General features: G+C 59.1%; 35 protein-coding genes, 2 tRNA genes and 2 pseudogenes. 12 read left to right on the top strand and 27 right to left on the bottom strand.

All coding sequences use genetic code 11. The features are described from left to right. From NKI08_RS30440 to NKI08_RS34775, 7 genes and pseudogenes are all read right to left on the bottom strand, one after another. A partial coding sequence (locus NKI08_RS30440; RefSeq protein ID WP_352774694.1) for a hypothetical protein occupies positions 1–584 on the bottom strand: 584 nt, incomplete at its 3' end. Positions 585–1,983: 1,399 nt separating this feature from the next. Further along, positions 1,984–3,798, bottom strand: a complete 1,815-nt coding sequence (locus tag NKI08_RS30445; RefSeq protein WP_352774695.1) for a TniQ family protein — start codon at positions 3,796–3,798, stop codon at positions 1,984–1,986. Further along, on the bottom strand, positions 3,795–4,883 hold the full coding sequence (locus NKI08_RS30450; protein ID WP_352774697.1) for an ATP-binding protein: 1,089 nt from the start codon (positions 4,881–4,883) through the stop codon (positions 3,795–3,797). Before NKI08_RS30450 ends, NKI08_RS30445 begins: the two co-directional genes overlap by 4 nt. Then, positions 4,883–7,234, bottom strand: a complete 2,352-nt coding sequence (locus NKI08_RS30455; RefSeq protein WP_352774698.1) for a TnsB C-terminal domain-containing protein — start codon at positions 7,232–7,234, stop codon at positions 4,883–4,885. The genes NKI08_RS30450 and NKI08_RS30455 overlap by 1 nt, the downstream gene beginning before the upstream one ends. Beyond that, complete coding sequence (locus tag NKI08_RS30460) at positions 7,231–7,815, bottom strand: hypothetical protein (protein WP_352774700.1); 585 nt, start codon at positions 7,813–7,815, stop codon at positions 7,231–7,233. The genes NKI08_RS30455 and NKI08_RS30460 overlap by 4 nt, the downstream gene beginning before the upstream one ends. Positions 7,816–7,964: 149 nt before the next feature. Continuing rightward, positions 7,965–8,270 (bottom strand): hypothetical protein, encoded by a 306-nt coding sequence (locus tag NKI08_RS34770; RefSeq protein WP_502899685.1) that lies wholly within the window; start codon positions 8,268–8,270, stop codon positions 7,965–7,967. Between the two features lie 8 nt (positions 8,271–8,278). After that, positions 8,279–8,459, bottom strand: a pseudogene (locus tag NKI08_RS34775) (response regulator); the annotation flags it as partial. 315 nt (positions 8,460–8,774) lie between these two features. On the opposite strand from NKI08_RS34775, the gene NKI08_RS30470 reads away from it, so the two are divergent. Next, positions 8,775–9,389, top strand: a complete 615-nt coding sequence (locus tag NKI08_RS30470) for a hypothetical protein (protein ID WP_352774703.1) — start codon at positions 8,775–8,777, stop codon at positions 9,387–9,389. A gap of 56 nt (positions 9,390–9,445) precedes the next feature. Here NKI08_RS30470 and NKI08_RS30475 read toward each other — a convergent pair whose 3' ends face one another. Both NKI08_RS30475 and NKI08_RS34780 read right to left on the bottom strand, forming a co-directional pair. Next, positions 9,446–9,802, bottom strand: a complete 357-nt coding sequence (locus NKI08_RS30475; protein ID WP_352774705.1) for a hypothetical protein — start codon at positions 9,800–9,802, stop codon at positions 9,446–9,448. After that, positions 9,772–9,984, bottom strand: a complete 213-nt coding sequence (locus tag NKI08_RS34780) for a hypothetical protein (RefSeq protein ID WP_502899682.1) — start codon at positions 9,982–9,984, stop codon at positions 9,772–9,774. Before NKI08_RS34780 ends, NKI08_RS30475 begins: the two co-directional genes overlap by 31 nt. A gap of 1,262 nt (positions 9,985–11,246) precedes the next feature. On the opposite strand from NKI08_RS34780, the gene NKI08_RS30480 reads away from it, so the two are divergent. From NKI08_RS30480 to NKI08_RS30490, 3 genes are read left to right on the top strand one after another with little or no spacing between them, the layout of a single operon-like run. After that, positions 11,247–14,786 carry a helicase-related protein gene (locus NKI08_RS30480; RefSeq protein WP_352774707.1) on the top strand — a complete coding sequence of 1,180 codons (3,540 nt, stop codon included), beginning with the start codon at positions 11,247–11,249 and terminating at the stop codon, positions 14,784–14,786. Next, the gene (locus tag NKI08_RS30485) at positions 14,783–17,734 is read left to right on the top strand and encodes a DUF1156 domain-containing protein (RefSeq protein WP_352774709.1); all 2,952 of its coding nucleotides are present in this window, start codon (positions 14,783–14,785) and stop codon (positions 17,732–17,734) included. Before NKI08_RS30480 ends, NKI08_RS30485 begins: the two co-directional genes overlap by 4 nt. Positions 17,735–17,743: 9 nt before the next feature. Then, positions 17,744–21,061: a DUF499 family protein gene (locus NKI08_RS30490; RefSeq protein ID WP_352774711.1), complete on the top strand. Its 3,318-nt coding sequence runs from the start codon at positions 17,744–17,746 to the stop codon at positions 21,059–21,061. Between the two features lie 62 nt (positions 21,062–21,123). Here the strand turns inward: NKI08_RS30490 and NKI08_RS30495 are convergent, their stop codons facing one another. From NKI08_RS30495 to NKI08_RS30565, 15 genes are all read right to left on the bottom strand, one after another. Continuing rightward, positions 21,124–22,050 (bottom strand): hypothetical protein, encoded by a 927-nt coding sequence (locus NKI08_RS30495; protein ID WP_352774713.1) that lies wholly within the window; start codon positions 22,048–22,050, stop codon positions 21,124–21,126. After that, positions 22,047–22,880, bottom strand: coding sequence for a HipA family kinase (locus NKI08_RS30500; protein WP_352774715.1), 834 nt, complete (start codon positions 22,878–22,880; stop codon positions 22,047–22,049). Before NKI08_RS30500 ends, NKI08_RS30495 begins: the two co-directional genes overlap by 4 nt. A 713-nt stretch (positions 22,881–23,593) precedes the next feature. Further along, positions 23,594–24,076, bottom strand: coding sequence for a hypothetical protein (locus NKI08_RS30505; protein ID WP_352774717.1), 483 nt, complete (start codon positions 24,074–24,076; stop codon positions 23,594–23,596). After that, a complete protein-coding gene (locus tag NKI08_RS30510; protein WP_502899683.1) occupies positions 24,073–24,735 on the bottom strand; it encodes a DUF6946 family protein in 663 nt (220 codons plus the stop codon). Before NKI08_RS30510 ends, NKI08_RS30505 begins: the two co-directional genes overlap by 4 nt. Positions 24,736–24,811: 76 nt before the next feature. Then, complete coding sequence (locus tag NKI08_RS30515; RefSeq protein ID WP_352774720.1) at positions 24,812–25,189, bottom strand: hypothetical protein; 378 nt, start codon at positions 25,187–25,189, stop codon at positions 24,812–24,814. A gap of 747 nt (positions 25,190–25,936) precedes the next feature. Beyond that, positions 25,937–26,012 (bottom strand) — tRNA-Phe (locus tag NKI08_RS30520). A gap of 319 nt (positions 26,013–26,331) precedes the next feature. Continuing rightward, positions 26,332–26,523 carry a DNA gyrase inhibitor YacG gene (yacG, locus tag NKI08_RS30525; RefSeq protein WP_023677402.1) on the bottom strand — a complete coding sequence of 64 codons (192 nt, stop codon included), beginning with the start codon at positions 26,521–26,523 and terminating at the stop codon, positions 26,332–26,334. Further along, a complete protein-coding gene (locus tag NKI08_RS30530; protein ID WP_352774721.1) occupies positions 26,520–27,149 on the bottom strand; it encodes a Maf-like protein in 630 nt (209 codons plus the stop codon). Before NKI08_RS30530 ends, yacG begins: the two co-directional genes overlap by 4 nt. Positions 27,150–27,174: 25 nt before the next feature. After that, positions 27,175–27,393, bottom strand: a complete 219-nt coding sequence (gene infA, locus NKI08_RS30535) for a translation initiation factor IF-1 (protein ID WP_006200926.1) — start codon at positions 27,391–27,393, stop codon at positions 27,175–27,177. Positions 27,394–27,482: 89 nt separating this feature from the next. Then, entirely contained in the window at positions 27,483–27,965 is a 483-nt protein-coding gene (locus NKI08_RS30540; RefSeq protein WP_502895753.1) for an arsenate-mycothiol transferase ArsC, read from the bottom strand. Next, complete coding sequence (locus tag NKI08_RS30545; protein WP_352613943.1) at positions 27,953–28,438, bottom strand: UPF0262 family protein; 486 nt, start codon at positions 28,436–28,438, stop codon at positions 27,953–27,955. Before NKI08_RS30545 ends, NKI08_RS30540 begins: the two co-directional genes overlap by 13 nt. 2 nt (positions 28,439–28,440) lie before the next feature. Next, the gene (gene hisD, locus NKI08_RS30550) at positions 28,441–29,733 is read right to left on the bottom strand and encodes a histidinol dehydrogenase (RefSeq protein ID WP_352774722.1); all 1,293 of its coding nucleotides are present in this window, start codon (positions 29,731–29,733) and stop codon (positions 28,441–28,443) included. Positions 29,734–29,737: 4 nt separating this feature from the next. Further along, entirely contained in the window at positions 29,738–30,172 is a 435-nt protein-coding gene (locus NKI08_RS30555; RefSeq protein WP_352470153.1) for a DUF2948 family protein, read from the bottom strand. A 301-nt stretch (positions 30,173–30,473) separates the two neighbouring features. Next, positions 30,474–31,766 (bottom strand): UDP-N-acetylglucosamine 1-carboxyvinyltransferase, encoded by a 1,293-nt coding sequence (murA, locus tag NKI08_RS30560; protein ID WP_352774724.1) that lies wholly within the window; start codon positions 31,764–31,766, stop codon positions 30,474–30,476. A gap of 157 nt (positions 31,767–31,923) precedes the next feature. Continuing rightward, the gene (locus NKI08_RS30565) at positions 31,924–32,193 is read right to left on the bottom strand and encodes a hypothetical protein (RefSeq protein ID WP_502899684.1); all 270 of its coding nucleotides are present in this window, start codon (positions 32,191–32,193) and stop codon (positions 31,924–31,926) included. A 121-nt stretch (positions 32,194–32,314) separates the two neighbouring features. Here NKI08_RS30565 and NKI08_RS30570 point away from each other — a divergent pair. Next, positions 32,315–32,389: transfer RNA gene (locus NKI08_RS30570), tRNA-Thr, on the top strand. A 165-nt stretch (positions 32,390–32,554) separates the two neighbouring features. On the opposite strand, the gene NKI08_RS30575 is transcribed toward NKI08_RS30570, so the two are convergent. The 3 genes from NKI08_RS30575 to NKI08_RS30585 all read right to left on the bottom strand — a co-directional run bounded on the left by NKI08_RS30575 (position 32,555) and on the right by NKI08_RS30585 (position 35,286). Beyond that, positions 32,555–32,893, bottom strand: a complete 339-nt coding sequence (locus tag NKI08_RS30575) for a BRA0787 family protein (protein WP_352774725.1) — start codon at positions 32,891–32,893, stop codon at positions 32,555–32,557. A 67-nt stretch (positions 32,894–32,960) separates the two neighbouring features. Continuing rightward, positions 32,961–33,188: a hypothetical protein gene (locus tag NKI08_RS30580; RefSeq protein WP_352541336.1), complete on the bottom strand. Its 228-nt coding sequence runs from the start codon at positions 33,186–33,188 to the stop codon at positions 32,961–32,963. 295 nt (positions 33,189–33,483) lie between these two features. Continuing rightward, a complete protein-coding gene (locus tag NKI08_RS30585; protein ID WP_352774727.1) occupies positions 33,484–35,286 on the bottom strand; it encodes a dipeptide ABC transporter ATP-binding protein in 1,803 nt (600 codons plus the stop codon). A gap of 208 nt (positions 35,287–35,494) precedes the next feature. Between NKI08_RS30585 and NKI08_RS30590 the strand changes: the two genes are divergently transcribed. From NKI08_RS30590 to NKI08_RS30620, 7 genes and pseudogenes are all read left to right on the top strand, one after another. Further along, positions 35,495–36,853, top strand: a complete 1,359-nt coding sequence (locus NKI08_RS30590; RefSeq protein ID WP_352774729.1) for an LLM class flavin-dependent oxidoreductase — start codon at positions 35,495–35,497, stop codon at positions 36,851–36,853. Between the two features lie 14 nt (positions 36,854–36,867). Continuing rightward, positions 36,868–37,644 (top strand): DUF427 domain-containing protein, encoded by a 777-nt coding sequence (locus NKI08_RS30595; protein WP_352541339.1) that lies wholly within the window; start codon positions 36,868–36,870, stop codon positions 37,642–37,644. Between the two features lie 34 nt (positions 37,645–37,678). Then, positions 37,679–39,316 carry an ABC transporter substrate-binding protein gene (locus NKI08_RS30600; RefSeq protein WP_352774732.1) on the top strand — a complete coding sequence of 546 codons (1,638 nt, stop codon included), beginning with the start codon at positions 37,679–37,681 and terminating at the stop codon, positions 39,314–39,316. Between the two features lie 7 nt (positions 39,317–39,323). After that, positions 39,324–40,283 carry an ABC transporter permease gene (locus tag NKI08_RS30605; RefSeq protein ID WP_352774734.1) on the top strand — a complete coding sequence of 320 codons (960 nt, stop codon included), beginning with the start codon at positions 39,324–39,326 and terminating at the stop codon, positions 40,281–40,283. Then, complete coding sequence (locus NKI08_RS30610) at positions 40,280–41,167, top strand: ABC transporter permease (protein WP_352774736.1); 888 nt, start codon at positions 40,280–40,282, stop codon at positions 41,165–41,167. The genes NKI08_RS30605 and NKI08_RS30610 overlap by 4 nt, the downstream gene beginning before the upstream one ends. A 199-nt stretch (positions 41,168–41,366) precedes the next feature. Then, on the top strand, positions 41,367–41,936 hold the full coding sequence (locus NKI08_RS30615; protein WP_352774738.1) for an NAD(P)H-dependent oxidoreductase: 570 nt from the start codon (positions 41,367–41,369) through the stop codon (positions 41,934–41,936). Between the two features lie 29 nt (positions 41,937–41,965). Then, a pseudogene (locus NKI08_RS30620) lies at positions 41,966–42,095 on the top strand (dimethylsulfone monooxygenase SfnG); the annotation flags it as partial.

Here is a 42,095-nt window from a genome sequence, read left to right on the forward strand (position 1 = left end):
TTCGCCAAAGCAACAGCAGTCTGATCAGACCAGATACCGTTCCCAATTCGAAGGCCATCCGTCGAAAGCGCCCGCGTCAAGGTGCAGCGAAAATAGCGCTTACCCTGAAACAACAACTTTCCGTTAAGAGGCGTAAGGAACGCCGGAGTAAGTCCACTCGCGTTGCTCGCTCTCCTAACAGGGACGACTTGAATGGTTCCCAAGGGCGTACCATCGCTCTCCCAAAGTTGGGATTTTCGATCTTCATCGAACCCACTGAAGAAGAACTTCTGACCGAATTTAGTAAAATACCAAGGCCACGCGCCTGACACGTGGGCGTCCCTAATAACGATTTCAACCGTCCCAGCGCTGGTACCGTCAGTTTTCCAGAAGCCAACAACGTCCGACGAGTTGCAACCACGAAAGTAGAGATTCCCCCCAAATTCCTCAAATCCCACCTCACGTGTCTGTTTCGCAACGCCAATTTCACTGGCGTGCGTTACTGGAACTTCAACAGTTCCGGCAGCGGTCCCATCGCTCCTCCACAGTTCTCTGTGATTTCCTACGCCTGAGATAAAGATAAGTTTGCCACGGAGTTCGGTCAACGCGAAGGCTTCGCCTATGTCTCGTAAGATTGGGACAGTCCCGGGGGGCGTACCATCACTGGTCCATAACCCCCCTTCGCCGTCAGTCGCGAATGCTCCGAAATAAAGTAGCCTGTTGAAGACACCTTGGCCCACAAAACCCTCCCATAGCGTCACTTGCAGGTACTAACCGCGCGCCCTCTTAGTTCATACCTAACCGTGCCGCCGTCACTCGTTCTCGTACATCCGCGAATTGCGCTCCCACTAGAATCAAGATCATTCGGGCTTTCATGGGGAGAATTGTTGTTGAACCTTATACGAACGCGACTGCGAACTCAGGTATCCGTCCTATTGTTTTTCACATATGCCTCCCGTCCTGGGCCCGCAAACATCGGCACTTATCTCTAATTGAGCACACGCTAAGAGATCAGTAGCAAGAGCGGAACCACTCTGCATCACGAAACAGCAAGGCAGCCGGTAGTCGTATAATAGTGGTAATGTTCACGGCCTACCTCCGCTATTACAGTGTGTTGAGATCAGATGAGTTCCCAGGCTCACATCAGCAGATATGTCGGCCTTGGCTGTCAGTGAGTGTATCACAATTCGGCGCAGCGGTGAGAGATTTCAGCAAGCGATGGCCCCTTGCAACTTGGTCGCGGGTTGTCGCGTCTCCGTTTGCTCTACGCTGGGCTCGCAGACTTTAGATTCTAGCGGCGGAAGAGTACAACCGATGGGGAGGATAGCTGCGGCCTCTGGCCACCCTGCCGCCCGGCCGGAAAGGCCGATTTGTCATGATATATTGGGCGCTCCGGAAAGGGATTTGCTATCTCCACATCAGGCTTCGGCGCTTAGCAGCTGTGTGGGACTATGATAAAAGTTTGCCGTTCTGGTGGCAGCACGATTTGAGACTCTGGACGAGCGATCGGAACGAGGGCTGGCTTCAACGAGAGGCAAGGGGGAACGAAGTTGTTGTCCGGCGACTCGCCTCAACACGGAGGGCACAACTCAACCCGATCGGCGAACGGCAACAAAAGCTGACATAGCTGCCCTTGACCTCCAACCACTGAAGGACCCGAACGGGTCAACTTGCGACGTGTCGGCTGTCGGCGTCAAATGTCCGACAAGGGTCCGAACTCGGTCGTTCAGAGTGATTGGCTTTTGATCCTAGACCTGTTGTGGAAGTCGCGCCACACTAGGGCCCTCAACAGCTCGCCGGTGGTCGATAGCCGGATAGCCGTTTCCGTGCCTTCGGTAGACCTCCCCGGGGCCATAGCGAACTTGACGTCCCGTACTTCGTTCGAGGAAGGCAAACTTCTTCAGAGAGGAAGGCATGATCGATGAAAATCCATCTCGCGCGTCGTCGTGACATATCTGGCGGGAGCACTACGTTGGCGAACGAGCACTTCAATTCCCGCACCGCCTAGCAGACTTCGGATCTTCTATAGAATGTGGCGCCGCACTCTTCATTCGTGATTGCGGGCATTATCCCTTGCCCGTGAAGTGCCCTAGCGACTCTCTTCATGGGTTGGTCGCGAACTATTGAGAGCGCATACAGTGAAATCATCTCTGCTTTGAATTCGTTCAAGCTGTCTTGTGGTATCTGTATTTTAACGCCACTTCTCGAGTTCTCATTGGGCGGGGTCTTCAGATAGCCGGTGGCAATTAGAGCCTTCACCACTTCCGTGGTCGTTTGCAGCACCTTTCTTGTTTGCCTAACCGCAACGCCGGGTGAACTGGATCCGAACAGAAGCGATCTTATCTCCGAAGGAGCAACGAAAATCGAGGAAAAGCCGTTTGCCGTTCCGGCACGTCTGGCGCTGGCGACGGATCGATCCATCAGAAGTCGGACGATCTCCGCAAAGGTGCTGCCAATTTCCTTTGCAGCGGGCTTGATCTGCAGGCTCCCCATTTCAGGAACGGTGCTGACCGGTATCCCCTCTAGGACGTCCAGCACGTGGTGAACAGCCTGCGCCGAGAAATTGCGATCCAATTTCCCGGTTATCAAAGCCTCCCCTAAGAGACCTTTCGCGGCAACCATGTCGAGTTCATTGCGAGTGAGGCCTAGCAAGGCCATCACCTTTCCTACGGTTAGCGGCCGAGTTGCTTTCTTGACGGCAGCTCGCATCGAACCGACTTCCATGCAAATTTCTGCATCGCTCTTGCTTGCCTCGACGTCGTCCAAGACGTTCAGTTGAACTAAGGACCTCCGTATCGCATTCCAGGATGCTCCAGAATGGGCAACGACTTCAGCGACGGATTGCCGCCGCGGTGGCGTCGGTTGCAGATAACCTGCCGCGGCGCGAGCGAGTTGAGAGCTGGCGAATTTCCTCAGTTCTTCCCGAAACGCTGTAAAATCCGCCGTTCGATTATCTCGATGACTCAAAATGTCTGTGATGGTCCCGCCCAACAAAGTCATGATGCCCACCGTCCCTTTCGGACGAGAGTTCGCGGCCAGCCGCCTTTCGAGCAGTTGTGTTAGGCCCACGGGTCCTTCGCCGAGTATGTCGAAACCCGCTTGTGCAGATTTGGCCCACTGTTCGTCGGTTAGCCCGCGTGGGATGCTGTTCGTCCCTAACACCTCCGTGGCACCAAGAACCTCGCACAATCGAACGACTGCCGAGAGCCGCATGCCATCCAGCCAGGAACCGGTTGAGATTCCGTCTAATCTGTTGGCGACGTACTGCTCGAAAAGGTTGGGCGCCTGATACTTGTCTTCTGTGACATTGTCGACAAGGTCGATGGCTGCATCCCACGCAATCGCCGCAAATTCTCTCTTTTCGCTGCGAACGCTCCTGGTCGAAAGCTCAATCAAACGAAGGTGGTGAACACGGCAACATCGGATAGCACGAAAGTGCCATGGCACCCGGAGGTAAACTGCACTGTAGCGGTCGCTGTTTAGGCCCGACGACACGTCGCTTCTTACGCAGGCCGGACAAACGCCGAATTTGTCCATCCTCAGCATCCGCGCGTGGACGTCGCATCCACGGAGCGAATATGCCCGGGGCCCAATGAGCGTTAAAGCATTTCGCGCAAGGGTCGACGCATCGGCTCCTGAATACCCTGCCAAAGCAGACAAGGCGTCAGCGTCCCCATGCCTGACGCTGGTGGCACTCAGTCCCAATTCCTTACAGAATTGAATGGCGGTCTGGCATCCATTCACGGCGGCGAGGCGCGAGACGAAACTTGCCTGAGAAAGTTCGTCAGGCTGCAGAGATACCCGAGCGAACAGGCTCACCTGGCACCCCCTTTGCGCTTACTGTTGGCAATCGGCCGTTCTTCGATCCAGCGGGGCACGATCTGCGATGTATCAATTCTGCTCCAGTCAGCCGCCGTAAAGACATTCAGCTGGGAGGAGCACGCAGTCCTACGGAAATAGACGTCAGCGAAATCCGCGGCGCTCAGTCCACCAGAGCGATCTTCATTCTGCCCCTTCTCCAGCGCGGATCCGATTGCCTGTGAAGTGATCTCCATCACGGTGCCAAGCTGGTAGTTACCTGCATGAAGCAAGCGCAGCGCGAAGTCGGCAGACATCTCTTTATCTGCGAGGCCAAACGTCTCTGCCCTTTTTGCCACAATCTGACGAAGGCGGTCGGCATCACTAGCCTGGAGCGGATTGAAATGGACGATCTCGGCCCGGCGGCCGAACTGCTCTTCCACCCGCACCAGATCCAATATGGATGGCAATCCCGAGACGATCACCGAAAGCGGATTTTCGGCATCGACCATCAGACCTCGCAAAGTGGTGGCTACCCGCTCGACGGCTCTATCCCTAGCCCCAGGGCTGTGACCGACAAGTGAGTTGCTCGAATCGTCAATGTGCAAGACGAGAACTTGAAGACGCTGCGCGTGTTTCCGCACGCGTTCGATCAGCAACTCGGTGACCGGAGAATTCACCAGAGGGTAGCCCATGGCGTGCAGCATGCGGATGTAAAAGGCTCGCGGGGTAAATGTTTCGGGGGCCTTGATCGATATGAGTGGCCGCCGGGGAGCGATCGGATCGTCGGTCGGCCGTAAAGCTTCATGGGCCGTCAACAATCTTGAAAGCGCCCTCGACTTGCCGGCGCCCGATTGACCAGCGACGAGCAGGGCTCGGCCTTCCTTCCTGTTGGAGCGAGTCAGGGGCACATTCCTGTCCGCTCGGGTGACCACTCCATCGAGAAGCCGTCCAATTCCGTTCTTGAGCTGGTCGTCTCGCTCTGTGGGCACGTAAAATTTCGCGTTCGCTTCGGCATGTTTGATGCGGTCCCAAGCAAGCGGCCCTAAGCTCGCTTCAAGCGAAAACAGGGAGTCCTTTTCCGCCTCGATTCCCACTTCTTCCATCACGGTTCTTCCTCAATCTTCCAAACTGCCGAGTCGTCCGCGATGGCCGGTGCAGGCCCCATATGACCGCGGTCCTTGATGGGGGAGTTTCTAAAAGGGTCTACCACCGGCTGCTGACCGGCGGTTCTACCAGCCTGCTCGGATTGCGTTGCGGACAGCGGCTCCGCCACTTCGCCGGTGAATGGGATCAAAACGTCGAAGCTATCTTGGGCGAGACCGGGCGCTTCGATTTGCGGGGCCCCCATGTCGAAGCCGATGAACAGCTTGCGCTGGTCGCGCTCAATGTCCTGAGCTGACGGATGGGTCGCTCCGAGCCTAGCGCGAACGGCTGCGGCATCGCCAGCAGCCTTGATGTCGCTGATAGCTTGAAGCACGGTCGGCTCAGCTATCCTCGCCTCTTCACCAAAGCGGCGAGCAAGCTCGTTTCGCACTGAAACCCACACTGCGATGGAGATACCCTCAAGTGATTGATGGGTTCTGAGCGGATGCCACTCCCTGCCGAGAAGGACGGAGATTTCATGGATATTGTCGCAGTCGACACGAATCCGGACATGACCGTCGCCATGGAGCTGCCTGTGCTTTTGGAATTTCTCCGAATTGTACTTCAGGTTTTGAAAATGAATGCCTTCTGGAGTTGTGACACGGTCGAACTCCAGCCCGAAGATGGCCCTCAAGGCACGCTGATCGGGCGGCGGCGGCAGTTCGAACTGTTCCACTGCGCCGATCCAGGCATTGTATGGAGTCTGACCGTGCAATCCTCGATGGGGCGTGTTGTGATATACATCCAAGATATGGCGAACCAACAATACGTAAAGTTCGTTTACTGTCAGGGATGCTCGCTTCCCTGAGGCGTAGTCGCCTTTCGCTACCGGGTTGCTGAATGTCCTTCCGGTGAAGTTCACCAGGAAGGTCTCGTGAAGGGTTCGAAAAAGTCGCTCGATATGGCCGCGAATTTCGCTTCTTGCGGCGGGTCCTGCAACATGGTCCCCCTGCAGGTCGGTGACGGCCACTCTGAAGATTTCTCCGAATGAGGAACCCATGTCGGTGTGAACCCCGCCGAGCAGTCCACCAAATGGACCCCAGGGCGTCACCGCGCCAACAGCTGATGCAATTTTGCTCCTATCCGACGCGGCCATCTTCAACGCCGCCATCACATTTGGTACGCTGGCCGTTTCCGCAAAGCTGACGCCGAGGACAAAACGCGTCGCCACATCCATTGCCACAGCGACATGGATTCTCACGCGCTTGATTTCGCGGATATCTTCGTCGGAGAGGTGGGCCAGCAGGTCAGAATTCCATTCCAGCGCTTGGAGATGGATCTCCCATTCGTCGATCTCAATGCGCTCCATGGGCTTGAGCACCCGAACCCCTTTCGAGGCCATGGCAAATTGTCTGCTTGCGGCGACGCGTCCGTTTCGGGCCAGCGCGCGAGCAAAGGCGGGAGTCTGTTTAACCTTCTTGGCGAACGTCTTGGGCGACGGGCAGCGCAACGGCTCTTCGCCGCGCTTTAAGATTTCGGCGTTGGCCTTTGCGAGGAGCCCTTTGAATTGTTTGTAAACGGCGGTCATGGACGGACGCCGCTCATCAGGGAACGCCAAGGCCGCTTCATCGACCAATCGCAGAATCTGCGGCGACAATTTCGGCGTACTGCCACAGTTCCCATATGAATCCCAAAGCGCCGCGGGATCACATCCAGCTGCCTCAAATTTGTTGACCCAACCGGCAAGAGCGCGGGGACTTGGCATTGCCAGCCCATTTCCTAGGGTTGGGAACCTTGGCGTAGGATCCAAGCGCCCGCTGGGATTGACCGAGCGATCGGGATTGTCCCATCGAGGGAATGATGCCCGGGAATGATGCTTTCTAATTTCGGCTGTCACCCTGCGATCTTGTTTACGGAGCGCGCTCTCGCGTCGGCGGATGGTGACTTCACTCTCTGCGTGTTCGTTGTAGAGCTCCGTTTCCATCACTTCTATGGCGTCAGCGTAACCTTGCGGCGACCGACGGAAACGACCTTCCGCGTATCCGCGCAGGAATCGCATTACGAGATTCTGCTTGAAAAGGAACTTGGCCTTCCGCTTGGGACTCAGGCCCGACAAGAATTCCAGTTTGGTCGACAGGCGCGCATGAGTTCTACCCTTCGAAAAATGGTTTCGGTCGGTATTCAATCTGCCAGAAGAGTGGAGCGCCAAAACTTCGGCATGCGAGAACTCCTCGTATAGATCAGGCTGGTCCACCCGTTGCAGGACATGGCCATCAGTAGTTATCTCGGACGATCTATAGGCAGTGCCGCCGATCGTAATTCGATCGGTAGCCTCGAAGGACCAACGAGGAATTTGATCAGGCGTCGTCATGCTGCAGCCCGCTCTGCCGCGCGCACCAGGGTCTTCGGCGAGAGCAGACCCGGGCCTACTTTGACCAAAACGCCTTCGGATATCAGTCTCACCACAGCGCGGAATCCGCCGTTGTTGCGCCTCAAGGTTCTTCCGAGATGCGCTACTGTCGTGGCGCCGTTCAGAGACCCGACGATCAACGTCAGCAACTCGTAAGCTTCGAAGTCGGTGTCCAGGAGCACGCTGCGAAGCAAGAGCGAATTCGAGAAGTCGTCATCCGAGATCATCTTCTCGGTCACGAGTATGACGCCTGCCGCGTAGGATGGCGGCACTTGTTGCGCAATAAGTCGCAGCTGTGCGTCGAAATTCCTCAGCTTGACGAGTTCAGTTGGCTTGACCGCGATTGCAAACTTAGTTCCACACCGCCGTGTAGCAAGAAAGTCGAAAGTGTGCCGCCGCCACGAGCCGTCGTAGTCTTTGTAGTTGACCGCCGGCGGTTGATCCCAGAGGTGTACGATGTCTGGGCGAGCGACTAGGACCGAAGCCGCCTTGCGCTCAAGATGGCTCTCGAAATTGAGTACGCGTCGATCCGGTCCGACCATCGAACCACGCGCAGAGCCCTTGCTTCGGAAAGAAATATCGCGCGTGGCTATGCTCTCCGAGGGAGCACGCCAAGCGTCATCGCTGGCTTGGCTAGCTGGAGGCCTGTTCCGAAACGATCGAACAACTGATTCCACGTTGCGGCTCCGGACTAAGCCATTGCCGTGGCTTCGAGCGCAGTAATAACCGTGCGCGGATTGTCTGTGCCGTCGTGATTGATATGCGTGGAATTGGCCGCAGAACCAAAGATGTCCTCCTTGGCTTGTGTCAACAACTCAGCAAGCTGCCTCTCCGACACGGCGAGCACCTCGGCCGCCTCCACGACACTGAAGCCCTCGAACTCAACGAGAAGGAGCGCTTGGCGGTGAACGAGCGGCGTACGCATGATGTCGAAGTGGGGGAGCCCATCAACCGGGTTCGGGTCCCAATCGCGCATCTTTACTGTCGCTGAGGACATGAATTTTGTGAAAACGTTATAAAGCGCCACGCGAGCGCTCGATGCTGGTGGGAAGATACTAACGTCCGCAATGATCGCCTCCAGCAGAGCGCAAATCTGTGCGTCACCGCTCTCCTGCGAGCCCGAGAGGATTGATGCGAAGCGCCGAAGGCGGGGCAGATGCGGCGCGATAGAGGCTGACAAGCTCATGATACTCTCACTTCACCGACGTCGGAAACGTCCAAGGGTTTACTGTCCAGCGGCCAGCAACCTGGTTGACTCATGGTCAGGTACTGGTTACCGTGTAATCCAATATAGCGGTAACGGTTACCGGAAGCAGAGAACAAAACGCGCACAGTACCATTTATTTCTTTTTGGTTAACGTCGGTGCGTTGTTCGAAGATTCAACCCGCTAGCTGTCGTTGTCCCGATCAGTCGAACACCTGGCAACTGACGGATCGATGAGTTCCCAGTCGAGGCGGTCGATCGAGAGGAAAACTGTGCCCAATCTTAAAGGAGTGGAAAGTGTACGATCACATTGCAGTCGATCTATCAAAGTGGACGATAACTCCTACGACACTCAGTCCGGCCGAGCTCGAAGACGCAAGTGGCTTAAGCACAGAGTTACAGAGAGTCTGGAGGCGAAGAGGTCAGCTTTCAGATCGTCAGGGCACCCACGCCAGATTTACTGCGCAAGAGGCAGCTGCTGTGGCAGTGGCGGTTGCGCTGACTAAACAGGGATTTATGCCGGGAAACGCAGTGGTGATGGGGAAGACGCATGCGGCCCTGGTATTGAGGCTGGCACTACTGAGGGGCGGAATGTGTGAAGTCATCGGCTCAAGAGACGGCGTCAAACAATTCAGAGCCATTTTTGACAATGACGTTAAAATGATAGCAAAATTGGTCGATGATGAAACGCAAGAACCGTTAAGATTTCTATTTTCACTTGACAACGAACCTCCAGTCCTGGGCGATCCAGAATTTGATCAACTTGATATTGATAACCATTTAACAGGATACTTCATAAATCTAGATAAAATTGCGTTTAATATTGTTCGTGCATTAGACAGGCCCTTGCTATCCGTTGAGCTCAACGATGAAGGCGTCGGCAGTGAGCGTAAAATTCGAAGCATTGTTTGAAAATTTCTAAAATGCGACGGGTGAATAGAGGAGGGTTACGCACGACAGGACCCTCACTATGCGAATGCTGGAGTCGCAAGCTCGCTGTGGACCATAACCTGGTCCGGGACTCCGTCCGCCGCGACAGTGGTCGCATTAGCGAGCGAGCACATCGATATCTCGCTCTCGTAGGAAGTCATCTGGATCACGACGTCCGCATAGGCCGAGGTCAAGAGCTCCTCGAATTCCTCTTCAGACATCGCAAGCGCCTCGGCAGCTTCAACCATGTCGAAACCCTCGGCCGCGACGAGCAGAAGCGCTTGGCGCCGTATCGGCGAAAGAAACATCACGTCGGTGTCGCCGCTCTGACCGCCACCTGCGAGATTCCACGTCGGCACGCGATCTATAGCGGAGGCGTAGAAACGGGAGAACAAAGCATAAAATCATAAAATCCAATGCGTGGACTCGAGGCCGAAGGAAAGATGCTGAAATCCGCGACAAGCTCCTCAAGCATTGCCACCACCAGCGCATCGCCGATCACTTGCGAGCCGGCAACCGCCGTTGAGTAGCGACGAAGAGACGGCAAGTAGGGAGCAATTTCGGATGACGAAGGCATGATTATCTATCTCCAGATTGGGGCCGGCTCATCCGGCTAAGGTAAAGATAATCCTACAAAAGTCGAAATGCAATATAGCACGATGTGTCAAGTATTTCTTTACAAGAAACAAAAGCGGAGAAGCAAGAACAATCGCAGAACATATTTCGACGGAGCTTTGATCGGTACGTTTGTAATCGACTACATTAAATAGAAAAAAAATTAGTACTGACAAATGGCGCCGCCATCGCGTAGTATCCATGCACACGATGCCGAAAACATTGTGTCAAATCTTATGGTCAGGAGAACGCTGTGAAGATTTGGTAAAGGATAAGAAGCCAGCTTCCGGCTGGTCGACAATCTCTGAAAATCAGCAGTCTGGAGTTTCGATGTGGGCCCATAGGGCTCTCTGCGCACTCTCATGCGGGGCTGCTGGCGAGCGATGATTGGCTGAAGACAAAGAGTTTCACGGTCGATGAGTTCGAACTGCTCGGCATCGAGCGCGAGCGGGGCAAGGCGGCATTTGCGCTTTTAGCGGAACCCGGCACCGGGAAATATATCGGTTCAGCCTTCATCACCCTCGGACGCGACATGAAGGAACGGCTGTGGAAGCGTGTCCAAGAGCATGCCGGGCCTCCGCTAGAGGCCATGAAGAAGCGGACGGCGACGCAGTGGGTCAACCCTGGTGTAAAGCTCCGCGTCAAACACCTTCGCGGCGACCACAGCCACAGACCACGCATTTACTTTGCCATCTTGCTGACGGCCCGGTGAATGGCGTTCCGCTCGCGCTTTACGTGGCATATATCTCGGGCTGCTCAGACTCGGTCGCGGTAATTGGCTTCATAGGTGTGTCTCCAATTTGCCGACAGTGAACGAAATGAGAACATCGGAGTCAAGAGCCTCTTGACGGAACAGGAATATCTTCCTTTTCGAGAAAAGATGGCGCACGATTCAATCGACATGCTGGGCAAGACGACCCGGCACAATATGCTGTCAGGGCGGAATGCAGCTGCGGGAACGTGCGCTACTGCCGTTCCGGCGGGGTAGATCCCTTCAAGCTAAATTCGACTGCAGCCGCGGTAATGACCGATCTGGAGTGGGAGCATCGTCGCCGCGACTTTGACTTCGAATTAGACTAGGGGGTGACGCCAATCCGTAACCACGCTGTACTCTCCAGACAACCAACTTATTGACCAACCGGGTTGATCGCATACGCAAAACCCGTGATTGTATAGCGAAGCGGCTTTGCGCCGCAGATAGCAAATGAGGGGGACGTAGACATTGTGGTTCGACTGGAAGAGCTTAAGCGTGGTGTTCACATTGATGGTCTTTCGCCAGCCGGTACAGCCGAAGTAATTTCGGTCGATTGGCTGAGCGATCACCAGCTTGAAGTCACCTACCGCACCGGTAAGGGCCTCGATCAACGCATCCTCGTTCGCGACGACCAAGACCGGCTCCTAGCGGCGACTGCGACCTCGCCATTCTCCTTCGATGGGAACGCCGAGAATTTTCGTCTCGCGGCTGAAGCGCATCGGATCACTCTTGCCCATTTATTCGATCCCTATCTGGCGCTGACCAGCGCCAACATCGAAGCACTGCCCCACCAGATCACTGCCGTCTATGGAGAGATGCTGGAGCGTCAACCGCTGCGTTTTCTTTTGGCTGACGATCCCGGCGCGGGTAAGACCATCATGGCCGGCCTGTTTATCAAGGAGCTGATGATCCGTGGCGACCTAAAACGCTGCATGATCGTTGCGCCCGGATCGCTAGTCGAGCAATGGCAGGACGAGCTTAAGGAGAAGTTCGATCTCGACTTCAAGATTGTTGGCCGCGAGATGTTCCGTACAAGCTACAGCGGCAATCCGTTTAATGACGAGGACAGGCTGATCGTTCGGCTTGACATGGCCTCGCGGTCTGAGGATGTGCAAGCACTGATCGAAGCTTCACGGGATTTCGACCTCGTGATTTGCGACGAGGCGCATCGCATGTCGGCAAGTTATACCGGGGGCGAGGTCAAATACACCAAGCGCTTTCAACTCGGCCGGATGCTTGGTCGCAACTCGCGTCATTTCCTTTTGATGACGGCTACTCCCCACAATGGCAAGGATGACGATTTCCAGCTTTTCCTGACGCTCCTTGACAATGACCGCTTCGAAGGAGCGTACCGGGAAGGCGTGCGCACGTCTAACGCGTCCGACCTCATGCGCCGCCTGATCAAAGAAGAACTCTATTGGTTCGACGGTCGACCGCTCTTTCCAGAGAGACGCGCTTATACGGTAAGCTATCCGCTGTCCGCTGCCGAAGCCGATCTCTATGCCTCGGTCACCGATTATGTACGTGAAGAGATGAACCGCGCCGAACGGTTCGCCAATTCCGATGAAAAGAAACGGAACAATGTCGGCTTTGCGCTGCAATCGCTTCAACGCCGTCTGGCCTCGTCGCCCCGTGCGATTTGGCATTCCCTAAAACGCCGCCGGGAAAGGATGCAAAAACGGCTGGAGGAAGAGCAACTCAAACTGAGGGGCGGGACGCGTTCGACGTTCTCCCCGTCGTCCATTCTAGATGTTCCGAGTGATGACGATCTAGAGGAAATGCCTGAAGAGGAGGTGGAAGCGCTCGAAAACGAGGCAATCGACACGGCCTCCAGTGCTCGCACGCTGGAGGAGTTGAAGATAGAAATCGAAAGTCTCAAGGTTCTTGAAGAGAAGGCGTTCGCATTAAGTCGCTCGGGAGATGATACGAAGTGGACCCAACTGACGGCGATCCTCGACCAGCCCCCTATTTATGATCCTGCCACCGGCCGCCAGAAGAAGATACTGCTCTTCACTGAGCCACGCGATACGCTCGACTATTTGCGAGAGAAGATTGTCACTCGCCTTGGCGACCCTGAGGCCGTCAAAGTTATTCATGGCGGCGTACCGCGCCAGCAGCGTCGTGCCGCAGTCGCCGGCTTCAACGATGATCCCAAGGTTCGTGTACTGATTGCCAACGACGCCGCAGGCGAAGGCGTCAACCTTCAACGCGGCTCACATCTCATGGTCAACTATGACCTACCATGGAACCCGAACCGGCTTGAACAGCGCTTTGGGCGCATCCACAGGATCGGCCAGACTGAGGTATGCCACCTGTGGAACTTGGTGGCCGGGGAAACGCGCGAAGGCGCGGTCTATCAGCGCCTGCTGGAAAAGCTCGAGGAGGCTCGCAAGGCCCTTGGAGGCAAGGTCTATGATGTGCTCGGTGAAGCCTTCGAAGACAAGAGCCTGAAGGATTTGCTGATGGAGGCGGTGCGCTACGGCGACCGCGAAGATATTCGGGCGCGCCTGTTCCAGAGCATCGATGGGGTGGTTGATCAGTCGCATCTCAATTCCCTGACCGAACGCGCCCAGCTTTCGCAGGAGACGCTTAATCCCGAACGCGTCCAGGAGCTGAAGTTCGAAATGGAGCGGGCGCACGCTCGCCGCTTACAGCCGTTCTACGTCCGCATGTTCTTTGCGGAAGCCTTCAGGCGGCTAGGCGGCGAAATGGTTGTACGCGAGGAAGGTCGCTGGGAAATCCTTCGCGTGCCGGCGCTGATCCGCGGCCGCGATCATCTGACAGGGCACGGCGATCCAGTGTTGGAGCGATATGGCCGCGTCTGCTTTGATAAGACACATATGAGCGGGGCCTATGGCCAGGCGAATGCCGCCCTGATAGCACCTGGCCATCCCCTGCTCCAGGCGGTGGTGGACCTCACCATTGAATACTACGGACCGGCACTGAAGCAGGGCGCTGTACTTGTTTCTGAAACCGCTCAGGACGGCCAGCCGCGCTTGCTTGTCATGGCCGAACACGAGATCAAGGACGCAGTGACCGCACCCGACGGCCAGCCTCGCGTTATTTCCAAGCGGCTGCAATTCGTCAGTCTCTGCGAGGACGGCGGCGCGCGAGACGAGGGGGCTGCTCCCTATCTCGATCTTCGCCCACTGACCGCTGAGGAGTACGACCTGTGCAAAGAAACGCTGGAGGCGAACTGGCTAAAGCAAGACCTTCTGGCGCGAGCGCGAACATATGTCAGTCAGCATCTCGTTACCGGACATCTGGATGAGGTCCGTACGCGCCGCCTCGCTTATATCCGCAAAGTCGAGGAGGCAGTCCGCGTCCGCCTCAAAAAGGAAATTGCCTACTGGAGCCGACGCGCCGATCAACATCGACTCAACATCAAGACGGGAAAAGATGAACGACTGGCGCTTGCCCAAGCCGAGGAGCGAGCGTCACGACTGGCCGATCGACTGGAACTCCGGCTTTTGGAGTTGAAGAAGGAGCGCGACATTTCCGCAGCTTCTCCGATCATTCGCGGCGGCGCGCTCGTCATACCAGCCGGCCTACTCGCGAGGCTCAAGGGCGAGACGGTTTTCCACGACGGATTTGCGGAAGAGACGGAAGAAACCGAGCTTCTCGCGATGAACGCTGTTATGGACGGTGAACGAGTGGCGGGGCGCACGCCGGTCGATGTCTCGATGCATAATCGGGGTTGGGACATTGAGAGCGCCACAGCCGAGGGTGAGTTGCTGTTTCTGGAAGTAAAGGGCCGCGTCGTTGGCGGACGGGAAATCATTGTGACGAAGAACGAAATGCTCCAGGCGCGAAACGCCGGCGACCGATACCATCTCGTCTACGTGCCGATCGAAGCCGGTTTTTCAGGTCAGCCGCGCTACCTGTGCGATCCTGCACGCCATCTGTGGGAGGAAGGCGAGTTCAAAGACATCTGTAGGCATTATGCGGTCAAGGACATTGTCGCCCTGGCAACTTCCGCTCCGAAATGCTCGGGATTTTCGCGGCAATGACCGCTCGCTCGCGCCTGAAGCTCATCGAGCACTCACTTCCTCTCGAAGCCATCAACGCCGCTTCAAGCCGCGAGAAGTCGGTTCGTCATGGCCATCCCTCAACGTTGCATTTGTGGTGGGCGCGACGGCCTTTAGCAGCTTGCAGAGCAGTCATATTTGCACAACTCGTCGATGATCCTTCTGCCTGGAAGGAAAAATTTCCGACTGCTGAGGACCAGGCGAAGGAACGCCGGCGTTTGCACAAGGTCATCGAGGAGATGGTCGAATGGCCGAGGTCCAATGCAAAGGACCAGATGCGGTTCGAGCGAGCCATCGTGGCAGCGCGCTACGAGATCGCTCGTTCGGTGGCATGGGGTCTGGACGAGGAGCCGCCCACTGACCCTGAGGCGGTGATCGAATATCTTCAGGAAAAGGGACCTCCCGTCTATGATCCTTTCTGCGGTGGCGGGTCAATCCCGCTTGAAGCACAGCGCCTCGGGCTCCGTGCCTACGGGTCGGATCTCAATCCCGTCGCGGTGCTGGTAACCAAGGCCCTGATTGAGTTCCCGCCGAAATTTGCCGGACTGTCGCCGGTGCATCCCGAAGCGAAGAAAGAAGGAAGCCTCATCGGTCGTCAATGGGAGGGCGGAGCGGGACTTGCCGAGGATGTCCGCCGTTACGGCGAATGGATGCGCGATCAAGCGGAGAAGCGGATCGGGCATCTCTACCCGGGGGCGACCTTGCTGGATGGCTCGAAGGCGACGGTGATCGCTTGGCTGTGGGCGCGCACGGTTGCATCGCCTGATCCCGCGCAGAAAGGTGCGCACGTGCCGCTTGCTGCGTCCTTCGCACTTTCCTCGAAGGTAGGAGAAGAGACAATCATTGTTCCGGTCAAGGACGCCAACGCAGAGGATGGCTGGCGCTTCACTGTCAAGTCCACCGACGTGACGAAGGCCGAATTGCAGATTGCGGCTAGCGGTACGAAAGGGGCCGGCAGAGGATCGAACTTTGTCTGCCTCCTTAGCGGGGCGACCATTTCGGGGAACTACATCAAGGCAGAGGGCAGAGCGGGCCGAATGGGTGCTCGTCTCATGGCAGTTGTTGCTGAAGGAACTCGCTCGCGCGTATACGTCACGCCAACTGAAGCGGAGGAATTTGCCGCTAAGGTCGTACGCCCGATTGTACCAGAACTGGAACAAGCAACCCCCGAGCGCCTCACGGGAGGAACGTGCTTCGCTTACGGGCTTACGACTTACGACAAGCTCTTCACATCCCGCCAGCTCACCGCGCTTACGACCTTCTCCGATCTGGTCGGCGAAACGCGAGAAAAGGTTTTGGCGGATGCTATGGGTGCGCACGCTTTCGCCAATCATCCCGATCCTGATCTGCAGCTTGCCGATGGTGGAACCGGAGCTGCAGCATATGCGGATGCAGTGGCGACGTACCTTGCTTTCATTGTCGATCGTATGGTCGACAGGCATTCTAGCTTAACAAGATGGGATCCCAATCCAACCGGATTTGCTCCCAAAATAGCTAATACATTCTCCCGCCAGGCGTTACCAATGGTGTGGGACTTTGCCGAAGGAAATCCGTTTAGCTCATCCTCTGGCAACCTGCTTGATGCGGCAGATTGGGTCGCAAAGGTGATTGATAGGTCCATTCAATCGGGGTGGGGGCTGGCTAGGGCGATCGACGCTCCAAAGAACAGCTATCCGGTTCGGCCAACTGTTATTTCTACCGATCCTCCCTACTACGACAATATCGGCTACGCGGACCTTTCGGACTTTTTCTACGTCTGGCTGCGGCGTAGCCTGAAGGACGTCCACAAAGACCTGTTTCGCCGGCTAGTCACGCCCAAGAACGAGGAGCTCGTTGCAACATCCTATCGCCACGACGGCAAGGAAGGAGCGGAGAAGCACTTCATGGATGGGATGGGTGAGGCGCTTGCCGCGATGCGGAAAGCGTCCGCCGATGCACCGCTCGCAATCTACTATGCTTTCAAACAATCAGAGGTACGCGACGACGGGGTTCTCTCCCCGGGTTGGGCAGCCTTTTTACAAGCAGTTGTCAATTCCGGCTTGCAGGTGGACGGAACGTGGCCGATCCGGACCGAGCTTTCCAACCGTATGATTGCATCCGGCACAAATGCCCTCGCCTCATCTGTAGTTCTTGTGTGTCGCACGCGTCCAGAAGACGCCAGAGTGATTGGCGTTCGCGACTTCCAGCGCGAGTTGAAGCCGGTTATGAAGCAGGCCATCGAGGATCACCAGAAGGCTGGTGTGCCCCTACCTGACCGGCGACAGGCGGCGATCGGTCCCGGCATCGGCATTTTCTCAAAATACGCGTGGGTGCGCGAGATCGATGATAGCAGGATGAGCGTCGCGAGGGCGTTGGTGCTCATCAATCGCGAGATCGACGAAGCGCTGAGCGAAGGTACCGAAGCGCTCGACCCGGAAACCCGCTTCGCGCTGGAGTGGCATGAGATCAATGGCTACAAACTCGTCGAAAAGGGGGCAGGAGCCGCGATAAGTCAATTGATGAGTTTCAACCTCACTGAGGGTCGAATGAACAGTTCTGGCCTGTTCCGCTCACGTAGCGGTGATGCGAAGCTCCTGACACGCGGCGAAATGCAGGAAGCCGACCCGCAATGGAGCCCGTCTCGCGACGGTATCTTTACCGTGTGGGAGATGGCACAGCATATGGCCCGCGTGTTCCATGCCGAAGAGGGTGGGGTGGATGACGCAGGCCGCATCCTCGCCGAGAGCCGGCGCTCTGGGCCAGACGTTTTGCTTGTGGCCGAACGCCTTTTCGAGATCGCCACGAATAAGGGCGACAATGACGAGGCTCTAGCCTGGAACCAACTTCAGACAGCGTGGCCAGAAATCGAACGGGCTGCTGACCGCGCCGAAGAGGCCGGCATCGGCTCGGCACCCGTTCAAGCTCAATTTGATTTCCCGGCGCTCCCGTAAGGAACAGCCATGAACAATCGCGATCGTATTGCCCAACTTTTGGCGCTTATTGAGCGTGGTTGCCTACCCTTTGTGCAGAAGCACCTAACGGCCCAGCTTGGTGCAAACTGGCGGCGCACGGCGAGGATGCCGCCGTCTCTTTCTCCTATGGCCGACTTAGACGCTTACGCACTGCTATACGCTATCAACAACAATTGGCGCGAGGTTTTTCAGAACGTACTCAAAATGGAAGTGCGGGACGCGGCCTCCGCCGCACTGGCCGGCCGCAACAAATTCGCGCATTCTTCAGGCGCGATCGACGACCAATTGGCGCTCCGCGCGCTTTCGGGTGGATCCGATTTGCTCAATGCTGTTGGTGCGAAAGACGAAGCTGACAGAGCTTCAGCTTTGCTGAAGGGCTTACTGACGGCGATGGCCAGCCCAGCTATAGCAACAGGACAAGTTCAGCCGGCAGGCCCACTAGCCGAACCAGAAACACCACATCATCCTACGCTTACGCTGACACCCAATCGCACAAAGGCCCAAGAACCAACGCAGGAGGACTTCTTCGGCGGAGGCGAGGTGGAAGGGTTGAAGCCTTGGCGTGTGGTGTCACCCCCGCGCGAAGATGTTCTAACAGGCAGGCTCGACAAGGACAAATTCGCGGCCAATCTCGCCGCCGCGGACCGCGCCGAGGGCGAGGAAACCTACGCCGATCCGATCGAATTCTTCAACGCTACCTACTTAACCGCTGGCTTGCGAATGACGCTCGAAAACGCCGCCAAACGTCTCAGAGGTGGCGGTGGCCCTTCAACGATCGGACTGCAAACTAATTTCGGTGGTGGCAAGACCCACACACTTCTGTCGCTGCTGCACATGGCTCGGCTTCAGGACCTGAGCCGTGCTGACAACCTGTCGTCGATCGCTACCGAGATCGGTTCCTCCAATCTTGGGGAAGTGAACCTCGCAGTCTTCAGCGGCAGTGACAAAGGGCCGGACGTACCGCTAGCGACCGCAGATGGCCACGCTGTTCGGACCCTATGGGGTTATCTGGCCTGGCGGTTGGCAGGGCGTGAAGGTCTGGCGCTTGTGAAACCATCCGAGGAGGCAGGTACAAGTCCCGGTGCGGAAGTCTTTCAGAAAGTGCTAAAGCTGACGGGGAAGCCGTCGCTGATCCTGCTCGACGAGTTGGTCGTGTTTGTTCGCCAGCTAACCGGCGAACGGTACAACGCGCACCTCTCTTTCCTGCAATCACTAACCGAAGCCGCGGCGCAAATCCCAAATGCTCTTATCGTCGGTTCGCTGCCGGAAAGCGATCTTGAGGCCGGCGGAACCGAGAAAGGACTGGATACGCTCCGCGCGCTGGAAAAACTGTTCGGTCGAACACAATCAGCTTGGCAGCCGGCGCAGGGTTCAGAGACCTATTCTGTAGTTAGGCGCCGCCTGTTTCAGGAGTTGGATACGGAGGGCGAGAAGCAGCGAAAGCGCACGGTGGAACGCTTTGTAAAACTCTATCGCGATCACAAATCGGACTTTCCGTCAGGCACAGGCGAGCGCGACTACGCCGACAAGATGATGGAAGCCTATCCCATCCATCCGATGCTCTTCGACAAGCTGTCGAACGAATGGGGGGTGCTAGAAAAATTCCAGCGCACGCGCGGCGTGCTCGCGCTTTTGGCGCGCACGATCTTTGCCAGCTATCGCGAGCGTAGCGACGAGCCACTCATCCTGCCGAGTTCGTTGCGCGTGGATGATCCGGCAGTTCGTGGCGCGCTACTCGAACCGCTGCCTGGTCCTGTATGGGGATCGATTATCGAAGGCGAAGTCGATGGCGACACTTCGCTGCCGGCTGAGATGGAAAGCCGAAGGCAACGCTACCGGAACGATCAGGTTGCCAGGCGCGCTGCGCGTGCTGTGTTTGTTAGCACAGCTCCTGCTGGAGATGCCCGCGGCGGCATCACTGGTCCAGAACTCAGGCTCGCCTGCGTCAAGCCAGGAGAGCAGATTTCCATATTCGGTGATGCGCTTCGCGAAATTGCAGAACGGTCAGCGCACCTTTATGAGACGGAGGGCCGCTATTGGTACGGTCCCCGAGCGACGCTAAACAAACTGGCCGATAACCGACAGCTCGACGTGGACAATGATGCCGCCGATGCTGAGATCATCAAGTTCCTCAAGACTGACGAACGAGCAAAAAGCAACTGGGGTCGGGTCCATACCGCGCCAGACCGGGCCTCGGAGGTGGAGGATCGCCCGACCTCCGGGCTGGTAATCCTTGGCCCCAATCATCTTTATCAACCCGCAGGCGGATCAACTGCAGAAACCGAAGCGTTGGATGGATTGGACCGCCGTGCTGGAGGCCAGCGTAAATATCGCAATGCCCTCGTCTTTCTTGCTGCCGACGATCGCGGGCTTGAGGATGGTCGTCGCACAGTCAAGCGGATGATGGCATGGCAAAGCATCATCGACGACCGCAGCCTCGATCTGACCGACAGCCAAAAGTCCGACGCCCAAAACCGCTACACGCAGGCGGAAAGGGCGGCGAAAGATACCGTGCGCAAAGCGTGGTCGCATCTGCTGGTGCCGACGCTTTCTACGACGGATCAGAGCGTTATAGGGCTGGAGCATTTTGCTATGCGGCTTTCGGGTCAGCGCACCTCTGCGGATGCCGCCTGGGAAAAGGCGTCGGAGGCGGCGGTGATCTCAACGACACTCGGTCGGCAAAGCTTCACGCAGCGTATGCTGGAGCTTTGGCCACAAGGGAAGTCGGATCTCCCGGTCGACCAGGTACGCGACTGGTACTTCGAATTCCTTCACATGGAGCGACTGAGAGATGAGGTCGTTTTGGCGAGTGCGATTTCTGACGCCGTTGCCGACATGGATGCAGCTAGCGCCAAGTTCGCGCTGGCAGCGGATAGAACTGATGACGAATACACCGAACTTCAGTTCGCTAGGACCGTGCCGGTACGTTTCGGACAGAACATGGTGATTGTTCTGCGAGAGGTCGCCGAAGCAGCAAAGAAACGGGTTCAAATTAGCAAGGCTTCGGTGTCCAGCATTTCAACGGCTCACGCGTCCGGCACAGAAGGCGCACCGAGTGAGGCCCGACAAGCTGTGCGACCGACGCGTTTTTCCGGGATGATTGAACTGGACACCATTCGTGGTGCCATAAAGGTCTCTCAAGTCTTCGAAAGCGTCATTGCAGAACTCGACCGGGCGGAAGGCACAACCTTCCGTATCATGCTTGAAGTTCAAGCCGAGAGCCCCGAGGGCTTTTCGAAGGATGTCGAGGATGTTGTCTCTGACAATGCTCGAGCTCTCGGCTTTTCACGAAAGCAGTTCGACTAAGCGAACTGTTGTGACGAAGGAGTGCGCATTTCATACGCATCTGCCAACGGTGTATCAATGTCCTAAGCCGCCTGTTCAAGCTCCAACAAATGGTTGCCTATGTCAGGCACGGTCACCCGTGGAACGACAGCAATGTCTCGCTTCCTTCCCTGCTCCCCCAACTCATCAACCACCTCCAGCACATCGCCATACTGCTTCTCGGTGATGTGCGGGTCGTACTTGTCCTGATGCTTAACAATCATCTCGTACTTTCGCTGGCGGTCTAGCGCGCCAGCGTCGGCGCGATCCTGCTCTAAATCCCACATCAGACGTTTGATATGATCGATTGTCGTGTTGGACCGCTTTGCAGGCAGCGTAGCAAAATTGGCTACGAGGGATGAGCCGGCAAACCCAATGTAGATGTCTTGCGCAAGCGGTTTCCGTTTTCGTTCACGCTTTTCACGAACTTCGGGGTGGAAGAAGCTCGATAGCCGTGGCCTGAGTTGTTCGACATATTCCAAGACGAGAACTGGCAAACGATCGACTTTGGCTTTGGCCTCAGCCGATGTCGGCAATGCGCCTTCGGAGCGTTCGACCCTTTCCGCCAAGGCGGCATCATAAAGCGATGAAAGCGAAGCAAGCCACGTCGTCGCGATCTGCTTTAAACTGATGCCTTCGCCTTCTCTCAACTCGCCGAAGGTGATCCCCGAGAACGTCTGCCGAGGTTCGTGCAATGCAATTTGCCCGCGTTCCGACAAATCCGATTTCAACACGTCAAGCGCGACGCGGGCAACAAGCAAAGCGGTCTCTGCCCCATCGCCGAACAAACAATGGAGCCGCCGCCATGCATTTGCTTCTGCAAGATAGAAATCGGTCTCTGTCGCGCTGGCCACTCCGATAACGAGGTTCTCAGGCGAACTGAGGCGAGGTGAGAAGAGCACTGGCGTCCACAATGCTCTGAGATGATCGGCGCGGCTAGGAAAGCCGTCATTCGTGAAAATCGCACTCATACCAGCAACCCAAGAGCTTCTGACGCCAACCGCGGAACGTGATGTACACGGGCATTTAGGAATGCCACCAGGGCTTCAAAGTCTCCTCGCGCCAGAACATGAGCGACGTAGTTCAGTTCGCCTAAACGAGCAAGTTCTACCCCACTAAGACGCGCTGGCAGCGTACCCGCAGGGCCAGCGATTTCCCGTCTTCGATCATCGGGAATCGTCGGGGTAAGCCAGTGTGACAAGCGGTTATTATATTGGGCGTCAGGTTGGAAATGTGCGGGTTCCCATCCCGGACCTGTAAAACTGTGGCCGTGGTCGATGAGCCAAATCTCGCTACGGCCTGAGAAGAGCAGATTTCCCTCGTGCCGGTCCGTGTTCGCGATCCACGTGTCAAAGCCATACATTCCGGCCACATCGTTCCACGCTGCCAATTTCTCTCTGATCAGGGGTACCTTGCCAGGATCGCCGCAGTAAATCTGCTGAACATTTTCAGCCTGCTTGTCGGCAGATGCAAAGACCAAATGTCCGCTGCCATCAGCCAGTGGGCAACGCGAAACCGTCAAAATTCCCGGCTCCACCCGGGCGATTATTGGCATAGGAATGGGCAATTTCGACGCCAGGCCGATTGCAGCTGCCATGATCTCGTTTGCGAGCTGGCGCGCGCTCAAGTCTTTGATGATTGCCTGGCGGGTCTCACCATCGGCACAAAGGACCTGACCGCGAAAGGTGTCGTTCACGTTGCCCAATTTGAACGGGCTTGCACCGTGAAGCACTGTTCCGAGAACAAGATGCACCGGAGTTTCACTTTGCGCCTCGACGCCCTCCGGATCGGTCTGCTCCATACATCCCCCCGACCACAATCGGAACCATAAAACTACTGAGCGGATTTTTGAAATACAAGCCGCCAGCTCCGTTGTTCCCGCCAACAGCCAGCGAATTTAATTGCACTGGCTCCAAGTAGCACGGACAGGGAGGGATCGGTGGATTGCTGCTGCCATCGGGGCATTGTTTGTAGGTCGCGATAGGTGAGTGTTATCGCCAGTTGGATCGACCGATAGAGAGTGAATGATAATTTTATCGCGATCTTAAACTCACGATGGCAAACATCTCGGCATCGCAATCATTCTATTGAGCCGAAGGAAAGAAGGAAATTAGGGCCATCGAAACGATGTCGCTCCGAGATAGCCTAGTCGAAACGGCATTGGCTTGGCAGGATCGGTATGGGGTAGCGCCTTCGATCACCACTGCCATCTCCGAGTATGATGCGGCAGTGACCCTGTTGGCGATGTCAGAGGAAGCCTTTAGGCAGTCGCAGTTAAAGGCGACTGCCGTCCAACGTGGTTATGATTTCACGCGCGATGGGGTCCGCTATCAGGTCAAAGCGAACAGGCCAAGCGGTAGACCGGGCAGCAAGGTAACACTTTGCGCTAAGGCCAGAAACTACGAATGGGACTATCTAATCTGGATACTCTACGACCGGGAGTATCGCATTCAGGAAGCATGGGAATGGCCAGTAGCAGACTACATGGCCGCGTTCGACCACGTGGCGCGCCTTTCACCCAGCCACATGCGTCTTGGCAAATCCAGCTGGAATAATTTGGCCCACAAGCTGGAAGTTCGAGCGCCACGCCGCGAATAGCTCCGGTACTTGATCGACCCGGAAGTACCGCTCAGCGGCGGTCTTGCTCGTCGGCTTGTCGCGTCGCGCCAAATCCTCCGCGAGGGCTCTCGGGATCACATAAATTGTGCGTTCTGTGAACTCGCCCGCAGGAAGCAGGACTATGGCGAGCCAATCGAACAGGTCGTAGTCGTTGTAGCCGACATAGGCCGCCCCCTTCTTGAATGTGCGCGATTTGACGGAGATGCGCTGAGCTGGCAGATTCCGCGGTTGGGCAATTACGTCATAGCCGGGCCAGTTGTCAGGAACTTTGAGGGCAGGAACCCCAGCAAGCGTCAGTTCCGCCGCGACAACCATTTCACATGCATCGCCCATTTGCTTCGAGGTGTACGGTCTTGGTTCCAGACGGCTGACCTTCATTGGGAGAGATGCTCTGGATTTCCCGTCGCCCAACCGAGCCGGAGGCGCTGTCCACTATTCAAAACGATGGTCACCGATTGATCTGGCCGTACCGTCATGCCGAAAAGCCCGGCAAACCGCTCGAAGTCTGCGAACCACATTCGGGCCACAGAGAATGAATGAACGATCATCGCCGCTTCGTCCGTCTTGAACCGCTTGGCCTCCAACAGCGCTGACGCCGTTCGGTGCAGCAGCTGATAACGTGCGTCCAATGGCGGAACGCCATCTAAGCCCAACAGATCGCAGATCTGACGCATGCGAAGGCGTTTGCCATCGGACGGGCTCGCAAACCATTCGCCGAGCGTTGGACCAAACGGCTCGTTGACTTTCCCTTCAATCGTTGCGGCGCATGTTTCTTCGCCAAAGCGTATTAAGGCGAAGACATCGCTTTGACTGTCGCGCTGACCACCGGCCAATGGCACCTTGTGCTCGGGAAGTGCGACCAAAAGGTCAGTCGGCTTGTCAAACATCGCTGCGACCTCGGATGGAAGACCATTCGCGCTCTCCCAACTATGTGCGAGCGTCCGGGCCGAATAACCCATCCGCCAATGCTTGATAGGATCAGCCAAACTCGCCTGCCAGCTGTCTGGCCCCGTACTCGGGATATAAACACGCGACATCCTGGAAAACCCCTCATAATCAAACGCTGCTGGTGGCTAGCAGCCAACCGCCCTGTTAAGGGGCTTTAACCGCCAACTATTCGAGAGCCTTCGCGACAAGTGACCACCCCTTTGCGGTGACGACAAAGTCGCCCGCAGGCTCTTCCACCACGAGGTGCCCTCGCTTAACGAGAGCGCCCGCCGCATAAATATCAGGTCGAAACCACGTGTCCTCCATCTGGATGCCGACCAGCGGAATGCGACCACCAGAGAAGATCAGGTAGGACAGGAACAATGCAATAGTTCGCGGCGTCTCTTGAATGGCGTCATTATTCTCTTGGCCCCAGTCTCCATAGTCACTCAGGCCGCTGAAAGGTGATGGGTCGAAGGTCTTCGCAGAAGAAGGTTTTCCATCAATCGCACAAGCAATTGCGTCGATGATTTTGACCGCCGTCTTTTTGTCAAGGTTCAGCATGCGTCAGGTCCCCCCTTGTGCCTGTAGCCTACTATTAACATGACACCTTAAAGGCTGCCACAAGACCACTTCGGCTGCACCCGACGGTCCGCACCGGATTTTAGCGTGTTCTCACAAGGTTGCAGATGGAGCTATTCGGTAGCGATGAGTCCGACTATCTCTGTCGTTGTCCAAATTTCTCCGTCATCAACATCAATCGCACACCCGATAGGATTCGAACCTGTGACCTCTGCCTTCGGAGGGCACAAGCGTTTAGACATCCAAACTTGAGTGCAATCCGCCATGTGGTGCATATGGCGTGGCCATTTATCTGCCCGGCCGGAAGCAGTTTGGTCGATGTGAGCCTTGGATGCTTTTGCAGCGCTAGTGCGCGATCCTTTCCTAGACAGCCGGGAGGGCTAGGGCCCGTCTAGTTCGCGCCAGAGAACGAACCTACTGGCGTGGGAGAGCCGCTCCAAGGCGACGCCACGTACTTGAAATGCACCTAACCATCCGACTTCAGCAGATGCTTACAGGAATCCTGCGGATTGCAGCCCAATTTCCGGCGAGGCTGATCAACATTGCTGGTTTGCTGCCAAATTCAGCTTCTATATACACAATGGTTGGGAACCGTCGTTTGACTGTCTTTGCGGGAGGGCAGACGACGCTCTCCTGCGGTGATGCAAATCTTTAAATGCCAAAGATGCAAAAATCCCGGCAAAAATGCAGAACTCAAGTTCCCGCTACACGAGCCGTACAGGGAAAAAATGGTGCCCAGAGGCGGATTCGAACCACCGACACGCGGATTTTCAGTCCGCTGCTCTACCAACTGAGCTATCTGGGCCTGCTCCGGTAGGCGGCAATCTGCACACCGGGTTCATGAAAGCGCCGTCGGCACCCCTTGAAAGCGCGTGGGTTATAGCACGGGAATCCGGCCTGTCCAGCGCTTAGAGCATGATCCCGAAAAGTGGAATCCGGTTTTCGGAAAAGATCATGCTCAGACAAAACGCCAGAACCTGTTCGGTCCGACAGTGCCCGGATGGAACAAGTTCTGGACATTGATTTCAGGCGGGAAACGACAGGCAGTCCGCAAGGCCGATCATCGGTCACGATCGCGGCTGCGAAACAGTCCCAAGCCTGTGGAAAACCGCAGGTGGACGGTGCTATTTCTGGTCGTCGTTCTCATCCTCATCGTCGCGGCCCGGGATGACGTAGACCCCCTTCAGCCAGCGGTTGAGGTCGATGTCCTTGCAGCGCGTCGAGCAGAACGGGTAGGTTTCGCGCGCCGATGGCTTGCCGCATTCGGGGCAGGGCCGCTTGGGCCGCAACGGCGTGACCTTGTCGTCCGGGCTCATATCCGCGCACCCGACAGCCAGTTGGCGTGCACCTTAAACCCTTCGCCGCTCAAAAGCGCTACCGTCTCGTAGAGTGGCAGGCCGACGACGTTGGTGTAGGAGCCGACAAGCTTGACGACGAAGGCGCCGGCAAGCCCCTGGACGCCATAGCCGCCGGCCTTGCCGCGCCATTCTCCGGATGCGATGTAGGCCTCGATCTCCTCGCGCGGCAGCCGCTTGAAGCGCACCCTGGTCTCGACCAGCCGCAAGCGCTGCTTGCCGCCAGGTGTGATCAGGCAGATGCCGGAATAGACGCGGTGCGAACGGCCGGACAAAAGCCCAAGGCAGTTGGCGGCGTCGTCGAGCGTCTCGGCCTTGGGCAGGATGCGTCGCCCGACGGCAACCACCGTGTCGGCCGCCAGCACGAAGCTCGGCGCGTAGTCCGTCTCGGTTTTCAGCGAGGCCAGCGCTTTCTCGGCCTTCTGCGTCGCCAGGCGCATGGCCAGCGAACGCGGGTGTTCGGCGCGCAGCGGGGTCTCGTCGACATCAGCCGGCAGCACACCGTCCGGCTCGATGCCGGCCTGCTGCAGCAGCTCGATCCGGCGTGGCGAACCCGAGGCAAGCACGAGCTTCTGCAAAATGCCCATCGCGATCCCGGCCGGGTCCTTGAACTTACTTGAAGCGGTAGGTGATGCGGCCCTTGGTCAGGTCGTAGGGCGTCATCTCGACCAGGACCTTGTCGCCGGTCAAAACGCGGATGCGGTTCTTGCGCATGCGGCCGGCCGTATGGGCGATGATTTCATGTTCGTTTTCGAGCTTGACCCTGAACATCGCGTTGGGCAGCAGTTCCGTCACGACACCCGGAAACTCGAGGACTTCTTCCTTCGGCATTCGATACCTTTGCTTGGATGGGTACTTCCAGCGCCCCGGCCGGAAAGTTGCGCGGAACCTATATGATAAACGCCCGCTTGTGAACATGCTTAATCCGCGGCGTTTTCAGCCCCGTTGCCGAGGAAACGGCGGCCGATCCGCCCCTTCAGCCGCTCGCGCACGTCGCGGTAGGCGGCCATGATCTGATCGCGCGTGCCGCTGACGCCGGTCGGGTCGGGCATCGGCCAATACTCGACCTCGACGGCCAGCGAGCGGGTGAGTTCGAGCGCGATGTGGTGGGCTTCCGGCGCCAGCGTGACGATCAGGTCGAAATAATCGTCCTCGAGGTCATCCATCGTTCTCGGGTGCCGTTCGCCGAGCGACAGCCCTTCTTCGGCCAGCACGGCATCGACGAACGGATCGCGTTCGCCGCCGCGCACTCCCGCCGAGGCGACGAAGGTGGTAGGCGGGAGCACCTTGCGCGCCAGCAATTCGGCCATCGGCGAGCGCACGGCGTTCATGCCGCAGACAAACAGGATCGAGCGGGGCAGGATCTGGCGGGGCAGCGGGGCGGCCAGTTTCAGCCTCGCCAGTGCAGCACGCAAACCAGCGTGAACAGCCGGCGCGCCGTGTCGAAGTCAATCTCGATCTTGCCGGCAAGCCGGTCCATCAGCCTCTGCGAGCCTTCATTGTGCAGGCCGCGCCGGCCCATGTCTATCGCCTCGATATGGCTTGGCGTCGCGGTGCGGATGGCATCGTAATAGCTTTCGCAGATCATGTAGTAGTCCTTGACGATGCGCCGAAGCGGCGTCAGCGACAGGATGTGGGTGACCACGGCTGCGCCGTCCTCGCGCGCCACCGCGAACACCAGCCGGGACTCGGCCAGCGACAGTTTTAGCCGGTACGGCCCGGCGCCGTCGTCATTGACCGGCTGGAAGCGGTTCTCCTCGATCAGGTCGAAGATCGCCACCGCCCGCTCATGCTCGACATCGGGCGTCGAGCGGCCGATCGTCTCGTCGAGCTCGACATCGATCAGCCTGGCGCGGGTTTGGTCGTAGTCGGACATTTCTACATGTTCAGCCGGATGGCGACGGAGCGTCCATGCGCATCGAGGCCTTCCGCCTTGGCGAGCGTGATCGCCGCCGGCGCCAGTGCCCGCAACTGCTCCGGCCCGAGCTTCAGGATCGAAGTGCGCTTGACGAAATCGAGCACCGAAAGCCCGGACGAAAAGCGCGCCGAGCGCGCCGTCGGCAGCACGTGGTTGGAGCCGGCGACATAGTCGCCGATGGCTTCCGGCGTGTGGCGGCCGAGAAACACCGCACCGGCATTGCGCATCCGCGCCAGGAATGCCTCTGGGTCGTCGATGGCAAGCTCGACATGTTCGGCCGCGATGCGGTCGACCAGGGGCAGTGCTGCCTCGATCGTCGGCACCAGGATCACGGCGCCGAAATCGCGCCAGCTCGCCGCCGCCGTTGCTCCGCGCGGCAGGTTCTGCAACTGCCGCTCCACCGCCTGTTCGACCGCTGCGCCAAAGGCACGGTCGTCGGTGATCAGGATCGACTGCGCCGACACATCGTGTTCGGCCTGGGCGAGGAGGTCGGCGGCGATCCAGTCCGGATCGTTGCTGCCGTCGGCGACAACCAGCACTTCCGACGGCCCGGCGATCATGTCGATGCCGACCGTGCCGAACACCTGGCGCTTGGCCGCCGCGACATAGGCATTGCCGGGACCGACGATCTTGGCGACGGGCTTTATCGTTTCGGTACCATAGGCAAGGGCCGCGATCGCCTGGGCGCCACCAACGCGGTAGATTTCGGAGACACCGGCAAGATCGGCTGCCACCAGCACCAGCGGCGGCACCTCGCCGCCAGAGGCCGGCACCACCATGGCGATGCGCTCGACGCCGGCGACCTTGGCCGGTACCGCGTTCATCAGCACCGAACTCGGATAGCTCGCCGTGCCGCCCGGCACGTAGAGCCCGACGGCCTCGATTGCCGTCCAGCGCGAGCCGAGCTCGACGCCGGCGGCATCGGTGTAGCGGTCGTCCTGCGGCAGCTGCCGCTGGTGATGGGCGCGGATGCGCTCGCGCGCGAATTTCAGCGCCTCGACCGTCTGCGGATCGGCGGCCTCGTAAGCCTTGGCAATGTCGTCCCTGGAGACGGCGATGCCGAGCCTGGCCAGGTCGCCGCCGCCGAATTTCTGCGTGTACCCGACCAGCGCCGCGTCGCCCTCGGCGCGCACCTTGGCGATGATCTCGCGCACCACGGCGTCGACATCGGCCGAGACTTCCCGCTTGGTCAGCAGGAACGCGGCAAAGCGCTGCTCGAAATCGGCGTCGGACTGGCGAAGCGTGATAGCCATTACATCAGACCCTGTGGACCGGGCGCGACGTCGCTTCCCAGGCGCCGCCGACATCGGCAAGCCGCGCCTCGATGCATTCGACATCGAGCATGATCGCGCCGCCGCCCGAAAAGATCAGCTCGACGATGCCGGCCGGTTTGTCGAGCGCGAGAAAGCTGATCGCCAGCAGCGACAGCACCTCGTCCGGCTTGTCGCGGGCAATGCCGCTGGTCTTGGCGCCGAGCACCCGGTCGAAATGCAGCACGGCCTGCCGCCGCTCATTGTGCTGGCGGAAGAAGCCGGATTTCGCCTCCCAGACGAAGCGGTTCATGGTCAGCACGAAGCGCTTTACAGAAGGCAGGTATTCGAGATCGCTGACCTTCATGACAGCATCCTGGACATGCGCCGAGATGATGCTCAGATCCTGATCGTCGAGCGCGACAAGCTTGAGGCCATTCATGCGGAATTCGCACCTGCGAGTTGATTATTCGACTTTCTGTTAGGCGGTCTTTCCGGCTCGTGCAACCGCGCCGGAGGTCTTGGCCAGGCAATCGCCCCGGTCGGCGTTGCCCCTCATCCTCCTGCCAGGACCTTCTCCCCGTATAGGGACGGGTGTAGGGGCTGGCCGCAACCTCGGCACCCTCTCCGCAACGCCGGAGATTGGCGAAATCCTTCGCGAGGCGTCCCTTCTCCCCGTCCCTATACGGCGAGAAGATGCCGGCAGGCAGATGAGGGGCAGCGCCGACCTGAGCCTGCTATGGTCACCCCGAAATGCGCTCGATTTCCGCGCCGCAGCCAGACAGCTTTTCCTCCAGCCGCTCGAAGCCGCGGTCGAGATGGTAGACGCGGTTGACCGTGGTTTCGCCTTCGGCAGCAAGGCCGGCAATGACCAGCGACACCGAGGCCCGAAGATCGGTCGCCATGACTGGCGCGCCCTTCAGCTTCGCTACGCCGTCGACGATCGCCGTCTGGCCGGACAGCGTGATGTGGGCGCCGAGCCGGGCGAGTTCCTGGACGTGCATGAAGCGGTTTTCGAAGATCGTCTCGGTGATGCGCGACTTGCCCTTGGCCATCGTCATCAGGCCCATGAACTGCGCCTGCAGATCGGTCGGGAAAGCCGGGAAGGGCGCCGTCGTCACATCGACCGGCCAAATGCCGGCGCCGTTGCGCCTGACGCGGATGCCGGAATTAGTCTGCGTGATCTCGGCGCCGGTCTGCGAAATGATGTCGAGCGCCGTCTGCAACAGGTCGGGCCGCGCGCCTTCCAGCACGACGTCGCCGCCGGTCATCGCCACCGCCATCGCATAGGTGCCGGTCTCGATGCGGTCGGGGATCACCCTGACGCGAGCACCCGACAGCGCCTCGACGCCGTCGATGGTGATGGTCGCCGTGCCGGCGCCCGAGATCTTCGCGCCCATGGCGTTGAGGCATTCGGCGAGGTTGACGATCTCCGGCTCGCGCGCGGCGTTTTCGAGCACCGTCTCGCCCTTGGCCAGCGAGGCCGCCATCATCAGCACATGGGTGGCGCCGACCGAAACTTTCGGGAACACATAACGGTTGCCGACAAGCCGGCCGTTCCTGGTCTTGGCGATGACGTAGCCGGTGTCGACGTCGATATCGGCGCCCAGCGCCTGCAGGCCTTCGAGGAAGAGGTCGACCGGCCGCGTGCCGATGGCGCAGCCGCCGGGCAGCGACACCTTGGCTTCGCCCATGCGGGCCAGCAGCGGTCCGATCACCCAGAACGACGCCCGCATCTTCGACACCAGCTCGTAAGGCGCCGTCGTGTCGACGATGTTGCGGGCCGAGAAAGTGATGGTGCGCGAATAGCCTTCCTGCTGCTTTTCGCGGCGGCCATTGACCGAATAGTCGACGCCGTGATTGCCGAGGATGCGGATCAGCTGCTCGACATCGGCCAGATGCGGCACGTTTTCCAGCGTCAGCGTGTCATCGGTCAAAAGCGCGGCGATCATCAGCGGCAGCGCAGCGTTTTTCGCGCCCGAGATCGGAATGCTTCCGGCAAGCTTGTTGCCGCCAACAATTCTGATGCGATCCATGAAGAGCGTCCCCTCGGCGCCAAGGCCGGTTTAAATCGGTTGAGTCTGTTGCGGCCATCTAGACCATTGGCCGGCTTGGTTCAAGAAACAGGCTACTCCCCACTTTGGCCCACGCCGACTTGGCCAAAGTACCGGCGACCAACATAGCCGATTCGCGTTAATCTTTTTTCATCACCGCTTGCAGCCCCTCCGGCCGCTTATCGGCGTCGCCAGCGCGCCGCTTGTCGGCGTCGCCGGTCCGTCGCGACCGCGATTGCGCCTTGCGCTTCTGCAGGTTGGCGCGCAACTGCTCGGCCAGCCGGTCCTTGCGGCCCGTTCCGGCTTTTTTCGCTGAACCATCCTTCTTCGGTGATCCATCCTTGTTCGGAGAAACTGTCTTGCCGTTCATCGTTCTGTCCCCGGCCGGCGACCCGCCGGTGCGGATCAAGGGATAGCCAACATTGTGGCACGGCCATGTCCGCAACGATCGCCCGGTGCGGCCTTTCAACCCGTCTTTGTCTTGGCCTTGCGCTTGCCGGTTCGATATGGCAGAAGCCCCGCCATCGGCGGCTGCGGTAGCTCAGTGGTAGAGCACTCCCTTGGTAAGGGAGAGGTCGAGAGTTCAATCCTCTCTCGCAGCACCAGTCCATCCGCACCATGCAGAGCTATGGCCATCGCCGCGCATGACCGACTGAGCAAATAGAGGCTATCAGGGCAGATCGCGACGCATACCGGCTGAATGATACGGAGCCGAGCTGCCTTGTGCCCGGCTCCTCCGGCTTTGACGGGAACCTATGCAGCGTCGCCTGTTAGTTGCCGATGTCGCCGCTCCGGAGCCGCTTCACGCACAAAGCGCGAAGGACCAGAGCGGCATCGGCGTAAGTGATCGCCTTTTCGCCGCCGAAAACCAGTGCATTGCCGACAACCTCTAGGACATCGCCCTCGATGCGCCAAGGAAGAATATCGGTGCAGGTCCGCATGCGGCCGAAGACCGAACTGATCGGCACCATCTGGTCCTCAAATTCCACGTGCGGCTCGTCCGTTCCCGGAATCCAGGTTTGGTAAGCTTCCAAGGCATCGTCGAAGGCTCCGTGCAAATGAATCGGAGCATGGCCCTCATGCAGTGCGGGTAAAAGGCGTGTGGTCATCGGTCTCCTCCTGGATCGCGGCAGCCAGCCAATGCTGCCAGGTAACCCCCGCATTTCGATGATTGGTCTATGGCCGGATGCGACGGGCGCCTACCCAATAGCCGCAAGTGCCGATGCCCCAATAGAAGGCTTCATCCCGTCCTGAGCGGCGAAATTTCGCCTCGGAGTCAGAAGCGTCGTCCGCCTGCGCCTGATCCGGCGCATAACGTGAACGCTCCATGGGCGGGAAAAGGGCGCCGATCACGATCCTGATACAGCCCGGAACGGCTTCCAGAAATGTCTGCGTCATCGTCATCTCCTGATCCTGCGAACATGGACGGCGAAAAGTCAGGCACTTGAAGCGGGCAGTATGACCGGCTTCTTAGCAAATGTCTATCAAACTTGTAGACATTGGCTTGTAAGGAGCGAGCCTCAGACGAAATACCATGCGAGCTTGCCTGTGACTACGGTGGATGCTTGATCGCCAAGCTTCCTGCTATCCGCGCCTCGAACGGCCGCAGCTCCCGGTCTCTTGGCACTTTGCGACGGGGATCAGCTCCATCGCGCCTTCCTCGCGAGCGCGACGGATCTTCAGAATGATGATCCGTCCTTCATGAACCTTGGTCGAGCCGCCAACATGCGATCAGGTGCTCGTCGCCAGCTTGGCTGAGGGGCGGTTCGGCTTTCCAGCAATCGGCAACAGCGAGCGAGCAACGGCCGGCGAAGGCGCATCCCTGGCTCGGGCCCGCCGCGATGTCGGCCTGAGAGATGATCTTCGGCGCTGCATCGTCTGAAGACGCCGCCAGCAGCAGTTTCGTATAGGGATGATTGGGTCCGTGAAAAATCTGGTCGGATGAGCCGGTTTCGACCAGGCGGCCGCGGTACAGCACGCCGATCCTGTCGGCCATGTAGCGCACGACCCTGAGATCGTGGCTGATGAACAGATAGGTCGTGTCCTTGTCGCGCTGCAGGTCGTTGAGCAGGTTGAGAACAGTTGCCTGGACGGAAACGTCGAGCGCCGAAGTGGGTTCGTCGAGCACGACGACCTGCGGCACGCCGGCGAAGGCCCGTGCGATGGCCGCCCGTTGCCGCTGGCCGCCGGATAGTGATCGCGACTTCTGCTCGGCTGTGGCGCCGGCAAGGCGAACCGATTGCAGCAAATCGCTGACGCGGGCCTTTATCTCACTGCTGCGCAGGCCGGCGAGCCGGCGCAGCGGGCGGCCGAGGATCCTGCCGATTCGCTTACGCGGATTGAGCGTGCGATCCGGCGACTGGAAAACCATCTGCACATCGCGGCGTTCGCCAAGACTTCTCTTCTCGACGCGCGGTGCGACCTTCCTGCCGAACAGTTCGACCGATCCGGCGTCTGGCATCTGTAGGCCGGTGACGATCCTTGCCAGGGTCGACTTGCCGGAACCGGACTCGCCGATCAGCCCGAAGGTCTCGCCGTGGCCGATATCGAGATCGACATTGCTGAGCACCGGTTGGCTGCCGAAGGCATGGCTGATGCCTTTACAGGCGATCGCGATTCGGCGTTCTTTGCGCTCGCCGGCATCTTCATTCTGGACCGCCGAGTGCGATGGCAGGCCGTCCGTCTCCGCCAGTCTTCCATTCCGCTTCGTGTAGTTGAGCGCCGGGATCGAGGCGATCAGCGCCTTCGTATAGGCGTGAGAGGGGTTGTCGAAGACATCGCCGGCGGCGCCGCTTTCGACCACGGTTCCCGACTGCATCACCGCCACCCGGTCGCAGGAGCGGCGGATCATGTTGATGTCGTGGCTGATCAGCAGAATGCTGGTTTTGTGGTCCTTGCGCAGGCCGGAGAGGATAGCGATGATCTCGGACTGGACGCTGGCGTCGAGCGCCGTCGTCGGCTCGTCCAGCACCAGCAGCGACGGGTCGAGCGCAATCGCGATGGCGATGTTGGCGCGCTGCTGCATGCCACCGGAGAGTTCGTGTGGATAGAGCCCCAGCACCCGCTCCGGATGGCTCACCCGAACGCACCCGAGCAGTTCGCAAGCCCGCTCGCGCGCCTCGTCATGGCGCACCGGGCGATGCCGCATGATCGTCTCGGTGATCTGGCGGCCGATCGTCATGCTTGGGTTGAGGGCCGCGCCCGGGTGCTGGTAGACGGCGGCGATATGATTTCCCCTGAGTTGGCGCAACTGCTCGGCGGAGAGGTCGCGGATTTCGCGGCCCTGGAACTCCAGCGCTGACGCCGCGATGCGGGCATTCTTCGGCAGATAGCGCAGGATGGCGAGCGCCACCGAGCTTTTCCCCGATCCGGACTCGCCAACAAGGCCGAGTGCTTCGCCTTCGCCTATGCGCAGGGAGACGCCACTGACGGCGGGATGCGATCCATTGCGCCCGTCATAGGCGATGGAAAGCTGGTCGACGTTCAGAACCGAGGAGGACATTGGGAGCTTGAAACCACTTTCTTCCAGCGTCGCGATCGAGGGCAATCGCTTCCACTTTTGCAATGCTTTATCTCTATAAAATTACTAGAATTAAGCCGGAGCGCAATCTAACTTTCATGGCTCAAGAGCGATTGTCGCCGCTTGCCGAAGCAGCGCGACAATCTCCGGAGCAGATTTGGCTCCAGGGCAGATCTGGAAGGAGACTGGCATGGCTCGAGACCACATGATCCTCAGCGCATTTTTCTTCAACCCGCAGGGCGATCATCGGATGTCGTGGCGCCATCCGCGGGCGCCGGGCCGGGAGGTGCTGGACTTCGAGTTCTACCGTGATCTCGTGCAGGCGGCCGAGCGGGCCAGGATCGACACCATCTTCGTCGCCGACCACGTTTCGATCTGGGATTCGGTCAAGAGCGGTGTCGCCCACTACGCCAATGCCCGCCTTGAGCCATTGACGCTGCTGTCGGCACTGGCCGGCGTGACCAAACACATCGGCCTGATCACCACGGCGTCGAGTTCGTACAGCGAGCCCTACAATGTTGCGCGCATGTTCGCCTCGCTCGACCATATCAGCAAGGGCAGGGCGTCGTGGAACGTCGTCACATCGGCCATGGACGAGGAGGCGCGCAATTTCGGCCGCGACGGCAACATAGAACATGCGTTCCGCTATGAGCGCGCGGCCGAATTCCTCGATATCGTCAAGGCGCTTTGGGACAGCTGGGAAGACGAGGCGCTGCTGATCGACAAGGAGGCGGGCTATTTCGCCGATCCCGACAAGGTCCACCCCATCGATCACAAGGGCAAGCACTTCAAGGTGCGCGGGCCGCTCAACGTCTCGCGGCCGCCGCAGGGCCACCCGCTGATCGTCCAGGCCGGCTCGTCCGAGGACGGCAAGAACTTCGCCGCCGCCCAGGCCGACGTGCATTTCGCCATCTACAGCACCAGGGAAGACGGCATCAAATACCGGCAGGACATCAACGAGCGCCTCGCCCGCTATGGCAGGAAGCCGGAGAGCTTCAAGATCCTGCCGGGCATTCTGCCGATTGTCGCCGCTTCCGAGGCGGAAGGCCGCGAAAAGCAGGAATACCTCCAGACCCTGTTGCCCGGTCAGGTCGGCATCGACCTTCTGTCCAGCTGGAGCGGCATCGATCTCTCCGTCTATCCGCCAGACGGGCCGCTGCCGCCGCTGCCGGACGAGAGCACCTTCAATGGCGGACGGACATCGCTCAACCGGGTCAAGGAATGGTCGAAGCAGAATCTCAGCCTACGCGACATCGCCCGCAAGCTCGCCAACAGCGGTTCGGTGCCGACCGTCGCCGGCACGCCCAAACAGATCGCCGACCAGTTGCAGGACTGGTTCGTTTCAGGCGCCGCCGACGGCTTCAACCTGATGTTCCCGCTGCTGCCCGAGGACTGGGTGAATTTCGCCGAGCAGGTGGTGCCGGAGCTGCAGCGTCTCGGCGTGTTCCCGACCGAATACGCGCCGGGAACGCTGCGCGACCGCTTCGGTCTGGCGCGGCCGGCAAACCGCTTCGCCGAGCAGCGCGACAACGCACGCGCCGTGTCCTGACCGGGAGAACGATCATGACCGTCGCGCCAAGATTGCAGCCTCGCGAAGCCACCGCGCCGCAGCTCGTCAATGTCCTGCACAGTCCCAAGCGTGTGCGCGTCAAATTCGGCGGCCGCACGATCGCCGACAGCCGCAACGTGCTGGTGCTGCGCTCCAACCATTTCCTGCCGATCTATTTCTTCCCGCCGTCAGCGGTAGACCCGTCGGTGCTGAAGCCCTCGCTGCATCGCGAACCGCATCCAGTCGGTGGCGAGACGGCCTATTGGGATATCGACAGCGGCGACAGGCGCAGTGCCAACGCGGCGTGGGCGTTCATCTCGCCGCCGGACGAAGCGCTGGCGTCCCTGGCCGGGCGGATCGCCTTCACCTGGAAGGCCGTCGACCAATGGTTCGAGGAGGACGAAGAGGTCTTCGTCCATGCGCGAGACCCTTATGCGCGCATTGATGTGCTGCAAAGCACGAGCCATGTGCAGGTCTGGTTCGACGGCGAGCCGATCGCCGACAGTCACCGCCCGGTGCTTTTGTTCGAGACCCATCTGCCGACGCGTTTCTATCTGCCGGCGGAAGACATCCGGCTGGAGCGGCTGACGGCGTCCGTTACAACGACGCGATGTCCCTACAAGGGCATCGCCTCCTACTGGTCGGGGCTGCTGAGCGACGGAACGGTGCGCCCGGACATCGCCTGGAGCTACCGGGAACCAATCGCCGAAATGCCGAAGATCAAAGGCCTCATCGCCTTCTATCCGCAGGCCGTTGACCGCATCCATCTCGACGGCGAACCCGTCGCATAGGTTTTCAATTTTCATTTCAAAGCAGGGTTTTAACATGACCAAACGCAGGGATATCGACGCACTTCGCAGCCTGTCGGGGGACATCTGGAATGTCGCCGTCGACGAATATCAGGGCGGCTTTCTCAAGCGCCGCGATCTCCTGAAATACGCCGCACTGCTCGGCCTGACAGGCTTTGCCGCCTCGCAGGGGCTTGGAGGCGCGCGCGCCGCGGCCGCCGCCGGCGGCACGGTTCGTGTCGGGCTCAGTCAGCCGACCAAGGCGATCGATCCGGTTTCGGTGACCGATCCGGCCAGCATCGGGGTGATCAGCCAGGTCGGCGAATATCTGATCCTCGACGATCCGAAGGACGGTCTCCAGCCGAAGCTCGCTTTGTCCTGGGAGGCCGACGAGACAGCCAGCCGCTGGACCTTCAAATTGCGGCAAGGAGTGAAATTCCACGATGGCCGCGCCGTCACCGCCAAGGACGTGGTGGCGAGCTTCGAGCGGCTGGTCGATCCCGCCAGCGGCTCGTCGGCGCTCTCAGCCTACATGGGCATCCTGTCCAAGGGTGGCGCCAAGCTGGTCGATGACGAAACGGTCGCCTTCGATCTGGACGGTCCGAACAGCAATTTCCCTTTCTATGTCTCTTCCGACGTCTATAACGCCGTCATCCTGCCGGCCGACTATGCCGGCGATTTCGAGAAAAATTTCAACGGCACCGGCCCGTTCAAGCTCGAATCCTTCCGTCCCAAGCAAGGCGCCAGCTTCGTGCGCAATCCGGATTACTGGGGCGAGAAGGCACTTCCCGACCGCATCGAGATCAAGTTCTTCGACGACGAGCAGGCGCAGGTGCTGACGCTGCAGGCCGGCCAGCTCGACGTCATCCCCAGCACGACGCGGTTGGAACTGGCGATCGAGGGCAACCCCAACTTCAAGCTGCTCAGCGTGCAGGCAAGCTCGCATGACCAGGTGCATCTCAGAACCGACCAGGCGCCGTTCACCGACAAGCGCATCCGCCGCGCGCTGGCACTCACCATCGACCGCGAGGCGGTGGTCAAGGGGCTGCTGAAGGGCCGCGCCATCGTCGGCAACGACACCCCGTTCGCGCCGATCTTCCCTTCGGCCGATCCGTCGGTGCCGCAGCGCAAGCACGATATCACGGAAGCCAAGCGGCTGCTTGGCGAGGCTGGCGTGCCGAACGGCTTCGAGGTGACGCTGACCACCGAACGCGCCTATGACATTCCCGACTATGCGGTGATCATCCAGAACTTCGCCAAAAAGATCGGCATCGATGTCAAGCTCAATGTCCTGCCGCAGGACGCCTATTACGGCTCGGCGACCTTCGGCAGCTCGCCTTGGCTGGATTCGGTTCTCGGCATCACCGACTACGGCCATCGCGGCACGCCCGACATCTTCCTCAACGCCACGCTGAAGAGTACGGGAGCCTGGAACGCGGCGCATTTCAACAACCCCGGCTATGATGCGCTGCTGCTCGACTACTCGAAGGCGCGTGACCTCAATGCCCAGCGCCTTGCTGCCGGCAAGATCCAGACGCTTTTGCTTGACGAGACGCCGGCGATCATCAGCTACTTCTCGCAATACAGCCGGATTGTCAGCTCGAAGGTCGAGGGCGTGCGCTTCACCGCAATCTCGCATCTGCTGCTCGATCGCGTTTCCTTCGTCCAGGCATGATCGCGACATGCTGACCGGCCGCATTCTGTCAGCGCGTGTCGGCACTCTTGTCCTCACGCTGTGGCTTGTCAGTGTCCTGGTTTTCTTCGCCGGGCAGGTTTTGCCCGGCGATGTCGGCCGCGTGATGCTCGGGCCGTTTGCCGACGCGCAGGCGGTGGCGGAGCTGAACAAGCGGCTGGGCGCCGACCAGCCAGTTCTCGTCCAGTATTGGCTCTGGTTCAGCAAGGCGGTGTCAGGCGATTTCGGCACCTCGCTTTCGATGCGCGCGCCGGTGGCCCCGTTCGTGCAGGAGAGCCTGAAGCGCTCCGCATCCCTTGCCGGCATTATTTTGGTCTTTCTCATTCCGCTCGGGGTTGGCGGCGGTGTCATCGCCGGTCTCAACGCCGGCCGCCTCATCGACCGGCTGATCGTGATGGCGGGCGTCTCCTTCGGCATCGTGCCGGATTTTGTGTCCGGCCTGATGCTGCTCATCGTTTTCGGCCTGTGGCTGAACTGGTTCCCGATCTCAGGCGTTGCGCCGGATGGCGCGGGCTTCTGGACGCAAGGCTATTATCTGATCCTGCCGGCGCTGCCGCTGGTGCTCAATCTTGCCGGCTACATCGCCCGGATGACGCGGGCCGGCGTGATCGAGGCAATGGCCGCCGACTACACACGCGCCGCCGTCCTGAAAGGGCTTGAGCGGCGCGAGATCATCCTTCGGCACGTGCTGCGCAATGCGCTGACCCCGACCATCGCGGTGCTGGCGACGCAGACCGGATACATGCTTGGCGGGCTGGTTGTGATCGAAGCGCTGTTCGGCATCCAGGGACTTGGCAATCTGGTTCTGAACGCGGCCAAGGCGCGAGATTTCCCGATGCTTGAAGCGGGGGTGCTGGTGATGGCGGCAATCTTTGTTCTTTCGGCGGCGGCGGGCGACTTCGTGCTGGCCTTGCTCGATCCGCGGCAACGCCGTCGGACCTCGCCATGACGGATCTGACGGAGTTTCCCGCATCACGGCGCGCCGTGGCCGGTTTTCCGGCGGTGCGCAGGATCGGCAGTGCCTTCTCCGGACTGCCCCCATCGGTCGTGATCGGAACGCTGCTGCTACTGTTCTGGGTCGTATGCGCGGTAGCAGGCAATCTTTTCGTTCCGTATGATCCCTATGCCGAGGATTTTCTGGCGATGCTGACGCCGCCCGATGCCTCGCACTGGTTCGGGACCGATCAGCTCGGCCGCGACGTGCTGTCCCGCATTATCGTCGGATCGCGCGATATCCTGCTGGTTGCGCCGCTGGCGACGCTGGTCGGCGTTGCCGCCGGCAGCATCATCGGCCTGGTGCTCGGCTATTTCGATGGCCTCACCGATGCCATCGGCGCGCGGTTGCTCGATACACTGATGGCGTTTCCATTCATCGTTCTCGTCACCATGACGCTGGTGGCGATCGGGCCGTCGAACCTGACGGTCGTCCTGGTGATCGGCATCGCCTATGCGCCGCTGGTGGCGCGCACCGTCCGCGCCGCCGTACGCGAGCAGAAGCAGCGCGACTATGTCAGCGCCGCCCGGCTTGGCGGCGAAGGCGCGCTCGCCATCATGTTCCTGGAGATATTGCCCAACATCAGGGAGACCATCCTCATCGAGTTCGTCACTCGGCTGGGCTACGCGTTCTTTTCGATCGCGACGCTGAGTTTTCTGGGCCTCGGCATCCAGCCGCCTTCCGCCGATTGGGGGCTAGCCGTCGCCGACGGCTACGGCTTCCTGACCGGCGGTAAATGGTGGGTCGTCGTTTTCAATTCCGGCGCGATCGTTTCACTGGTCATGGCAACGAACTTAATTGCCCAAGGCTTAGGCGCGTTTGAAAATGGTGATGGATGAATGCGAAGCCGTATTGATGGCCTGAGCTTCGGTCTGCTCGCTATACGGACATTGCTACGTCCATTAGCAGAACGGCATTTTTCTCCGCGAGGCCGAAAAATCGGAACGTAGTTCCTTATCTCTATAGATTTTGTCGAATATCGTCTGCCCCGGTTTGGAAATGACCCGATGCGCATGCAGGGTCCGGGAGATTGACGAGTTGGCAAGGCTATCGGTTCTCGGAATATCCGGCGGCGTAAGCACACCATCGCGCACTACCGCGGTGGTCAACGCGCTGGTCAAGGCAGTCGCCTTGCGCGTCCCGGCAGACACCGGCCTGATCGAAATCACCGAGGCGGCGCCTTCGATTTTCGCCGGGCTGTCTCGTCGTGCGCTCGGCGCGTCTGGCGAAGCGATCATCCAGCGTGTCGAGAAGGCCGACCTGCTCGTGGTCGGAACGCCGGTCTATCGGGCGTCCTACACCGGCGCTCTCAAGCACCTGTTCGACCTCGTCGATCATCGTGCACTGACGGGCAAGACCGTGCTTCTCGCGGCAACCGGCGGAAGTCCATACCATGGCCTGGTTCTCGAACATCAGCTCCGGCCATTGTTCGGTTTTTTCGGGGCCGTCACCGTCCTGACCGGCGTCTACGGCGCGCCCGACGATTTCGTCGATGCCAAGATCGTCGGCGCGGCGATTATCGAGCGCATCTCACGGGCCGCTACCGAAGCGATTTCCTTGCTTAATTCCAGTCATGCAAATGCTGCCGTCGCCACGCGCGTCGGTTGAAGCCAATCAAAAAGGGGAAACGAAACGAAATGACCTCGAATTCCGACAACGTGAAGTTCGCCTACTGGGTCCCGAACGTTTCGGGCGGCCTTGTCATCTCCAACATCGAGCAGCGGACAGGCTGGGACATCGATTATAACCGCAAGCTCGCCCAGATCG

The sequence above is a fragment of the Mesorhizobium sp. M0768 genome (assembly GCF_040320195.1).
Taxonomy (GTDB): domain Bacteria; phylum Pseudomonadota; class Alphaproteobacteria; order Rhizobiales; family Rhizobiaceae; genus Mesorhizobium.

Bases quoted from the DNA above. Each gene is read 5' to 3' on its own strand.
- NKI08_RS30450 (WP_352774697.1), bottom strand. From the start codon at position 4,883: ATGGAAGAAGTGGGAATCGAGGCGGAAAAGGACTCCCTGTTTTCGCTT.
- NKI08_RS30455 (WP_352774698.1), bottom strand. From the start codon at position 7,234: ATGACGACGCCTGATCAAATTCCTCGTTGGTCCTTCGAGGCTACCGAT.
- NKI08_RS30460 (WP_352774700.1), bottom strand. From the start codon at position 7,815: ATGGTCGGACCGGATCGACGCGTACTCAATTTCGAGAGCCATCTTGAG.
- NKI08_RS34770 (WP_502899685.1), bottom strand. From the start codon at position 8,270: ATGTCCTCAGCGACAGTAAAGATGCGCGATTGGGACCCGAACCCGGTT.
- NKI08_RS34780 (WP_502899682.1), bottom strand. From the start codon at position 9,984: ATGCCTTCGTCATCCGAAATTGCTCCCTACTTGCCGTCTCTTCGTCGC.
- NKI08_RS30485 (WP_352774709.1), top strand. From the start codon at position 14,783: ATGACCGCTCGCTCGCGCCTGAAGCTCATCGAGCACTCACTTCCTCTC.
- NKI08_RS30490 (WP_352774711.1), top strand. From the start codon at position 17,744: ATGAACAATCGCGATCGTATTGCCCAACTTTTGGCGCTTATTGAGCGT.
- NKI08_RS30495 (WP_352774713.1), bottom strand. From the start codon at position 22,050: ATGAGTGCGATTTTCACGAATGACGGCTTTCCTAGCCGCGCCGATCAT.
- NKI08_RS30500 (WP_352774715.1), bottom strand. From the start codon at position 22,880: ATGGAGCAGACCGATCCGGAGGGCGTCGAGGCGCAAAGTGAAACTCCG.
- NKI08_RS30505 (WP_352774717.1), bottom strand. From the start codon at position 24,076: ATGAAGGTCAGCCGTCTGGAACCAAGACCGTACACCTCGAAGCAAATG.
- NKI08_RS30510 (WP_502899683.1), bottom strand. From the start codon at position 24,735: ATGTCGCGTGTTTATATCCCGAGTACGGGGCCAGACAGCTGGCAGGCG.
- NKI08_RS30515 (WP_352774720.1), bottom strand. From the start codon at position 25,189: ATGCTGAACCTTGACAAAAAGACGGCGGTCAAAATCATCGACGCAATT.
- yacG (WP_023677402.1), bottom strand. From the start codon at position 26,523: ATGAGCCCGGACGACAAGGTCACGCCGTTGCGGCCCAAGCGGCCCTGC.
- NKI08_RS30530 (WP_352774721.1), bottom strand. From the start codon at position 27,149: ATGGGCATTTTGCAGAAGCTCGTGCTTGCCTCGGGTTCGCCACGCCGG.
- infA (WP_006200926.1), bottom strand. From the start codon at position 27,393: ATGCCGAAGGAAGAAGTCCTCGAGTTTCCGGGTGTCGTGACGGAACTG.
- NKI08_RS30545 (WP_352613943.1), bottom strand. From the start codon at position 28,438: ATGTCCGACTACGACCAAACCCGCGCCAGGCTGATCGATGTCGAGCTC.
- hisD (WP_352774722.1), bottom strand. From the start codon at position 29,733: ATGGCTATCACGCTTCGCCAGTCCGACGCCGATTTCGAGCAGCGCTTT.
- NKI08_RS30555 (WP_352470153.1), bottom strand. From the start codon at position 30,172: ATGAATGGCCTCAAGCTTGTCGCGCTCGACGATCAGGATCTGAGCATC.
- murA (WP_352774724.1), bottom strand. From the start codon at position 31,766: ATGGATCGCATCAGAATTGTTGGCGGCAACAAGCTTGCCGGAAGCATT.
- NKI08_RS30575 (WP_352774725.1), bottom strand. From the start codon at position 32,893: ATGACCACACGCCTTTTACCCGCACTGCATGAGGGCCATGCTCCGATT.
- NKI08_RS30580 (WP_352541336.1), bottom strand. From the start codon at position 33,188: ATGACGATGACGCAGACATTTCTGGAAGCCGTTCCGGGCTGTATCAGG.
- NKI08_RS30585 (WP_352774727.1), bottom strand. From the start codon at position 35,286: ATGTCCTCCTCGGTTCTGAACGTCGACCAGCTTTCCATCGCCTATGAC.
- NKI08_RS30590 (WP_352774729.1), top strand. From the start codon at position 35,495: ATGGCTCGAGACCACATGATCCTCAGCGCATTTTTCTTCAACCCGCAG.
- NKI08_RS30595 (WP_352541339.1), top strand. From the start codon at position 36,868: ATGACCGTCGCGCCAAGATTGCAGCCTCGCGAAGCCACCGCGCCGCAG.
- NKI08_RS30600 (WP_352774732.1), top strand. From the start codon at position 37,679: ATGACCAAACGCAGGGATATCGACGCACTTCGCAGCCTGTCGGGGGAC.
- NKI08_RS30605 (WP_352774734.1), top strand. From the start codon at position 39,324: ATGCTGACCGGCCGCATTCTGTCAGCGCGTGTCGGCACTCTTGTCCTC.
- NKI08_RS30610 (WP_352774736.1), top strand. From the start codon at position 40,280: ATGACGGATCTGACGGAGTTTCCCGCATCACGGCGCGCCGTGGCCGGT.